Genomic DNA, 57671 nt, shown 5'->3' with positions numbered 1-57671 from the left:
GTCAATATCCACCATGTATGTGGTGTCATATCCGGAATATCGACGACCAGCCACATGCCCGTTTGCAATCTTATAGAGGCCGCAAGGCCTTGCCGCCCGGCGTTTCGGGTCACAAGAACTGTCCGGGCAAGTCCGTGTTCCCCAAGCTCCCGCATGAACATGCCGGATAGCCGTCTGTCGTCAAAGCCAGGGGCCTGCATTGGTTGCACAGCAAATTCCTGCGATGCGGCGCTCGCCGGATCTGCTTCAATCATGCTGATAACGGGGGTGATCCGCTGTATAACCGGGGACAGCACCGCTTCCGGTGGAGGCCCGCGAAGCACGGTAACGGCGGTAAGCGTGGCCAAGAGCACCACGGTTACGATTGCCAGAAACAGCAACAGGGCAATCCGGTTGCGCAGCGAATTCATGCTTCAGCGACAATCAGCTTGACGGGCACGGTCAGTTGATAACCACCGTTGCGCACGGTCTTGAAGAGGGGGCGCTCCTCGGAGTCGCCTAGCTTCTTGCGCAAGCGGCTCATCAGCACGTCAATAGAACGGTCGAGCGGGTCCCGGTCGCGTCCTTGCGTCAAGTCGAGTAGCTGGTCCCGGGACAAAAGTTTGCCAGCTCGCTCAAGGAAGACTTTCAGCAGGTCGAATTCCGCTCCGGTCAGATCAATCATCATGCCCGAGAGGCCAACGACCCGGCGCAATCGCGGCTCAACAATAAAGTCTGCGAACTCGAAAGTGCTGACTTCTTCGTCCGGTAATTTGTCCGCGTTCGAGCGTCGCAAAACGGCTTTGATCCGGGCGGTCAACTCGCGCGGGTTAAATGGCTTGCTCATGTAATCATCGGCACCGATTTCGAGGCCGATGATGCGATCGACATCTTCTTTAAGTGCGGTCAACAGGATGATGGGAACCTGTTGTCTTTGACTGCGCATAACCCGGCAGATGTCGAGACCCGACCCGTCAGGCAGCAGGACGTCAAGCACGAGCAGGTCCGGATTGCGCTCGGCAAAGAGAGCGTCAAACTCCCGCCGGTTGGCGGCCACACAAACGCGAAACCCTTGCTCTCGCAAATATCGTCCAAGAAGCGAACGGATTTCGGCATCGTCGTCGACAACCATTATGTTGGGTACAGTTTGCATGGCTCAACGCATTTCTAATCGCATGGCCGTTCCTAACGGTATTTCCAAAAGCCCGGCAGAGGAATTTTGTAACGAAACATTGCTGGCAATGAACCCGGCAATGTTTCGTTACAAAAATACTCCCATCAGCAAGTTTCTGAAATGATTGAGACGGATTTCAGACGCCGGCGCGTTTCATGTTCCCGAAGCAAATGTTTATTCCTGATGCGAGGTAAAAATGAAACGTGCACTCCTGTCTGCGGGGCTGATATCGACGGTCATCTTCGGTCTGACAATGACCCCAAGCCGGGCCGATCCCATCGAGCATCCTTTCGTTGCGACTTCAACGGAGAGGGTCTCGAACATATCATTCACTCAATTGGCTCAATCCTTTCTTGGTGAGGATGATGAGTACGATGAGGAGAATGCATGTCGTGAACAGCTGGAGAAAGCCGACGAAGCCAGGCACGTGCATGAAAGGCATTTTCCCCATCCCAAGGACGCGGCCTCTGCTCTGGCGGGCTGGCTGGCCGCTGAGGAGACGATGGTGGGGATTCGCAGCGAACAATTTGATACCTGGCGAACATACACGTCCGCATTGCTGGCATTTGCCGAGGGACCCCATCCTCATTTCAGGGATAACGCCGCGCCCGGCACTGTGAGCGATGATCCTGCCAAACCGCAGGAGAACGAGCCGCTGACGACCGAGCGTATGGCTGATATTGCGATAGAACGTGGGGCAAAAGCCCAGACGCTTAAGCAGGCCACCAAAGCCCTGTTTGAAGTATTGACGCCGGATCAGCAGGCGAAGTTTACCGAAGCTGATCGCAAAGGTCCGCCCGCGCCGCACAGGATGCCCGGCAGCAAGTGAGGCAGTGACGCCCCTCACATCTTCGATTTTTACGAGACAGTTTTGAAATGGATCGCACAAATGGACACTAATTTGATGTTCACATTTTGCAGCCTGACAGTTGCGTTCGTCAACGCTGTCTCACTCTCCTACATCCGGCAGGCGTTGCGTCTGCTGAATACACATTTCAGGTGCGGGAAACAAAAGGCGTTTGATCAGGACGTTCCTCCTAGCATTGGCCACCAGCCCCGATACGACCTTGCTAAGGATATTGCTCCCACCGAAGAGGACCGTATTTAAAGGTGGTCCTCAGGAAAAATTCCATCATTTTTTGAATCCGGTTGACAATAGCGATCAAGTGATATTGCTTTGTAAAGCGTTTTACTAAACCGCTTTACAAATGGGAAATGCGCCGTGATCAAGAAGACAACGCCAAGTCTGAAAGATGTTGCCGCTGCCGCCGGTGTGTCCGTGACCACCGTTTCCCGGCTTGTGAATGGCAGTCTCGATCTGCCGTATCACACCAAAAAGCGTATTGAAGACGCGATCAAGTCACTCAACTACATGCCTAATCCGCATGCCCGCCGTTTGAGCATGGGGCGTTCGGACACTATCGGTCTGGTTGTCCCGGAAATTGCCAATCCGTTTTTCTCGACACTGGTGGCAGCCGTCGAGCAGGCGGCTGACGAACGGAAGCTGGCGGTCTCTCTGCATGCCACGCTCAATCGTCCGGGTCGCGAGATTGAGTATCTGCAACTGATTGAGCGCAATCATGTGGATGGGCTGATCTTCATCACCAACCACCCCGATGATGGAGCACTCGCCAATCTTATCAATCGCTCCGGCAAGGTTATCATCGTCGACGAAGATGTTCCGGGTTCAAAGGCGCCAAAGCTTTTCTGCGATAACGAGAATGGCGGCTATCTTGCCGGTATTCATCTTGCCGAGCAGGGGCATAGCCATGTTCTCTTCATAGGCGGTGATGAGCGCATGATCAGCGCGCGCCGTCGTTTCGATGGTCTGATGCGCGCACTGCGCGAGCGGCATGGTAGTACGGCAAAGGTTGATCGCTATGCTGGCGAATACACCGTCAAATATGGGCGGGAAGCGGCCCTCAGGTTCCTTGAAGAGCGGCATGAAGCAACGGCCATCTTTGCCAGTTCTGATGAAATCGCCATTGGTCTGATCGAGGTTTTCAAGGATAGGAATATCTCGGTTCCTGATGATGTCTCGATCATTGGCTTCGACGATGTCGGGCCGCTTCACCTCTTTGCGCCGCCGCTGACGGTTGTTCGTCAGCCGGTCCGTCAACTCGGCCGCCGCGCACTGGAACTGCTTTTGGAAACAAACTGGCAAGAATGGAAACCTTCCGCCTCGGAAGAACTTCTGCCTGTTGAAATCGTCGTGCGGAACTCCGTTGCTCCGCCTGCGAAATAACAAATGTGACGGTAAAAAAACCAACAGAGGATGAGAACATGACTTTGAATTTGAGCAGGAGAACACTGATCGCATTGGCTGGCTTCACCGCATTGGGTTGTGCCAGTGCGTCAACGGCCATTGCACAGGAAAAAAAGACAATCGCGCTTGTGCAGATCAATCAGCAGGCGCTTTTCTTCAACCAGATGAATCAGGGTGCGCAGAAGGCTGCAGATGCTGCGGGCGTGAAGCTGGTTATCTTCAATTCCAACAACGAACCGACAGCACAGAACAGCGCTATCGAAACATATATTCAGGAGAAGGTTTCCGGCCTTGCTGTTGTTGCCATTGACGTCAATGGGCTGATGCCTGCCGTCAAGCAGGCTGCCGATGCAGGTATCCCGGTTGTTGCCATTGATGCGATCCTGCCTGATGGCCCGCAGAAGGCGCAGATCGGCGTGGACAATGCCAAAGCTGGCGCTGACATGGGCAAGTTCTTTCTTGATTATGTGAAAACCAATATGGGCGGCAAAGCCAAGATCGGCGTTGTCGGTGCGCTCAATTCCTACATTCAGAATGTCCGTCAGGATGGTTTTGAAAAGACGGTCAAGAGTGCCGAAGGGATTCAAATGACTGGCGTGGTCGATGGTCAGAACGTGCAGGACAATGCCTTGTCTGCCGCAGAAAACCTGATCACTGGCAATCCCGATCTGACCGCAATCTATGCAACGGGTGAACCTGCCTTGATGGGTGCGATTGCTGCCGTGCAAAGTCAGGGCAAGCAGGACACCATCAAGGTGTTTGGCTGGGATCTGACCGCGGAAGCCATTGCGGGTATTGATGCAGGATTTGTCGCCGCCGTTATCCAGCAGGACCCGTCGGCAATGGGCGGCGCCGCCGTCGATGCTTTGCTGAAAGCCTCGGCAGGCCAGACCGTTGAGAAGAACATTGCTGTTCCCGTAACGATCGTGACCAAGGCGAATGTCGATCCGTACCGGGCCGTTTTCAAATGATTCAGGACGGTCAGCAAAGATTGGCTGCCGCAAGCGCCGGAGGGGGAAACCTCTCCGGAAGCGCTAGCGGTACGCAACCCGCCCCGCGCATTTCACTGCGCGGTATACGCAAATCATTCGGCTCGCATCAGGCGCTGCGCGGCGTTGATCTCGATATCTTTCCCGGCGAATGTCTCGGCCTTGTTGGCGACAACGCGGCGGGCAAGTCGACGCTGACAAAGATCATCTCCGGTACTTACATTCCGGACGGCGGCACCATGACCATCGAGGGCGAAGAAGTTCGTTTGTCAGGACCAGCCGATGCGCGCAACAGGCATATTGAGATGGTTTTTCAGGATTTGAGCCTGTGTGATCAGATTGATGTTGTCGGCAATCTCTTTCTCGGGCGGGAGCTTAGCAAGGGCATATTCCTCGACAGCAAGACCATGCTGGCAGAAGCGCGCAAAATGCTGGATGCGCTGGAAATCCGTATCCCGAAACTAACCGGCAAGGTGGCCCAACTCTCCGGTGGACAGCGTCAGGCAATCGCCATTGCCCGTGCCGCATCCTTCAAGCCAAACGTGCTGATTATGGACGAACCCACATCCGCACTTGCCGTGGCCGAAGTCGAAGCGGTGCTTGCCCTGATCAATCGCGTCAAGGCCAACGGGGTTTCGGTGATCCTTATCACGCATCGTCTTCAGGATCTCTTCCGGGTCTGTGATCGTATTGCGGTCATGTATGAGGGCACGAAAGTTGCCGAACGCCAGATCGGCGGGACCAATCTGGAAGACCTCGTGAAACTGATTGTCGGCGAAGGAGCAAGGCAATGACCGTCTATACCGAACGCGGTCACGGATCGCGCGTTGCCGATTTCTTCGGCGAGCATGCACAGGTTCTGTCCATCGCGATTTTCTTTGCCGCTTGCATGATCTTTTTCTCTGTTGGCAGTGACACCTTTCTGACCGCGGGAAATATTCTGAATATTGTGCGGCAAGCCGCACCGATATTGATCGTTGCGATTGCAATGACTTTCGTAATCATCACCGGCGGTATTGACCTGTCGGTTGGCTCGCAGGTGGCCCTTATCAATGCCGTTGCCGCCGTCGTCATGGCGATGGGATATCCTTGGCCATTGGTGGTCATCGCAATGCTCATTCTGGGTGGTGGTCTCGGATTCGCTCAAGGCTGGTTTGTTGCCTATCAGGGGATTCCGGCATTCATCGTGACGCTTGCTGGTCTTTCTATCCTGCGCGGCTATGCGCTCTATCTGACACAAGGTTATTCGATACCCATTCAGGACGCGCCGGGGTTCTTTGCTCTTGGTCGCGGTGTTGTTGGCGGCATTCCCGTGCCCGCCATCATTGCCGCTGTCGTCGCTGTTCTCGGCTATGTGGCGATCACTGCGACGAAATATGGCCGTCAGGTCGTGGCTGTAGGTTCCAATATGGAGGCGGCTCGCCGTGTCGGTATGCCTGCCAAATGGATCATCGCATCTGTTTACATTATTTCAGGCGTTGCATGTGCAGTCGCCGGACTGCTGATCGCGGCGCGATTGGGATCAGGCTCTTCCAATGCGGCCGTGGGTTTCGAGCTTCAGGTTATCGCTGCGGTTGTTCTCGGCGGAACATCTCTTATGGGCGGCCGTGGCACCATTCTTGGAACAGTTCTCGGGACGCTGACTATTGCGGTCATCGGCAATGGTCTGATCCTCATGCACATCTCGCCATTCTTCACCCAGATCGTGACGGGCGCGATTATCCTGATCGCCATCTGGCTGAACACACGGATTTTCACTGCAAACTTCCGCTTCGGCGGTAAGAAGAGGTGACAGCCGTGAGCAATGAATTATCTGAAGGACATATTCGCTCCGGCAAGGTGATGACGGTCAATGGTCCCATCGCTGCGGATGCGCTCGGCATTACCTTGATGCACGAGCATATTCTCAACGATTGCCGGTGCTGGTGGCATGCGCCCAAAACACCCGAGCGGCAGTATCTTGCTGGTGGTTTCGTCTGCATCGAAATTCTCGGCGAATTGAAACAGGACCCCTTTGTCAACAAGCACAACATCACGCTTGATGATGAACCACTGGCGATTTCAGAATTGCGCGCCTTTGCTATTGAAGGCGGGCAGACGGTGGTGGAGCCGACATGCCGGGGCATTGGCCGTAATCCGCAGGCCCTGCGGCGGATCGCAAAGGCTGCAGGTCTCAACGTGGTGATGGGCGCGGGTTATTATCTTGGCTCATCCCACCCTCATGAAGTTGCTGCGATGACTGTTGAAGATATCGCAAATGAAATCGTGCGCGAAGCCGTCGAAGGTGTTGACGGGACCGATGTTAAAATCGGCCTCATAGGGGAGATTGGCGTTTCCTCGGACTTCACCACGGAGGAAGAAAAGTCACTGCGCGGCGCTGCGCAGGCACAGCTGCGTACGGGACTTCCACTCATGGTGCACTTGCCCGGTTGGTACCGGCTTGGCCACCGCGTTCTTGATATTGTGGAGCAGGAGGGGGCCGATATCAGGCACACGGTTCTCTGCCATATGAACCCCTCGCATGATGACTTTGCCTATCAGAGCGAACTTGCTTCGCGTGGGGCATTCATTGAATACGACATGATTGGCATGGATTACTTCTATGCGGACCAGCAGGTGCAATGTCCAAGCGATGAGGATGCAGCGCGAGCCATCGTGCGTCTGGCTGAGGCGGGTTATCTCGACCGGGTTCTTCTGTCTCACGATGTTTTCCTCAAGATGATGCTGACCCGCTATGGCGGCAATGGTTACGCCTATATCCTGCGCCATTTCCTGCCTCGTCTTGAAAGGCATGGCCTCAACAGGGCGGCTCTCGATCAGATGATGCGAGCAAACCCACGCGCCGTCTTTCACGCCGGAACCTGAAGCAAATCCCTATTTGAAATGAAAGAGTGATTACCCATGACAAAGAAAGTACTTCTCGTTGGCGAAAGCTGGGTCAGTTCGGCCACCCATTACAAAGGTTTTGACCAGTTTGGCAGTGTCACCTTTCATCTGGGTGCAGAGCCGCTGGTCAAGGCATTGGCAGGCAGCGAGTTTGACCTGACCTATATGCCCGCGCACGAAGCGGTCGAGAAATTCCCGTATGAAATGGCGGGTCTGGATGCCTATGACGTCATTATCCTGTCGGATATTGGCGCGAACTCGCTATTGCTGCCGCCTGAGGTCTGGCTGCATTCGCGCACTGTTCCGAACCGGCTCAAGCTCATCAAGGCCTGGGTTGAAAAGGGTGGGGCGCTCCTGATGGTCGGCGGCTATTTCTCGTTTCAGGGCATTGACGGCAAGGCGCGTTGGCGGCGGACAGCTGTCGAAGATGTGCTTCCGGTTACCTGTCTTCCCTATGATGACCGCGTTGAAATCCCCGAGGGTACGACGGCGAAAATTCTCATGGCCGATCATCCTGTCATGGCCGGTCTCAGCGGGGAATGGCCGGTGCTCCTCGGTGTGAATGAAGTCGAAGTGCGTGAGCACGCAGACGTCGAAGTCATCGCGACTTTGCCTGACGATCAGGGCGGCCACCCACTGCTGGTTCTTGGACGTTATGGCAAGGGTAACACAGCTGTCTGGACATCCGATATCGGACCACATTGGCTTTCCCCAGCCTTCTGCGAATGGGACGGCTACGGCAAGCTTTGGAAGAACATTCTGGCTTGGCTCACGCGCTGATTGCCCGCAAACGCCAACCACTTAAAAAGCATATGAAAGGGAACCACATGCAGGAAATATCGGATCGAAGCTCCAATGCCGTGCAGGAGATTTTCGGCACAAACAAGGTGCTGATAGGAATGATCCATTGCCCGGCTTTCCCCGGCGCGCCGCGGTATAACAGGGCAAGTATGGATTCAATCTACGATACCTGCATGCGGGATGCCGAAGCCTGTGTGGAAGGCGGTCTGCATGGGCTGGTTATCGAAAACCACGGTGATATCCCTTTCTCGAAGCCGGATGATATCGGCCCGGAAACAACGGGATTCATGTCCGTCGTCACAGATCGTATTGCCCGCGCTGTTGGTATTCCGCTGGGGATCAATGTGCTGGCCAATGCGCCAATCCCCGCCTTTGCCATCGCCATGGCTGGTGGTGCCAAGTTCATCCGTGTCAATCAGTGGGCCAATGCCTATGTGGCCAATGAAGGCTTTATGGAAGGCCGTGCGGCGGAAGCCATGCGCTATCGTTCGATGCTGCGGGCCGAACATATCAAGGTCTTCGCCGACAGCCACGTGAAGCATGGCAGTCACGCTATCGTCGCGGACCGTACGATTGAGGAACTGACGCGCGATCTCGCCTTCTTTGATGCTGATGGCGTCATCGCAACGGGCCAGCGCACGGGCAATGTCGCCACAATCGAGGAGATCGAAGAAATCGGTTCGGCAACGCATCTGCCGCTATTGGTTGGGTCAGGTGTCAACCGGGACAATATCGTGGAAATTCTCAGCCGCACCAATGGGGTGATCGTCGCCTCGTCATTGAAACATGGCGGTGTCTGGTGGAACCCGGTGGACGTTGAACGGGTCAAGGCATTCCGCACTGCCGCAGAGCCGGGGTTGGAGCATTGAGCGGATGACAAATGAAAGCCTCTCCGACCGCATCCTTCGGGAAAACGCCACTGTTCTCCAGGCGATGCTCGACCATCGTTTTGTCAGGGACATCAAAAACGATGCGTTGAGCAAGGACGTGTTTGATCGCTATCTTGTTTATGAGGGTGCCTTCGTCGATACGGCAATCTCCATCTTCGCCTATGCAGCGGCGACGGCGCAAACCATGGAGCAGAAGCGCTGGCTGATTGCTGTTCTCGATGCGCTTGCCAATGAGCAGATTGTTTATTTCGAACGAACTTTCGCACTGCGGTCTATCGATCCATCAGCATTCGACGTGAATATTCCCGCAGTCGATGCATTTTGCTCCGGTATGCTCTGTATTGCAGCCGAGGGCGGGTTTCTCGATATTGTTGCTGCGATGTTTGCGGCGGAATGGATGTACTGGTCGTGGTCCAAGGAGGCATCAGCCTGTCGCATCAGCGATCCCTTGCTTAAGGAGTGGGTTGATCTGCATGTAAGCCAAGGTTTTGCCGAGCAGGCATTATGGCTCAAGCGGCAGCTTGATCTGGCTGGCGTAGGCCTTTCCGAAGAGGCATGTTCCCGGTTGAGCAGTATTTTCAGCCATGCGATGCAGCTCGAAATTGATTTTCATGACGCGCCTTATCTTTAGCTTTCCGAGGGTTCCCCAATGCGCGCCTATGTAATCGGCAATGTTACCATTGATGAAACAATCGCTGTCGAGGCACTTCCAACGTCCGGTGCCTCTATCCTCGGTGAAATTGGAGCGCACGACCTCGGAGGCAAAGGCACCAATCAGGCCGTCGTCATGGCGCGCTGCGGTGTTCTGACAACATTGGTCGCTCCTGTCGGCAATGATGTTCGGGCAGCAGCAATCCGCGAGCGCCTGCTGGATGAGCCCCTCATTGCCGAGCTGGTGGAGCTAGAGGGAAAATCCAGCGACGTTTCCATTATCTTTCGCCTCCCTGATGGTGAGAATGCCATTGTCACAACAACCGGGTCTGCCCAAAGCCTGACTTCATCTGACGTGGCTTCAAAACTGCTAGCCGCTGAACCTGATGATCTTGCGATCCTGCAGGGAAACCTCTCGCACAGGGCGACGCGCGAAATCCTTGAACGGGCCAAAGCTCTTGAGATGGTCACAGCTTTCAATCCATCCCCGCTGCGCCCGTATTTCGCCGATCTCTGGCGCTTGATTGATGTGGTGTTTCTCAATCAGGGAGAGGCGTTGGCCCTGACGGGAGCGACTGGCGAGGCCGCAGCTAAATATCTGCTGCAACACGGTCTGCGCGAAGTTGTTCTGACCCTCGGCAATAAGGGCGCGATCCTCGCGAATGAGCAGGCCATGATTACGGTTCCGGCTCATCCCTCCGTCGTCGTCGATACAACCGGCGCGGGAGATACATTCATGTCCGTGGCCCTGGCGTCATCTGTAAAGCGCAATTGCCGTCTTGACCGGCTGGCGATTGAACATGCGGTAAAGGCCGCAGCCATCACGGTGTCAAGAAAGGGGACACAATCCGCTTTCCCAACATCCCAGGAACTGGAGATTCTGCTGGCATCGCACTGAGCAGTTTCTTGTAAATGCCACGACCCGTATTGGGTAAATCTGCTGCAGCACTGTAGCGGAAAAAAGAAATTATTGGGACGGGCACAGGAATAATCTGGCGTTCGGTTGCCAAAAAACCATAATTGTTCCAACAACATTAAATAACGAAACCTGAACGTCAAAAATCGGATCGAAGCTTTAATGCGTATGAAATATGGTTTGCTCTGTGTGTTCCTGGCAATTGCGCCCTCTGCCTATGCGCTGGAAGCCGGTACACCCCCGACCCTGACGCCGCTGCAGCAACAGGCGCAGGCCGCTCGTTTGAGCGCCCAGTTTCTGACGCGTTATCATTACAAGCCTGTTCCGTTGGACGATGCGCTCTCCGCCAAGATCATGGACCGGTTCCTCAAAGCACTCGATCCGGACAGGTTCCTCTTCGTGCAGGCCGACATTGACAAGTTCATGGCCGACAGCACGAAGATTGATGACGGCATCAATCAGGAAGATCTGCGGATTCCTTTTTCGATTTTTAATGTCTACGAGCAGCGCGTTGTCGAACGCCTGTCCTATGCGCGTTCACTGCTGAAGCAGGGTTTTGATTTCAGCGCCAAGGAAGATTACCCCTTTGTGCGCGACAAGGAGCCCTGGCCGCAGACAGAGGCTGATAGCAATGAACTCTGGCGCAAACGCGTCAAGAATGACTGGTTGCGCCTGAAGTTGGCCGGTAAGACTGATGCTGGCATTCGCGATACGCTCGACAAGCGTTACGAAAATTCGCAGGAGCGCGCTTACAAATATAAGAGCGACGACGTGTTCCAGATTTTCATGGACGCCTACACAACGTCGGTTGAACCACATACGGACTATTTCGGCGCAACGGCTTCGGCCGAGTTCGATATTTCGATGAAGCTGTCGCTGGTTGGTATCGGCGCCGTCTTGCAGGAGCGGGACGATTACACGACGATCCGTGAACTGATGGCCGGTGGTCCGGCGCAATTGTCAGGCAAGCTTACCGTTGGCGACCGTATCATTGGTGTTGGCCAGGGCGAGCGCGGTGCTATCAAGGAAGTTGTCGGCACGCGTCTTGATGAAGTTGTCAAGATGATCCGCGGCGCCAAGGATTCGGTTGTTCGGCTGGACATATTGCCTGCCGATGCCGGACCGGATGGCAAGCATCGCACGATCAGTCTTGTGCGTGACAAGATCACCCTGGACAAACAGGCGGCCAAGAAGACCATTCTGTCGGTCAAGGATGGCGATGCCACCCGCAAGATCGGTGTCATCACGCTGCCTGCCTTCTATGAAGATTTCGAGGCGCGCCGCAAGGGCGACAAGAACTACAGAAGTGCCAGCCGCGACGTGGCCAATCTTCTGGCTGAACTGAAGCAGGACAAGATTGATAGCGTCCTGATTGACCTGCGCAACAATGGCGGCGGTTCTCTCGCTGAGGCGATTGATCTGACGGGCCTGTTTGTGGGCAAAGGCCCTGTTGTACAGGAACGCAATGCCGGTGGTGAGGTTAATGTCGAGAGCGATAATCTGCCCGCACCCGCATGGACCGGTTCTGTTGGTGTATTAATCAATCGCGGGTCAGCGTCAGCGTCGGAGATTTTTGCCGCTGCGATACAGGATTATGGGCGCGGTGTGATTGTGGGTGAACCCAGCTTCGGCAAGGGCACAGTGCAGACCGTGGTCAATCTCGATCAGTTGGCGCACAACACCAAGCCAAAATTTGGCGAGCTGAAAATGACCGTTGCGCAGTTCTTCCGCGTCAATGGTGGTACGACACAGTTGCGTGGTGTGACGCCTGACATCAGCCTGCCGGGGTTCTCGGACACCAAGACTTTTGGCGAGTCGAGCTATGATAATGCTCTGCCTTGGACACAGGTTCCGCCAGCAAATTACACACCTTCGGCTGATCTGAAGGCAGTGTTTCCCGAGCTGCAAACCCGTCACGACGCGCGGGTACAGAAGGACCCGGATTTCCAGCGTTTCGTCGATGATATGGCCAATCTGAAAGCTCAGCGCGAAAAGCGGGTCATTTCGCTCAACGAAACCGACCGTCGCAATGAGATGAATGAACAGGCAAAGCGTCTCAAATCACGCGAGAAAGTTAACGATGGTGCGGGAACGGGCGACGATGAGGATTCAGCTGATCTGACAACACAGGATGACGGCTTGCAGGCCAATGAGCGTAGCCTCAGCGCTGACATCGCCATCGAAAAAGCCCGTAAGAGTGCGAAAGATGTGTTGTTGAATGAAGCTGCCAATATTGTTGCCGACGAAGCAACCCTTTTGACGGGTGTTCCGAAGGTGGCAGCACAGCAGCCGGGAGCCACTCCGGCAAAATAGTCAGAGCAGCGGGCTTGAACTAAACGCCTTCGGGCAGATGGTTCCAGTGGAGCATCCGTTGCCCTCGTTTCGGGCGGTTGGGTTGCCATATGGTAACGGCCGCCCGTTACCTTGGCATTCAATCGGTTTAGATTGATCGCCGCAAATCAGGCCATTTCACTTGGTTTTTTACGCGCACAAGTGTTCATCAACTTAGGTTTCAATAGGTCAATATTATTGACCTACAGCAGGCTCTCGCGTTCCCCGATCCATGTAATATCCCGCCGACTTTAGAGTCGCATCGACGATTGCACCATGACATCGGCCAGGAGGAGGGACCGCTATGACTATGTCGAGCCAATCAGAAAATCTGCCTGGAGACGGCGAACTGGCGCGCAAACTCAAGAGCCGTCATATTCATATGATTGCTATTGGCGGCGCTATTGGCGTCGGCCTGTTCCTTGGATCTGGTAAAGCCATTTCAATGGCTGGACCGGGACTGTTGCTGAGCTACGCCGTTGGCGGCATTGCTGTTTTCTTTATCATGCGTGCGCTGGGTGAACTGCTTCTGCACAAGCCGGTGGCGGGTTCTTTTGCAACCTATGCGGAAGAGTATGTTGGACCCTTTGCCGGTTTTGCCACGGGCTGGTCGTACTGGTTCATGTGGGTTGTGATCGGCATGGCCGAAATCACAGCCGTTGGCGTCTATATCCACTACTGGCTGCCGGATGTGCCGCAATGGGTGCCCGCTTTGGTGACTTTGGCGGTGCTTTATATCGTCAATGTCGTTGCCGTCAGGTTGTTCGGCGAGCTGGAATTCTGGTTCGCGCTCATAAAGGTCGTCACGATTGTGGCGCTGATCCTTGGCGGCCTTGCCGTCATTATCTTCCGCATCGGTGATCTCGGGCAGCAGGCGAGTTTCTCCAACCTTTGGACGCATGGCGGATTCCTGCCTTTCGGCGCTCTCGGCGCTGTTCTCGCGCTTCAAATGGTGATGTTTGCCTATCAGGGTGTGGAGCTGATCGGCGTCACGGCTGGCGAGGCTGAAAATCCAGAAGAAGTCCTGCCCCGCGCCACGAATGGCATTATCTGGCGTATTCTGATTTTCTATCTGGGCGCTCTGGCCGTTATCATGGCACTTTTGCCGTGGAACCAGCTTGATCCGAATACGAGTCCGTTTGTTTTCGTATTCGACAAGCTTGGCCTTAGCATCGCCGCTGATGTGATCAATTTTGTTGTTATCACAGCCGCCGCGTCATCCTGCAACAGTGGCATTTTCAGCAATGGCCGCATGTTGTTCACGTTGGCGCGCGCTGGACAGGCACCACGCATATTCGGCCGGGTCAACCGTAACCACATACCATTTGCTGGTATCACAGCATCAACGGCGGTGATGTCGTTGGGCGTGGTGCTGAACTATGTGGTGCCGGAGCAGGCCTTTATCTGGATCACCAGTATTTCGCTGGTTGGCAGCTTGTGGACCTGGTCGATTATCATGATTGCGCATCTTGGCTATCGCCGGGCGGTTGCGAGGGGCGAGGCCAAGGCCGTGCATTTCCGTATGCCCGGGGCCCCGGTTGCCAATTGGCTGGTCGTCGCTTTCCTTTTGATGGTCGCCGTATTCCTCAGTCTTGATCCGTCTACCCGGGTTGCACTGTACGTAGCCCCTATCTGGTTTGGACTTCTGGCAATTGCCTATCAGTTCATAAAGCGTCAGCGGGTTGCCGCATTCAATCCATCCTGATGGGTTTTGGAACTGCTACACAATGAAAAACGGCGAGCTTTGCGGCTCGCCGTTTCTGCAAAGGATTTGACTGGAGATCGTATCAACTTTGCCATCTGGCGATGCCGTTTCAATTGCGGCATCGCCAAATTTTTTGTCAGGTATTAGAAGTTGCGCTGGAAACGAATAACGCCGCCAAATGCGTCGTCATTGCCGCCATGAGCAATCGAGTAGTCCTTACGGGCGCCATCGAACTTCGTGTAGTTCACTTCAGGTGTAATCATGAAACCGGGGACGATTTCGTAGGCTACGTTCAAAGCAGCAGCAACAGTGCCTTCGGATTCGTATGCAACCTGTGCATTGACAGTTGCCTTGTCCGAAACCTTGGCAGCAACACCACCCCAAACGGCGTAGTCACCTTCCCAGGTGCCGAACCAGTTACGCTGCCCGAGAGCTGCATCGTTATAATTTGACTGATAGCCACCCATGACCCATGCAGAAACAGTGTCCGTGAACTTCACGTCCAGACGCAGCTTGCCGGCCCATTCTTCGATCTTGGAGTCGTAGCCGACGATGCCGGAAACCTTACCCCAGGATTGTTCGTACTTTGCACCGGCGAGTACATGCGGCATGTAATCGTCGATACGATAATCATAGTTGAAATAGCTGGCGGTCTGTACCTGGCCCTGTTCAGCACCGATGATGGCAGAGAAGCCATTGCCTGCATTGAATGTATAGCTGACCTGATTGCTGTAACCTGACTGGTAGTTGATCACGTCGTCATTGACGATGTTGCCAGCGTCGCCAGTCCATGTACCGAAGATTTCATCGACAACACCGATGCGGAAACCGCCTAGCTCAATGAAAGCCTGCGGGATCGTGCCGCCGCTGTTGGAACCGTTCGTGTAATCGAAACGTGTTTCGATGAAGGAACGCAGGGTGCCAAGTTCGGTTTCCGAACGGGCATCGACGCGGACCGTGGCGCGAGTCTTTTTCTGCCAGGTTCCGAATTCGCCGCCCTTGTAGACATCATCGCCGCCCTTGGCGTCGTAACGCAGATATCCACCGATTTTCAGGCATGTTTCCGTGCCTGGGATATAGAAAAAGCCTTTGCCGTAAGTGTCGCAAACGCGAACATATTCAACGGCTTCTGGTTCAGCAACGACAACTGCATCAGCAGCGCGTGCGCCAGTTACTGCAACGAGAGCTGCAGCAGAGCCGAGAAGTAAGCTCTTGATGGTCATGGGTGATCTCCACACAATCTATTGGAAAGTTGCTTGGCTGAATTGCTTCACAACGGACAGTAGGAATCGCTGTCTGCGTCGTCGGTAATGGAGTTATGTAACGGTTTTATCACGCAACTGATCCAGTTCGCGGATAGCGTGTGTTTTTGTTTGAAGCCCGGCGGTTGGTTGTGTCACTGTGGCATTTCGGCAATAGTTTGAGCCTGCAAATTCTGGGGGAAGGGGTGACGATCATGAAAGTATATCTGGCTGGCCCCGAGGTCTTTTTGAGCAATGCCAGAGAAGTTTTGGCACATAAAGCCGAATTGGCACGCGCCGCCGGATTTACGCCGCTCGCACCCGGCGATTTGGAAATTCCGCCTACAAACAGCAAGTATGAGCGCGGAATTGCGATCAGCGCTATCGACGAACGACTCATGCTGGCCTCGGACATAATCATCGCGAATCTGACGCCATTTCGCGGTATCAGCGCCGATGTCGGAACGGCTTTCGAGCTTGGCTTCATGTGCGCGCTGGGCCGCCATGTCTATGGTTACACAAACGTCGCTGAAAGCTATCTCGAGCGCACCAGCAGGGATTATTATGGCGGAGCGGTCATTTCGGGCGCCGATAGCAGGCTCACTGGACCCGATGGCCTGAGCATTGAAGATTTTGACATGGCCGATAACCTCATGCTCGAGGGCGGCATTATTTCGCGTGGTGGCGTGTTCATCAGAAAAGCCGTGCCAGATGCTGATATTCTTATTGACCTGACTGCATTTAAAGAATGCTTGGCGCTCGCCGCAGAAAAACATCTGCGATAATCAATGCCCCAAAAGCCCTCTCAAACCATTATTGGATGAATTGGCAACGTCATCTTTGAGGCCATAAAACGGGGATGCGAAAACCGTCTTGCAAGGTGATTCTCAGCGGTTTCTGATGAGCCATTTGGGTTGTCCTACCTCCATTTTTCCCGAAATCCGGCGTTGGATTGTGTGGCAAAATTGTGGCTGTTGACAAGCGCATATCTCCATGCCTAGCATTAAATCAAATTGATTGACCTAAAGGGAACAAAACGACGCCAATCATTTGAAAATGGGGATGAGACATGACCTTGAACAGGAATGCCGTAACACGCCGACTCTCGATGACTTCCCGACTAACGCACTTTCTTCCCGCTGCGGGCATCATTAGCCTCGCGCTTCTTGCCGCCAGCCCTTTGACAGGCACAACGCGTGCCTCCGCTGAAGCGCTTCTCACCATGCATATTGAAGAACAGACAAGCTGGGTGCGTAACTTCAACCCGTTTGACGTGGGCGGACGCCGCCAGAGTACGCTTGATTTCGTTTATGAACCGCTTGTTGTGTTCAACGAACTCGACAATGGCAAGCCTACTTATCGTTTAGCGACGGGCTTCAAATTTGCCGACGATCTGAAATCGATCACCTATACCATTCGCGAAGGGGTGAAGTGGTCAGACGGTAAGCCGCTGACCGCCGCCGACGTCAAGTTCACCATTGAACTTATGCGCAAAAACCCGGTTCTTGATTTTGTCGGGGTTGCGGACAGCGTCGCCTCTGTGGAAGCGCCATCGCCAACTGAGGTCAAGATCACCCTCAAGGATGTTGATACGCATTTCCCGGAATCACTGTCTGATCTGCCTGTCGTTCCAGAGCATATCTGGAAGGATATTGCCGATCCGCTTGCCTTTAAGAATGAGAATCCCGTCGGTTCCGGACCGATGACCGAGATCCGCCGCTTCACGCCGCAGGTCTATGAGCAATGCCGCAACCCGAATTATTGGGACACGGTTTCCCTCAAAATCGATTGCCTGAAACTGCCGCAAATCTCTGGTAACGACCAGATATTGGCCACATTGCCCGACGGGCAGATGGACTGGTTCGGATCGTTCATTCCCGAGATCGAGAAGACGTACGTTTCGCTGGACCCGAAGCACAATCATTACTGGCAGCCATCGGCAGAAACCGTTGCCTTCCAGATGAACCTCAAGACGACGAAGCCCGGCAATGCCGCCGCGTTCAATGATATCGCGTTCCGCCATGCGGTCAGCCTTGTGATGGACAGGACTGCAATGGTCGACATTGCGGGTTTCGGTTATCCGGTGGTCAATCTGCACGCCAGTGGTCTTCCCCCGCGCTTTGACAGTTGGCGCAATCCTGACGCTGAGAAAGCTCAGGATGAGTGGATGACCTACGACATCGAGAAGGCCAACAAAGCACTTGATGCTGCCGGATATGCGAAAGGTGCCGATGGTTTCCGCGCGACGCCAAAAGGCGAACCGATTGCCTTTTCAATCATGGTCCCCAATGGCTGGACGGACTGGATCGACGCGGTGCAAATCGCAGCCGAAGGTCTGCGCAAAGTCGGGATCAATGTCTCCGTTACTACACCGGAATATGAGCAATGGGGCAAACAGATCGTCGAGGGTAATTTCGATACTCTGATCAATTCACGCGCTGATGGTCCAACGCCTTTCCGCGGTTACTATCAATCGCTGGCAACAGCGTTTGGCGGCCGCATCACTGGCGCACCATCCCGCTATTCCAATCCTGACCTCGATAAGCTTTTCAGCGATTACAAGCGAGCAACGACGATCGAAGAACGCAAGTCGATCTTCAACCAGATTCAATTGGTCGTTGCCAATAACTTCCCGGTCGTTCCTCTCTTCAATGGCCCGACCTGGTATCAATTTTCCACAAAACGCTTCACCGGTTGGGTTTCAAAAGATGATCCAGCGTTGAACCCGGAAAATCACGAGAATAACAGGATGCGGCTCATCCATCTTTTGCGCCTGCATCCGATAGACGAAAAGGCTGGCGGAGATAACGGCTGATGCGGCTCCCTCTGCACCGGCTTGCTATTTATGGCGTAGCATTTCTCTTTGCCATTGTTGTCAATTTTCTCGTTCCCCGGCTGATGCCGGGGAGCCCCGTTGATGGAATGATCGCACAGCTTGGTCCGCGTGCCACGCCCGCCGCCATTGAGGCGATCAAGGCCCGGTTTGGTGCGGTTCAGCAGCCTCTGTGGGAGCAATTTCTCGACTATCTGAAAGGACTGGCCTCGCTCGATCTCGGGGTGTCGGTAAAATACTACCCGCAGACGGTGGTGGAAGTTCTTGGCCGTTCTGCTGGATGGACAGCCTTTTTCGTTGTTACAGCCATTATCTTTTCCCTTTGCATCGGGACAACATTGGGTGCGCTTGCCGCATGGCGGCGTGGGGGACGGTTTGATTCCATCGTCTCCCCGCTTTCCATCATGATGATTGCCGTGCCACCCGTCGTCATCGCCCTGGCCACACTTTTCACTTTCGGTGTTGCTCTGCGCTGGCTCCCGGTCGGCTATGCCTACAATCCCAATCTCGATCCCGGCTTGAACTTTACGTTCTTCGGCAGCGTCTTTCTTCATGCAATCATGCCGGTGCTGACACTCTCGCCTTATCTCATCGGCGAATTCCAGACGACCATGCGCACCAGCATGATTTCCGTGCTGGGCGAGGATTATGTCACCATGGGGCGTGCCAAAGGCCTGAGCGAAACCGCTGTTATGTTTGGTTATGCCGCCCGCAACGCCATGCTGCCCGTGCTGACCAATCTTGCCCTCATGCTTGGCGCGGTATTCGGTGGCTCCATCGTTACCGAAATTGTCTTCAACTATCCCGGTCTTGGCCTCACACTTTATACGGCAAGCGTGGCCCGTGATTATCCGGTTATTCAGGGACAGCTCCTGTTGATGACGCTGGCGACCCTTGGGGCAAACCTGCTGGTTGATCTCATCTACGGCGTTGTTGATCCGCGCATTGGGGAGGCGCGCACATGAACGCCGGAATGAAACTCTTATTGCGCCAGAAGAAGGCTGTCGTTGGTCTCACCATCGTCGTCGCGCTGTGTCTGATGGCTCTTTTCGCGCCGATCCTCGCCCCGAATGATCCAGCCGCGCGTGTCGGTCGCTCGCATCAGCCACCAAGCATTGAACATGTCATGGGCACCACAAAAATGGGCCGCGACGTTTTCAGTCAGTTTGTCTGGGGTGCACGGTCATCCCTGACCATTGGCTTTGCTACGGGAATATTCATCACCGTACTCGGTACATTGATTGGGCTCGCCGGTGGTTATTTTGGCGGACGCACCGACAATATTCTCGACCTCTTGACCAATGCGGTGCTCGTCATTCCCAATATTCCACTGTTGATCCTGCTGGCATCATTCGCTGGTACAGTGGGACCTGTTGCCATCATGGCTATCATAGCGCTGACATCGTGGCCGTGGGGGGCACGCATGACACGCTCGCAAACACTTGCCTTGCGCAACCGCGAATTTGTTGTCGCTGCGCGTATGGTGGGTGAGCCGAACTGGCGGATCGTATTTGTCGAGATCGTGCCTAATCTCCTGCCACTCATCGCGCTCAATCTCGTCGGCAGTATTATTTACGCCATCGTTGCCCAGACGACCTTGGAATATCTTGGCTTTGGCGATCCATTGAATGTGACGTGGGGAACCATGCTCTACAACGCGCAGAACTCGTCGGCGATTATCGTTGGTGCATGGTGGGATATCGCAGTACCCTGTGCTGGCATCGTTCTGGTCGGGCTTGGGCTTTCATTGCTAAACTTCACTTTTGACGAAATCGCCAATCCGCAATTGCGTTCTGGCCCGGCTCTCCGCCGCTGGTTGCGTCTCAATCGTCTGCGCACACGCGAGTTGGAGGCTGCACGATGAACAATGCACTTCTGCAAATTCGCGATCTCAGCGTTGATTATCTGCTCGACAAAGGCGTTTTCAATGCCGTGAAAAATGTGTCTTTCGACATTGGCCGCGGCGAACTCTTCGGTCTTGCCGGGGAATCGGGCTGCGGCAAGAGCACAATTGCCTATGCGATCACGCGTCTTGCCAAACCGCCGGCATGGGTGGCGGGCGGAGAGATACTGCTTGATGGACAGGATCTGCTCGGTATGACCGAGCGGGCACTGCAAGTTGTGCGGTGGAAACGCATTGGCATGGTGTTTCAAAGCGCCATGAACTCGCTCAATCCGTTGATGCGGGTGGAAGCGCAGTTTCATGACGTTCTCTATCGCCACACGGGCAGCAACCGCGAGAAGTCACGCGCACGGGCGGAAGAAATGTTTCGCCTCGTGGGTATCCCGGCAGACCGGCTTTCCAACTATCCACACCAGTTCAGCGGCGGCATGCGCCAGCGCATTGTGATAGCTATCTGCCTTGCTCTCAGCCCGGAGCTGATCATCATGGACGAGCCGACAACGGCGCTTGACGTTGTGGTGCAGCGGGAAATCCTTGAACAAGTGGTGGACCTGCAGAAGAGCCATGGTTTCTCGGTATTGTTCATCACGCATGATCTGCATTTGATGGCCCAGATTTGTCATCGGATCGGTGTGATGCTGAAGGGGGAACTGGTTGAGGTTGGCGATGTCAAGCAGGTCAGCCGTGCGCCTGTGCATGACTATACCAAACGATTATGGGGCGCGATTCCCAGCCTGCCAAGCATGAATGCCATGGAAAGGAGCCCCGCATGAACGCCCTTCCTGACATTAAGGGCGCGCAAATAACCGAGGCATCATCGGTGATTGCGCTTGAAGATATCACGCGATCCTTTGGTCTCGTTCATGCTTTGCGCGGTATATCCTTTTCATTGGTGCCGGGCAGGGCGCTGGCGCTTGTGGGTGAGTCCGGCTGCGGAAAGACAAGCTGCGCGCGCATCATTGCAAGGATGGACAACCCCACGTCGGGCACGATGCTTTTCCGCGGCAAAGATGTCACTGCTGTCGGCTCAGGAACTGAGGAAAAGTCTTACCGCCGTGCCGTGCAGATGGTCTTTCAGGACCCATTTGCCTCACTCAACCCTGTGTTCTCCGTCGGGCATCATCTGGTTCGACCGCTGAAACTGCATGGGCATGTGCAAGGCAGGAAGGGCGCAGCGGATGGTGTCGACGCCTTGCTCGAAAGCGTGGGGCTTGATCCCATTTTGACCGCACATAAGTTTCCGCACGAACTCTCCGGCGGGCAGCGCCAGCGCGTGAACATCGCACGCGCTCTGGCTGTGCAGCCGGAAGTTCTTGTGGCGGATGAGCCGACGTCGATGCTCGATGTCTCGATCCGGCTTGGTATCCTTGAACTGCTTTCAAGCATAAAGCGCCAGCGCAATCTTGCCTTGCTTTACATTACCCATGACATTGCAACGGCGGCGCATGTTGCCGAGGAAATCGTGGTGATGTTTGCCGGACAGATGGTCGAGTGGGGAGATACAATGTCTGTTATCACTGATCCTCGTCATCCCTATACCAAGCTGCTGCTTTCGGCCGTGCCCGATCCGTATCAGCCGTTCGTGCCGGGCGACAGTGCACAGTTTCTCCAGCATGCAGAAAAAATCCGTCAGATATCCCGGCCATCATCCGATGGGATAGACAAGGTTGGTCCGAACCATTTTGTCCGAACACTTGGCAAAATCGCCTGATTGAAGGGATATGTGATGGACCTTCTTGTCAGACTATATGCGCTTGAACCTATGCCGGAACTTGATCAGCGTCTGGCTGATGCAGGTATTGCGGTTCGCCGGGTGCTCGCTCCTGAACTCGGTCTTGTTTCAGACTGGATCAAACAGGAATTTGGTCCCGGCTGGGCAAGCGAAGCCACCATTGCCAGCAGCCGGCAACCATCGGCCTGTTTCATTGCGACCAAGGACGGCAAACTCATTGGCTTTGCCTGTTACGATGCCATTGCGCGCGGTTTTTTCGGACCAACCGGCGTCAGCGAAACGGCGAGAGGCGTAGGCATTGGCCACGGCCTTTTGCTTGCCTGCCTGCTCGATATGCGCGTGCAGGGCTATGGCTACGCGGCGATCGGCGATGTCGGTCCCGTCGACTTCTACGTCCGTGCAGTCGGAGCAACGCCGATTGCGGATTCCGAACCCGGCGTTTTTGCCGGACTGCTCAGATATCCAGATTAAATCCTGAAAGCTTACCCATGACATCACGATATGCATTCCGACTGGCAACCACGTGGCATCCTGCCAAGGACGATGAACCTCTTGCCTATTTGCTGACCCTTACCAATCTCTCAGATGAACCAATCAGGGACTTTCGCCTTTGTGTGAGTGGACCGGGCCGTATTGACCCGGCTGCTTCTGTGGAAGGTGCAACATTGACAGCCCGGCTTTCCAATCATTCGGAATTCGCACCGCCACTTGATTTTGTGCTTCAGCCCAAAACATCATGGACAATCACAGCGCGAGGATTGAGCTATCCTTTACGCCACTGGACCGATGGGGGCACCACCGCCTATCTCGTTCTTGCCGACGGAACGACCTCGCCCGTTGCAATCACACCCACCCGTGCCATCGGTGACAATGCACCATTGAAGCGTGGCGCCGAAATCTATCCTGTTCCTGTTCGTGTCGATGTTCCGCTTTCCATGGTGCCATGGCCGCAAGCGGTCTCGATTTCCGGCCGCCGTTCCGTGCCTTTGGGACTTGCTTTGCTGCCGCGAGATGATGAAGCCAAGCGTGCCGCTGATATTTTTGAAACCTTGGTACAGTCACTCTTTCCTGTTGAGGGTATTGTTCGTCCGCAGGCTGAGGGCGGTCTGCCCGTGACGCTTCGAATTGCAGAAGGATTCAAAGCGGAAGCCTATGCGATCCGTTTCGGCGATCAGACAGAAGTAACAGCCAGTACCCGTTCAGGTTTGCTCTATGGCCTCATCACTCTTGGCCAGATTGTGCGTGGTGCACGTCTCCATCCGGAAACCTTTGTGTTTCCGCTTGAAGGTGATATTCGCGACGAACCGGCCATGCGCTGGCGCGGCACGCATCTGGATGTTTCCAGACAATTCTATGGATCAGCCGAGATCAGCCAGTTCCTGAATATCCTTGCGTGGAACAAGCTCAATCGCTTTCACTGGCATCTTTCGGATGATGAAGCGTGGCGCGTCGAGATCGATGCCTATCCGGAACTTGTTTCCGTTGGCGCGTGGCGAGGCCATGGTCTGCCGATCCCGCCATTGTTAGGCTCTGGCCCGGAAGCAATGGGTGGCTATTACACCAAGGCTGCTATTCGCGAGATCATCCGTTTGGCCGATGATCTCGGTATTGATGTCGTACCCGAAATCGATATGCCGGGGCATTGCTATTCCGTTCTGCAATCGCTGCCATGGCTGCGCGATCCGCAGGAGACAGGAGAGTATTTTTCCATTCAGGGCTTCCCGAACAATTGCCTCAACCCCGCACGCGAGGAAACCTATCAGTTTGTCGAAACCATTCTGGACGAGTTGCTCGAACTTTTTCCCTCGAAGACAATTCATGTCGGAGCGGATGAGGTACCCGCCGACGCATGGACTGGCTCACCGCAGGCTAAGGTACGGCTTGCCGCGCTAAGCAGCGACAATGCTGCGGTGCTTCAGGCGGACTTCCTGAAGCGGGTGCAGGCATCGCTCACCAAACGGGGACGTATCACCGGCGCGTGGGAAGAGGCCGCCCATGGCGGCGGCATTGATAAGAACCACTGTTATCTCAATGGCTGGCACACGGTAGAAATCAGCGCAGAGCTTGCGGCGGAAGGTTATGAGATCGTGGTCTGTCCCGGCCCGGTCTACTATCTCGATATGGCCAATAGTCCTGACTGGTCGGAGCCCGGTGCCGGTTGGGCGGGTTGGTCAGAGCCGGAGAAGCTTTATAATTTTGATCCCGTTGAAGGTTGGAGCACATCGCAAAAGGAACGTTTCCTCGGTGTCCAGACCTGTATCTGGTCTGAACCGATGACGGATCGTGCGGTCTTTGACCGGCTGGTCTTCCCGCGTATTTCGGCGCTGGCTGAGACCGGGTGGACAAGGCCGGAGGCCAAATCCTGGACCCGCTTCAAAGCTTTGGCCGGGTTGATGCCGATTCTCTATGGCTTTCGATCGGAGGCATGATTTGCGCGACACGCCGGTATTACCGGAAAAAGTTCTAGTTGCGGACGTTGCGCATGATCATTTCGTAATGGGCGTTCACATAGTCGCCAAGCTCGGGAAGGTCGGTCTGACAGTCCAGTAGCTTGTCGATTGTCAATGTCAGCGCCGGGCTGAGAAGAATATAGCTCATTTGGCTGGCGGCCGCTTCCGGCCGGAAAATACCCTCCCGAACGCCTTTCTTAAGGATGTGTTGAAGCATTGTCAAAATTGGCCGGACAAACTCCTCGTAATGCGATGCCGTCAACTCCGGAAAGCTCCGGCCATCGGAAATCAGGAACCGGAGGATTTCGCGGGAGTAGGGGTTTACGGTCATATGTTCATAAACCGTATCCAGATACAGCCGCACGAGTTCATCGCTCGGGCGTTTCTGGTGCTCTTGCCAGAACTGTTCCTCGTTGAAAATTGGCTGTGACAGCTTGCGCACGACGTCCTGAAACAGCTCTTCCTTGTTCTGGAAATAGAGATAAATCGTGCCCTTGGTGACACCAGCCCGGTTGGCGACATCTTCGATGCGGGTTGCTGTATAACCGCGCTCCACGAACTCATCGAAAGCGGCATGCAGAATTTCCTGCGGACGTTGAGCCTTGCGGCGCGCCCTCACTCCCGGTGCAGTGGCAGCTACCTCGGCGCTTGACGCCTCTTTTATTTCAGCCATGATTTCTTCCAATGGAGCTTTGAAGTCGTTTGTATGAGATTATACATTGACTGAACAATCAGTCAATAATATACCCGTCACACCTTTTCATGGATTGGTAGAATGATGCGGCCTGACTTTTACTCCCCGAAATTGACGGTTGAGCGCCAATCATGGCGGCGCGATATCCCCCTCATGCGCAAAGCGATTATCATGGTTTTTGGGCTTGCCCTATTGGCGGGTTGTCAGCCTGAAAAGGCTGCAGAACAGAAACCACCGGCACAGGTCAATGCGGTCAAGGTAGAGTTCACCGACTATGCGCAAAGTGTTTCGGTGACCGGCGAAATACGTGCCAAGATCGACAGCAATCTATCGTTCCGGGTGAGTGGCAAGGTAACAGAACGGCTTGTTGATGTCGGTGATCATGTGGCAGCGGGTGACGTGCTTGCACGTATCGATCCAACGCAGCAAAAGGCTGATCTTGACGCCTCGGACGCTGCTGTGCGTTCCGCAGAGGCACAGGTCAGGCAGACCACATCGGCTTTTGACCGGCAGAAGGCGCTTCTTGCACAAGGGTTCACCACAAGGAGCGCCTATGACAGCGCCGAAGAAGCCCAGCGCACGGCGCAAGGATCGCTCGACGCAGCCAAGGCTCAACTCGATACATCGCGCGAAACACTTTCCTATACGGAGCTGAAAGCGGATGCCTCGGGTGTCGTGACCGCCCGCAATATCGAAGTAGGGCAGGTGACCCAGATCGCGTCAACTGCTTTTACAGTGGCGGTCGATGGGCCGCGCGACGCAATCTTCAATGTGTATGAAGGGCTGGTAACGCGAAACATCGGCAACCATCAGATTCAGATTACTCTGCTCGACGATCCCACTATCACAGCCACAGGCACGATCCGCGAGGTTTCGCCAACCGTTGATGATGCTTCTGGCACGGTACGTGTAAAAGTGGCTGTGCAAAACCCGCGGCCTGAAATGGCGCTCGGCTCTGTGGTGATCGGAACGGTGAAACTGGCCGCCGTCAAAGCGGCTGTTTTACCATCATCGGTAATGACATCGGATAATGGTAAGCCAGCCGTATGGGTGATTGATCCGCAGACAAAAGCGGTCAGCCTGCGCAGCGTGACGGTGACGGCCTATGAGTCCTTGAACGTCGCAATTGGCGGCGGCCTGCAGGCGGGCGATCAGGTCGTAACCTCAGGTGGAACCCGGTTGCGTCCGACCGAAATTGTAGCAGTCAAGAATGGTGATCCATCATGAGGCGTATTCTTGTTGCCGGTACAAGCCTTGTCTGTCTGAGCCTTGGTCTTGCTGCTTGCCAAAAAGAAGATGAGGCCGGAAAGCCCGAAGTTATCCGGCCAGTTCTTTCCACCATCCTTAAATCACAGTCCGTGCAGGTGCGCGGCTTTGCCGGGAAGGTCGAGCCGCGTTTTGAAACCAAACTTGGTTTCCGCACGCTCGGGCGTATTGTTCGCCGTGACGTTTCAGTGGGTGATCAGGTCTCGAACGGGCAGGAGATAGCGGCAATCGATCCGCTGGCGCTTGAGCTGGCGGTGCAGGCTGCGGAAGCAAGCCTGTCTTCAGCCAAAGCCCAGCTTGCCAATGCGGCGTCGACGGAAGATCGACAAAAAGCACTGCTTAGCCAGAGTTCGGCGACGGAAGCGACTTTTGATCAGGCACAGCAGGCACATGAAGCGGCACGGGCATCCGTCGTACGGGCCGAGGCTGACCTGACCAAGGCACGTGAAGAGCTTGGTTATGCGGTGCTGCGCTCTGATTTTGACGGTGTTGTGACGTCGCTGCAGGCGGATGTGGGACAGACAGTGACTGCGGGCCAACAGATTGCCGTGGTTGCGCGCCCCGATGTGCGGGAAGCTGTTGTTGATATACCGGAAGCCGTCGCCAACCCCATTAAAATCGGCAGCAAGTTCGGCGTTTCGCTCCAAACCGATCCGACAATCCAGACGTCGGGTGTTGTCCGGGAAATAGCCCCGCAGGCCGATGAAGCCACGCGCACGCGCCGTACACGCATTACCCTGGAACAGCCACCGGAAGGGTTTCGTCTGGGAACAACCGTGACAGCCTATCTGACGACGGCGGCTGACCCGAGAATACGCATTCCGGCCACCGCCATTCTCGACAAGGACGGCAAGACGTTTGTCTGGCTCATTGACAGCAAGCAGGCAACAGTTTCCGCCAAAGAGGTCAAACTGGAAAACCGCACCAACTTCGAGGCAATTGTCGCGGATGGGCTCACGGACGGCGACCGGATAGCAACGGCGGGCGCACACAGCCTTACCGATGGCCAAAAGATCAAGCTGACTGACGGGAATCCACTATGAAAAAGTTCAACCTTTCAGAATGGGCGCTCGATCACCGGTCTCTCGTCTGGTATTTCATGATCGTTTTTACGATTGCGGGGATTTTCTCCTACCTCAATCTTGGCCGTGAGGAAGATCCGAACTTCACCATCAAGACCATGGTGATCTCGGCGCAATGGCCGGGAGCCTCCGTTGAGGACACGACGACGCAGGTCACCGAGCGAATTGAAAAGAAGCTCGAAGAACTGGACACGCTGGACTATACCCGCAGTGTCAGTTCGCCGGGTTCGACAACGATTTTCCTTAATCTCAAGGATACGGTGCGCGGCGATGCGGTGACGCAAACCTGGATTCGCGTCCGCAACATGATCCGCGATATTTCACCGCAATTTCCGCAAGGTGTGGTCGGACCGTTCTTCAATGACCAGTTTGGCGATGTCTATGGCAATGTTTACGGCTTCACATCAGATGGACTCAGCCAGCGGCAATTGCGTGATTACGTTGAAGACGTCAGGCGGAAAATCCTGACTGTTCCCGATGTTGGCAAGGTCGAGCTGGTCGGGGCGCAGGACGAAGCGATCTATCTGGAGTTTTCGCCCAAACAGGTTGCCGCACTGGGGCTGGATCAACAGGCCATTATCAGCACCTTGCAGGCCCAGAATGCGATTACCCCATCGGGCGTTATCGAGACTGGACCCGAGCGGGTGATGATCCGGGTAAACGGCCAGTTCGTATCGGAAAAAAGCCTTCAGGCCATCAATCTGCGCGTCAATGACCGGTTTTTCCGTTTGAGCGATGTGGCGCGGGTTACCCGTGGTTATGCGGACCCGCCGACCAGCCTGTTCCGTGTGAACGGCAAGGAAGCGATCGGACTTGCCATTGGTATGAAGCCGAACGGCAATCTGCTTAAATTTGGCGAACATCTTAAGGCGCAGATGCAGCAGATCACGGCGGATTTGCCTGTTGGCGTTGGTGTTAATCTGGTTTCGGACCAGCCGCAGATCGTCGAAGAAGCGGTTTCGGGTTTCACCCGGGCTCTGTTCGAGGCGGTTGCTATCGTGTTGGCGGTCAGCTTTGTCAGTCTGGGAATGCGCGCTGGTTTTGTCGTTGCGCTGGCTATACCGCTTGTTCTGGCGATCACCTTCATGGTGATGGAGTATATGGGCATTTCGCTCCAGCGTATCTCGCTCGGTGCATTGATTATCGCGCTTGGGCTGCTTGTGGATGACGCCATGATCGCTGTCGAGATGATGGTGGCACGGCTAGAGTCGGGAGATGACTTACGAAAAGCCGCAACCTATGTTTATACCCACACGGCTTTTCCGATGCTCACAGGCACGTTGGTGACAGTATCAGGCTTCATTCCCGTTGGTCTCAATAGCAGTGCGGCGGGCGAATTCACCTATACGCTGTTCGTGGTGATTGCCGTATCGCTTGTTGTCTCGTGGATCGTGGCCGTGGTTTTCACGCCTCTGCTCGGTGTGACTTTGCTACCGAAAACAATGAAGAACAAGCACGAGAATCCCAGCCGGTTTGCCACCCTGTTTCAGCGCATTCTCTTGGCTTGCATGCGGTTTCGATGGGTGACAATCGCCGTTACAGTGGGCATTTTTGCCCTGTCAGTCTACGGTATGGGCCATGTGCAACAACAGTTCTTTCCCAATTCCGACCGTCACGAACTGATTGTCGACTGGAACCTGCCGCAGAATGCCTCGATCCTTGAAACCAAGGCGCAGATGGACAAGTTTGAGGCAGAGCAACTGGCCGGGAATGCCGATATTGATCATTGGAGTTCCTATGTCGGGCAGGGCGCAATCCGCTTCCTTCTGTCATTCGACGTGCAGCCATCAAATCCGTTCTTCGGCCAGACCGTTATCGTAACAAAGAGTCTCGAAGCGCGTGACCGGCTACGAACAAAACTACAGGCATGGCTGAAGAACGAGTTTCCAAGCACCGATGCCTTTGTGCATCTGCTTGATATCGGTCCGCCTGTAGGACGTCCGGTTCAGTACCGCGTCAGTGGGCCCGATGTTCAGAAGGTCCGCGATTATTCCCATGAGATGGCCAATCTGATTGCAGGCAATCCATCCATCGGGGACATTACATTCGACTGGAACGAGCCATCACGCGTCATCAAGGTCGACGTGCTGCAGGATAAGGCGCGGCAACTGGGGATCACCTCGGAATCAATTGCCTCGTCGCTCAACGCCGTTGTCGGTGGCTCGACGATCACGCAGGTCAGGGATTCCATCTATCTTATCGATGTGATCGTGCGCGCCCGTGCTGATGAGCGTGGATCAATCGATCAGCTGCGCAATATCCAGCTGACAACCGCCAACGGCCAGTCCGTACCGGCAGCCGCTGTGGCAAATTTCCGCTACGAACTTGAGCAGTCCGTCGTCTGGCGTCGTGCGCGCCAACCCACCATCACGCTGAAAGCCGGTGTTTTGGGTGATTTACAGCCAGCGACGGTTGTCTCACAGCTTGCCCCGAAAGTAGCGGAGTTTACGGAAAAGCTGCCACCCGGTTATGGGATTGTCGTTGGCGGCGCCGTTGAAGAAAGCGGCAAGGCCCAGGCTCCAATCGCTGCCGTCGCACCCTTGATGCTGTTTGCCATGGTGACGCTGCTGATGATCCAGTTGCAAAGCTTCCAGCGGCTGTTCCTGGTGTTTGCGGTCGCGCCTCTGGCAATCATCGGCGTTGTTGCCGCTCTGCTTTCCAGCAACTCACCACTTGGCTTTGTGGCATTGCTGGGCGTGCTGGCATTGATCGGCATTCTGATCCGAAACTCGGTCATCCTCGTCGTCCAGATCGAGGATTTGCGAAGTGAGGGTAAGGACCCATGGAGCGCTGTCGTCGAAGCGACGGAGCATCGAATGCGTCCCATTATGTTAACGGCTGCGGCTGCCAGTCTTGCGCTGATCCCGATTGCCCGCGAGATTTTCTGGGGGCCAATGGCCTATGCCATGATGGGTGGTATTATCGTTGGAACCGTGCTGACACTGCTGTTTTTGCCAGCGCTCTATATTGCGTGGTTCCGTATCAAGGCTCCCGATCATAATGCGCCGCCCGAGGAGCATCAGGAACCTCAAGGTGTCAACGCATGATGGATGATAAGGTGGGAGCCGGGTGCTCCCATCAGACAACAGGAATGTCATGAGCGAACAGGCACCGGAAAATCCCCTTCACACACTTCGGGTTATCGAGTTTGAGGGAATTGGCCCCGGACCACTTGCCGGGCTCATGCTTGCCAATCTTGGGGCGCAGGTGACAGTGATCACGCGTCCGACACCGCTAAAAATCATGCAGGAATTCGGTGGCGATGCGGGGAACAATCCCCTTCGCCAAAACAAACGGATTGTCGCTCTCGACCTTAAAACAGCTGCCGGTGTCGAGCAGGCGCTCGAGCTGGTGGCCGGTGCCGATGCATTGGTCGAAGCCAACAGGCCCGGCGTCATGGAACGCCTTGGCCTTGGACCGGCCGAATGTGCTGCCCGCAATCCGCGGCTGGTTTACGGCCGCATGACCGGTTGGGGTCAGACAGGCCCCCTGGCGCAGAGTGCTGGCCATGATCTGAATTATCTCGCTTTGACGGGGCTGCTTTCTCTCTCTGCGCGTTCAGGAGAAGCGCCCATAGCGGCGCCAACCGTGATGGGTGATGCGACCGGTTCTCTTGGTTTGTGTTTCGGTATCGTCAGCGCTGTGCTGGATGCGAGAATATCAGGTCAGGGAAGAGTGGTGGATGCGGCAATTGTCGATGTGGTGGCGATGCTTGGAACAATCGTGCAACTCGCGCGTGCGAGCGGGCAGATTGATGGGGCTGAGCCAAGCCCATTCCATGACTCGCCATTTTACGACAGCTATATCTGTGCCGACGGGCGTTTCATTACTGTTGGGGCACTTGAAACGCAGTTTTATGCGATATTGCTCGCCAAACTCGGACTTACAGATGTCGATCCAGCTTCGCAATATGATCGCAAACAATGGCCTGCTCTGAAGGCGCGTTTCGCTGAACTATTTGCCAGTCATCCACGCGATCACTGGTGTGAAATTCTGGAAGGAAGCGATGCCTGCTTTACACCGGTTCTGAGCATTGCTGAAGCGGTAAACCATGTACACAATAAGGCGCGCGGCATCTACAAAGAGACGCCCTCGGGCTTGATCAAGACCGCGCCTGCACCCCGGTTCTCGGCTCTCAATCCTACCAGATGATAAAAATCCGGGGCCTTTCGACCCCGGATTTCATGCCGTGATGGTTAGAAATTGCGCTGGAAGCGGATAATGCCGCCAAAGGCATCGTCGTTGCCGCCATGGGCTTCTGAGTAGTCCTTACGCGCACCGTCAAACTTGGTGTAGTTGATTTCCGGTGTGATCGTGAAGCCGGGAACAAGTTCGTAGGCCACGTTCAAAGCAGCAGCAATCGTGCCCTGTTCTTCGTAGGCAACCTGAGCGTTGACAGTTGCCTTGTCGGAAACCTTGGCTGCCAAACCGCCCCAGACAGCGTAGTCACCTTCCCACGTACCGAACCAGTTGCGGTTGACGTTGGTATTGAAGGAGTCTTCGTTGTAATTGGTCTGATAGGCACCCATGACCCAGGCGGACACTGTGTCAGTAAACTTCACGTCCAGACGAGCCTTGAAGCCCCATTCTTCGACGGCCGAGTCATAACCAGCGATACCGGAGATTGATCCCCAACCCTGTTCATACTTGGCACCGATAAGGGCATGGGGCATGTAGTCATCAATACGGTAATCGTAACTCTGACCATTCAAATTCTCAGCTTCACCCTGTTCAGCGGCGATGATAGCAGAGAAGCCGTTTCCGGCAGTGTACGTATAGCTCACCTGGTTGCTGGCAAAGCTGTTGTACTGGATCACGTCGTCGTTGATGATGTTACCAGCATAACCAACCCATGAGCCGAAGATTTCATCAGCAACACCGATGCGGAAACCGCCCAGCTCAATGAATGCCTGTGGAATGGACGCGCCGTCCTGATTGCCATCCGTGTACTGGAAACGTGTCTGGATATAGGAGCGGAGTGTGCCGAGTTCGGTTTCCGTACGTGCATCGAAACGGACTTCAGCACGGGCACGCTTGTACCAGGTATCATTTTTGCCGCCCATGTGACCGCCCAAATAGGGGTCGTCACCACCGCCGGCATCATAACGCATATAGCCGCCGATTTTCAGGCATGTTTCTGTACCGGGAATGTAGAAGAAGCCAGCGCCGTACGCGTCGCAGACGCGCACATATTCGACGGCCTCCGGTTCGGCCACGACGACTGCATCTGCAGCGCGCGCGCCCGACACCACAACAAGTGCAGCGGCGGTGCCGAGAAGAAGACTTTTGATATTCATGTCGATCTCCAGTTAAGGATAAATTGTTAGAGGCAAGCCAAAGACGCAGTGCCTCACTTATGTCTTACTTTGGCACCCTTTTCGTCAAAGGACATAACTGGTGGTATCATGCTACCAATGCTCCTGTTGCCGTTTTGCTACAATCTGTAGGTCTTAAAGCGCGGGGACTTACAACCAAGGGATGAAGCAGTGAGGAGGGTAAAGTGCCCAGCCGACTTACTGTTTTCGCGCAAAAATCAAGCTTGGCAAGACGCAAACCAAGGGGAGGCTCGCCGATGAGGATTTGTCGAATGGATCGGTTTTTCGGGTAAATATCTTTGCGAAACAGTTTGCCAGCGGAAAAATGGCTATCAAAATGGTAGCAAAATGCGACCAGTTATGTCCTTTGACTGCCTTGAAAATCGGATGCAACGTGACAATGCATATTCTCGTTGACGTAGAAGGACTGCGCTTCAACAAGAAGGCAATTGAGTTCAGTTGATCTCCAGTCAATGCTCAAAAGGCCCTGCTTTTAAAGGCAGGGCCATTTTATTTGGGCTTGTTAACGTGGAATTCTTGCTTTTCAGACGGCGTAATAGTCAGGCGTACGATCTATGGGCAATAGATCGTAATCTTTGTTGGCAAGATGAATATCGAACTGAGCGCGAGCGATATGCGCGGCAACCATATTCTCAAAAACATCATCGAGTGGAGGCAATATATCTATCCGTCGGCCTCCATCTTCCAGCAAGCGCACGAGGCCTTCTGCTTCCGCTCGCTTCATTAAACGGCGAATGTGTGTGCGGGAAACGCCGTAGAGATGACCGATATCATCATAGGGAAAGCAGACAGTATTTTCAGTAACTGTTGATGGCTGTCCCTTCATTGACATAAGTTTGCAAAGCAGGATGCCGCCCCCGTCGCTGATCGCGAACAGTTTCGAACTGTGCAGCTTGGAGATCATTGTGCTGATATTCAGCAGCGAGTGCAGGCTGGACGCGAAATAGCGTTCCACAAAATCATCCGACCCTTCAATCAGCTGTTTGTAATGCCGTGAGGGGAATAGTTTGTCCGCTGCGCTGAGGGCTATGCCGGTAATTCTTCTGATGCCGAATATCATCTTGTTGGTTGGTTGGATCAGGTGATTTCTGTGATCACTTTCGTCCAGCACACGGGTAACAAGTCCAATGTTTTCCAAAAGGTCGATCGTAGCGGCAGTGGTGTTTTTGCTGCATAGCTTCAAACCCGACGTTATGTTCTGGATGCCGGATATTGTTGCGCCGTGATTTCCATTGCTGCGTGTAAAATGCAACGCCAGAATAGACATACAGATCACTTGGCGAGCAACATTGGCCATGACTTTGTTGGCCATATATCGACCTTCGAAAATCCTGACGGCACCGTTTGCGTAGTCAGTGGCAGCGGCCCCGAAGTTGGGATTTCGTCTCAGGATAGCCACTCTTTGCAGCAGCCACTTTGAACGCGTTTCATGACTGATGCAGGGAAGAGTTTCCGGCACGCCGTCGTTCATAAATGCGATTCCCATGCGATTGACTCTCCGTCTGGGTTTTACCAGGACAAATACACCCTTTGCGGGCAGCTCATTTGGCGGGGTGTCGGGGAGCCCTCTCCTGATTGCGCAATCTACATGTTTTGGCTGAAGACACCGATAACAAGTGCGTGAATCCGGGAAGGGCTTTTCGTGATAGTAAGTAGGTAGCCGTTGATTGTTGATCACCACGATGAATGTCGTGCTGCTGGTTATTGGGTTTAATCCAGTAGGCTTTATTCTCTTTCGAGATAAGCAATTGGATCGGGAACCAATGATATGGGTGTAAATTAATCCGAGGCGTAGGCGGCTATCATTGCGTCGCAGGCGCGTTTCAATTGTTGTTGAGGGCCTTCTGCGCCAGCGCTTTGGCTGCATACCCGCGCACCCTCGACGAGCAGCATCAGTGCATCGGCCAATTGCTCGGCCTGTTTCACTCCAGCCTGCCGGCAAAGATCGGTCAGGCGGTCCATATGCGCTTTTTTGGCATCTACGATCACCTTGAAAGCCGGGTGATTGGCTTCTTTCAATTCGACAGCGGCATTTGCGAGATCGCAACCGCGCCGGTCATTGAATATGCATTCCGCAGCTTCTTCAATCCAGCCGCGTATCTGGGCAAGTGGATTGTCAGGGAAGGTTGTTTCCAGGTCGCGCCAAATTTGTTCCCGGCGTTCGGACACCTGTTTGAGGCATTCGCAGATCAGATCGTCCTTTGATCCGAAATGGCGATAAAGCGTCATCTTGTTGGAATCAGCAGCCTCTGCAATCGCGTCAACACCAACACCCTTGATGCCCTGTTGGCGAAACAAATCAATGGCGCTCGCCATAATACGCGCCCGTGGCGGCATTCGGCTGCCTTCGGATTCCACCGATATAACAGTCTCGTGAGGCTTTGATATTTCTTGCGTTGGTGCGCTTGACATGGATGTTACCGTCCAGTAACTATTGGCTTGTTACTTACCGGTAACACGCATTTGGTTCGTGTGTCAATTTTATTTGAAATTGGTATCCGGGCCGCCGCCACAGAAAAGTACGGATTGACGTTTCTATTTGAAAACGCGGCAACGACGCCGCTGAGAAGGAGTGCATCATGCCACAGACATATGCCGATCTTACCCTTGCTGAAGCCCTGTCAGATCCCCTGATCAACGCTGTCATGAGCGCTGATCATGTGACCCGCAGCGAGCTCGAACTCCTTATGAAGTCTGTGGCACGCAAAAATTTTGAAGCCACCGCTTCAACCAATTGGCAACGACCTTTTACAGTCGATGGACCTGCAGTGACCAAAAGTCTGGCTGCCATAGGCAACCGCATGGCATCGGCTTGTTGCGGAAGTGCAGTCTAGGGTTCGATCAACTATTCGATTGCTGTTTTGAAAAGACCGGCGGCCTCCATGAGGGCCGCCGGTTTTCTTTTGGCCAGCCTCGCCGTCAGACAATTTTCAGATAATCTTTCCAACGGGGATCGCGCATATAGCTGCGCGCGCGCATATGTTTCCACGCGCCATATTTATGGAAATCAAAGTCAAGCGCGGACACTTCCCTTTGGACCATGGCCCATGTGGACCATTTGATATCGGCAAGCGCTTTGTGGACGTAGAGCCGGGCATACATTTGCGGATCAAAATGACCGAAATACTCCTCGATCACTTCATTCTCTATGGTATTGGAGAAAAACATCTCGCCGCACCAGATACCAAGATCGTAGCATCGGTCATTATTCGACGCGTATTCGTAATCGATGAGCATGATCGTCTTGGCCTCGTCGACCATGAAATTGCCCGGCATGGGATCATTGAAGCAGGCGACAAGATCAATGCCCGATGCTTCAAGCGCCGATCGCGCCATGCGATATTGCGCGTACAGCCAGTCGAAATCTTGCGGAAAAAACCCATTCAGGGTGCGGGCCTGATCGATATGTTCCTCGATCATATCAAAAACGGTTTTGGTCAGCCCCAACTGACCGGCATTATGAAACTGCCTGTAAGCGCCAATGGCGGCATTGCGAATTTCAACATCGCGAAAATCCTTGTTGGTGCAGGAACGACGGTCCTCGATGAAATCCGTAATTTCGATGCCTTTATGGGCAAGGTAAGGATAGCCTTTGGGTCCGATTCCGATTTCCTCGGCTCGCCTGCTGGCCTCAAGTGCGGCTTGCCGGTCAATAAACATCTCCGTGCCTTGACCCGGCATTTTCAGGAAATAGGGAATCTTATGGCCGTTGATCCTGATCTGCCAATTGGTATTGCTGATGCCGCCGAGCACAGGCGCATAGGAGATATGTTCGCTTGGCCACTCGGAGATTTCCAATAGGACTGCTTCGAGCGCCCGTTCGGAGTCTGTTACCGCCTGACCCAGTAATTTACCCTGCATGCCAGTTCTCCAAGTCGGATTATCGGTCAAAGTTTGCGCAGCATGATCTCGAAGTGCGGGTCGAGAATGGCCATCCGACACCGCAATAATCGCCATTGTGCATATTTGAGATATTCAAGTCCGGTCCGTGGCGAAGTTGCGTCGAGTAAGATTCCCCACAGTCCCCACATCAGATCGTCAGCAATGCCATAGAGTTTGCAGCGGTGCATGGACGTCTCGTGACAGTGACCATCAAATATTTCCAGAGCCAGTTGCTTGCCGTCGTCGAACTGGAATGCCTCATTGAGAAAAACACCGAGGTCATAATAGGGGTCCGTGTCACAAGCCTGATCGAAATCGACGAGCTGCACTTCATTTGATCCATTGATCATGATGTTGGAAGAAAGCCCATCCGCGTGGGCGGGCTTTACATCAATCCCTGCTGCATCAAGCGCGGCTTTAATCGTCGCGACATTCTCCAGCATCCACCAGATATCGCCTTCCGGCACGGTGGATGCCGCTGCCAGATCAGCCCCAAACCTTTTGATCCCGTCGAAGACAGACCAAGGTTTTCCGAGGCGTGGCGTGGCGTGAAACATCTTCTTGGCCCTGACTACATTGGCAGTGATCAGAGCATTTCCGAAATCGTCCATCCGGCCTGTACGCCAGGACGAATCCAGCAGATCGGAGATATAGGCATTATGTTCAGGCAGAAAATGTCTTGGCTCTGGCGTTAGGCCAAGTCTGGCGGCATTTTCAGCCGCCTTGTGGGCGACGGTACCGGAACTATAGGGCAGGAAATCCGTATGCAGGATTTTGACGAAGACTTTTCGCTGATCTGCTCCGGCAGAAACGATCCAACAATCGCCGTCAACAGCCCGATGCACCGGCGAAACGACTGGCGGGACCAGTCGTTCGTAGGTGACCGGTTGGCCCTGCCATTCGGGGATGGCGAGGATCGCCCGTTCAAGTGCCTGTTCTTCGGGGCTGGATGCTTCGCCGGGCTTTTTCATGTTGTGCCTTCAGCTTTTCAGAACATTGCCATGCATGCAGAAATCCCAGAGCATAGCCGTGAGGATATGAGTGCCAATCGCCCGGTCTTCCGGCGTGGTGAATTCGGTCGGATGATGAATCACACCATCCACGCTGGGAACTGCAATGACGATGGCTGGACATTTATCGGCCAGAGCCACGCCATCATGACCGCCGATTGTATCGAGATAGAGGGTCGAATGGCCGAGGCTTTTGGCTGTCTTGGTTGCCAGATTGACAAGACCTTCATCCATCCGGCCCGCTTTGCGATAATCGACGAACCTTACCTCGTAGCCGACTCCTGCACGTTGTGCGCACGCTTCGATCTTGCTTTTGAACTCGTCTTCGGCGCTTTGGAGAATATCGGGAGAGCCGGAGCGCAGTTCGACGAACAAAACGGCTTCCGCAGGCACGACATTGGGAGAGTTCGGGAACACTTCGAGCCGCCCGACCGACGTGTGGAGATCAAGTCCACCCTTGTCGGCCATGGTCTTAAGTTCGGCGATAAGATAAGCGGCAGCAAGCAAGGCATCCTTGCGTTCTGCCATGGGTGTCGGACCGGTGTGAGCCTGCTTGCCGAGAAAGGCCAGCCGATACTTGGTTGCGCCCCAATACCGTGTGAACGCCGCGAATTTCAAATCCGCCTTTTCGAGCTTATCCGAGCCTTCAATGTGCAATTCTATATAGGCATCAGGCAGGGCAGGCGCAGCCTCACCGGCATAGCCGATATCAGTCAGGGCCTCGCGCACCGAAATATTGTCACCATCCCGGCGATCAAGGGCAAAATCCAGTGTCAAAGCACCGGTGTAAACAGAGCTTCCGAGGAGACTGGGCTGAAAGCGCGCGCCTTCCTCGTTGGTCCAGTTGACCACTGTCAGATTGACCTTGGGCGTAAGACCGTCTTTCTCGACGGCCTGTTTGATTGTATCGACCGCAGTGCAGGCAGCGATGACACCAAGCGCACCATCGAACCGACCGCCATTTGGCTGGCTGTCGAGGTGAGAACCGGTCATAACCATAGGTGCATCAGGTCCAGCCCAATCGAGAATTCCGAACATATTGCCGATACCATCGACCTCAAGCCGCAGGCCCCGGTCTCGTACCCAGGCTGCAAACCAATCGCGCGCCTGCCCGTCTTCTTTCGACAAGGTCAGACGATTCATTGATCCACCTTCGCCGCCACCAATGAGTGACACTTCATCCATCAAGCGATGGAGTTCGACCTCATCAATTGCCGGTACGGGAACGGCGACCCTGCCGATTTCATGCATAAATAACCTCAACCTGCGCTTCTTTCAGTTTTTCGGCAAAATCCGCCCGCGGTTGCGCATCTGTCACGAGCGTATCTATATCCTTGAGTTCGAGTGTCCGTATGTTTCCCGTTCGACCAAACTTGTTGCTGTCAGCCAGCATCACGTAATGGCGTGAGCGGGTGCGCAGTTCGCGGCGCACCGCGGCTTCGTCTTCGCCGTAATCCATAAAGCCGTAGGCATAGTCGACCGCTGCAATACTAACGAAGGCGGTATCGAACAGGTGTCCCTTGATGGCTTCGAGGGTGGAGGGCCCAAACAGCGCGCGATAGCTCGGATTGAGTGTGCCGCCCACCACGGTGACGCTGCCCGAATAACCCGCGTCGAAGAGCTGGGCGATATCAAGCGAGTTGGTGAAAATGTTTAGCCCTTCGATGTTGATCAGGTGCCGCGCAAACGCCAGCGTGGTTGTGCCGGAATCAACGAATATCTTGCTGCCACTCTTCACCAGTTTTGCTGCATGAACGGCAAGCCGCCCCTTTTCCCGTGCATTGATGCGCATGCGTTCTGCGGCGGGTTGATCCAGTCCGATAGCCTGCTTCACGCCGCCGCCATAGACGCAGCGCATATGTCCCTCCCGTTCAAGCACCTTCAGATCGCGGCGGATGGTCTCGCGACTGACATCAAGTCTTCGGGAAATATCCTTGACCGAAACACGTCCATGCTTGGCCAGTTCTGCAAGAATAACCTGCACTCTCATTTCAGGAAGAGCCATGTTGCCATCTCCAATGCCGTGCCAAAGTAAATCGTGGCTGAACTTACTGGCTAATGTTGCCGCCGAATGTCGGGCGGGATGATAAATCCGTACAGAACTGCGGCTATCCGGATAGGGGCCGCGTCGCCATTTTGACCGCACGCCCCACCGGTTTATCTGCTCAAGATCAAGAATGCCGATCTTCTGGGTCCTCATGCAACGACCCTCATATCCCGGTTTATGGGCTCATCAAGAAGGAAGCAGGCTGCCATGTCCTTCGATCCCCGGTCTGTCAGAACAGGGCTTTGCGTCAGGCACCGATCCATGACGTTCGGGCATCGCCCGGCAAAGCTGCATCCAACTGGCAGATCGATGGGGCTCGGCGGCTCGCCTTCCAGAAGATAATCCGCCTGATGATACCGCCGTTCTTCTAGCGTTGGAACCGCACTCATCAAGGTGCGGGTATAGGGATGGCCGGGATCAAAGAACAATCGCTGATTATGGGCAATTTCGACAATTTCACCGAGATACATGACTGCCACCCGGTTGCAAACGCGGCGTACCATGGCAAGGTCATGCGAGATGAAAACATAGGTCAGGCCGTATTGTGCCTGCAGCTTTTCGAACAGCTTCAGGAGTTTGAATTGCTCGGTCTGGTCGAGGGATGACAGCGTTTCATCCATGATCAGCACTTTGGGCTGAAGCACCATGGCCCGTGCCACATTGATGCGCTGGCGCTGTCCGGCGCTAAGGCCGATGGGCAGTTCCTCGTAGAGCGACGAGGGAAGACCGACTTCATCCATAACTGTCAGAGCCCGTTGTCGCAGCTCTTTCCTGTCAGGCACCCCATGCGTGCGCAGGGGCTCCTCCAGAATGGCGCCGATAGCAGTTCGCGGAGGAAGGGAACTGAACGGGTCCTGCAGGACAAGCTGAAAATTCCGTCTGAATTTCAGAAGGTCTTTTCCGGAAAGGCGGGAAATATCGTCACCATTGCAGAGAACCTGACCGCTATCGGGAAGTTCCAGTCTGCTTAGAAGCCGCATCATCGAAGATTTGCCACAGCCGGACTCGCCGACGACCCCGAAATTCTCACCGGCAAACACATCAAAGGTGACGTTGCGCACGGCACGTACCGTATTATGCGACGCGAAAGTGCCGCGCTTGCGCACGCTATAGGACCGGCTGACATCCCGCACGCTGATCACGACCTCCTTGCCTGTCGAAGCGGGGACATTGGCTGCCCCCTCCGCCCAGAGCTTGGGAATTTGCGCCATCAGTTCCGATGTATAGGGATGCTTGGGATGTTGCACCAAAGCAGTTGTTTCCTGCTGTTCGACAATCCTGCCTTCTTCCAGAACAAGAATGCGGGAAGCGACGTCGCTGACAACGGGAAGCGATGAGGAAACGAAAAAGACCGCCGTATCGAAGCGCTCTGTCAGTTCGCGCAGAAGCCGCAGCACCTGCGCTGCAACTGTCACATCCAGCGGTTGGGTAATATTGTCAGCCACCAGAAAGGCCGGATTGCTGACAAGAGCGTCAACAATCAGCGCCCGCTGCATCATACCGCCGCTGAACTGCGAGGGGTATTCGTGGAAGCGGTTCTTGGCTGAGGGTATCCGTACCGCATCGAGCAGGTCGACCACACGTTTCCTTGCTTCCGCAGTACCAATCTCAGGTGCAACAGCTTGGAGCTTTTCGACGATTTGATACCCGACAGGCAGGGTAGGGTCGAGCGCGCCCATGGGATCGCCGCCGACATAGGCGATTTCCCGTCGTAGCTTGCGCATGGGCCCGGATGCAACGGTGAGAATATTGTTGGACTTATATTCCACCCGTCCTGCTGCAATCTCCAGCGGTGGTTCGATCCAGTTGACCAAAGCCTTGGACAGAATGGTCTTGCCGGAACCACTGGCGCCGATCAGGCCGACAATCTCGCGCGGGGCAAGATCAAAACTGATATCACTCAACACCCGGCGTTTGCCTGATCCGGTGCGCAGGTCAATTGAAAGATCGCGAACGGAGAGAACCGGCGAGGTCTGTGTCATGACGCACCTCCATGGATGCGGTTTCTCGCCCGCTCAAGCACGGCACCCATCAGATTGATGCTTGTTAATGTCACGCACAGGAACACACCCGGCATGGTGGCAATCCACCACGCGTTGAGAAGATATTTGCGCCCGTCCGCGATGATATTGCCGAAGGTCGGGGTTGGCGGCTGCACGCCGAGCCCGATGAAGCCGAGGATGGATTCGAAAATCATCATGCGGGCTACATCAAGGACTGACACGAATATAATGGGTGGCAGAATGAGCGGTGCCAGCAGACGCACCATGATGCGGAAGTTCGAAGCGCCCATGACCTGTGCCGCCCTGACATATTCGCGCTTACGCTCGGTCATGACCACACTGCGGGTCACACGCGCATAGGTCGGCCAGCTTGAAAGCCCGAGGACAAGGATGATTGCCGGTATGGTCGGGCGTGAGACGCCAAGCACCGCAATGGCAAGGATGATCATCGGAATCGACAGCTGGGCATCGGTGATGCGCATGATCACCGTATCGATCTTGCCGCCGAAATAACCGGCAATCATGCCGAGGGAACAGCCGACGCAGAGCATAAGCGCGACGGTACTCACGCCAATGAGAAATGAATAGCGCAGTCCGACGAGCGAGCGCACCAGCATATCCCGGCCGATCTGGTCCGTGCCCAATGGATGCGCCCATGTCCAGCCCTGTTGCAGGAACAGCGGCGGAATCAGGCGATCTTTCACATTCATCTTGGTGGGGTCGATGCCGCTCCACTCAGGGTAGAATATTGCGGCAATAAGCAGGATGAGGCAGATGGCGAGGCCAAAGCGAAACTCGTTCGAGGACATGGCGAGACGCCAGATACGCCGCGAAATTGACGCCCCCCTGATTGATTCAGGCTCGACACTCTTGGCAGGGATGGCTTCAAGCACACTCATCAGTATTCGAGCCTCGGATCGATCATCGTCGCCACCAGGTCGACGGCAATATTGATGAAGACAAAGATGGCACTGGTGACAATCGCAATGCCCTGAATGAGCGGGAAATCACGCTGAAGAACGGCATTGATAGTCAGCAGCCCAAGCCCCGGATAATCGAAGATGAATTCGACAATCAGCACTCCGCCGAGCAGTCCGCTGAACTGGATACCCAGAAGATTAAGTAGAGGGACGGAGGCATTGCGCAGCGCATGACCGAAGACAATGCGTCGCCGACTGAGGCCGCGCACTTTGCCAACAGCCACGAAAGGTTCCATCATGATCCCCGCCATGGATGCGGTCAGCGTGCGGATCAAAACGGGTGATAGTTCAACGGCAAGAACAATCGCGGGGAGGATCGTATAGGCAAATCCCTGATAGCCGATCGCCGGAAGCCAGCCAAGTTTGACCGAAAGCAGCAGTGCGAGAATGATCCCGAGCCAAAAATTCGGCAGGGAAACGAATATGGACGATATGTAAAAGGCCAGCCTATCCGGCCATCGCCCTGGTGCAAGGCCACCGGGTATGCCCACGAGAAAAGAGAAAGCCAGCGCAATCACGATTGCAAGACCTGCCAATTGCAGCGTCATCGGCAAGGTTTCGAGAATGAGGTCGAGAACTTTGGCCCGCTCGCCGCGCGTTGAGTCATTAAAGTTTGCGCCACCTGTCGAAGCGCCATTGGCAGGCCGTACAAATGACTGCCCGAGATCACCCTGAACCACCCCGCTCATATAGCGGCCGAACTGCACGATAATCGGGTCGCGAAGGCCCATATCCTTGGCAATCTGTTCGATCAGAGCTTCCGGTGCCATGCCACCAGCCATCAACCGGACAGGATCGCCAGGAACGACACGCAGCAGGGTAAAAATCAACAGCGAAACAATGAACACAATCAGTGCTCCCTGCAACAACCGTCTGACCAGAAAACTCAGAACAAACATGAAGGCGGTCTCCGCATCATCGACCTGCAATCCGCTGTGCGGGATTGCGGGTCAGCGACATTCGCGTCACGCAAACGTGGTTTTCGAAGCGTCCATTGTCCCATCAGGATAGATGAAGAGCCCGGCCAGGTCCTTTTGCATGGCGTGGATCATCACCGAGGTGAACAGTGAGAGCGCTGGCACTTTTTCGGCCAGAAGCGGCATGGTTTCACCCTGCAGGATTTTCTTGCGCTCTTCCAGATTGGGGGCGTTGCGCTCCTTGTCGAGCGACGCGTCAATCTGCGGATCTTCGATGCCGGTGATGCGCTTGGAACTGGAGTGGAAGTGGGTGCGCAGCACCAGATCTGGTTCCGGCGAGCCAGTCGACCAGCCACAATCGATCATGTGGCCGGGGCCACCGCCCGGACGATCATAGAGCCGTTCATTCCACGCCACCGGTTCGAGCACTGTAAGGGTTACAGGAAAACCCTGTTCCTGCAGCATGGCGGTGATGACCTCGCCATATTCCTTGGTCTTTGGATAGAACCCGACTGACGTGATGTATTCGAGATCAGGCAGGCCCTTGCCCTTCGGGAAACCTGCCTCTGCCAGAAGTTTCTGGCAAGCTTCAGGATCATATTTCGGATAATTGGGCAGGTCCGTATAGCCGAATTTCACAGGTGATACGTAGTTGTAGGATTCATGCCCGGCGGAGCCCAGCACCTCGCGGATCATGGCAAGATCAATGGCGTGACAGGCGGCCATGCGCACCTTCGGGTCATTGAAGGGGGGCTTGGAACAACGGAACCAGAGATATTTGTTTTCAACAGAGACAACGCTGTTGATAGCAATGGCCTTGTTGCCTTCCAGTGTCGTTACCTGTTCGGGTTCAAGCCGCTCGACAATGGAAGCCTGACCATTCAGCAGTGACAGCATTCGGGTGGTGGCATCACCGACGAAGGTAAAATTGATGCCTGGAATTTTCGGTTCGCCACGAAAATAATCCTTGTTGGCTTCCAGCACGGTGTCATTGCCCTTCTGGGCGACGAAACGAAAAGGACCCGTACCATTCAATCTTTGGGTCAAAGGTCCAGATGGTCCGCCTGCAATGTCCGTTGCCGACATCATCGGCAAATAAGACGCGAGAAATACGAAGAGATGCGCAGGGTAGCCGCCCTTTGCCGTGTTGACGATGACGGTGTGATCATCTGGGGTGGTGATATCGAGGGTCTCAGTCGGACCGGGATACCATTGTGCCGGACGATCCTTGCGGGAGCCATATTCGAAAGTCGCCTTGACATCTTCAGCCTTGAACGGCTTGCCGTCGTGAAATTTCACATCATCGCGCAGCTTGATCTCAAGCGTATTGGCATCAAGCAGCTTGATGCTGGTTGCCAGTTCATAGACCGTTTCCTCCGGGTTATCGAGGCGCATTGGCGTGCGCGTCAGAAAGCCCATGACGAAAGCCTGGACGTTAATTTGCGAAAGTGTCGTATGGGATGTCGGGTCCCAGTTGCCCGTGATGTTCTCGGCCGAGAGAAAAACCATCGGCTTGCCGCTTTGGGCAAAGGCAGAAGAAAAGAAGAAGTCCGGATTCACATTCAAAAGAGCAGCACCGGCGCCCAGCGACGCCGCATGTGTCAAGAAATTACGCCTGCTGATAGTTGGCATTGAATTCCCCTTTTGTGGTTTTGTGGTTTTCATGAGGCTAACAAAGGATTTCGAATGTGACAATAGGGGTAGTTTCGGCTCTTCGGCAGTCAATGCTCTGAGAAACTATACAACGGTCAAAACATAGGCAGTATAGATAGATATCTGCCCAAATTTCGGTGTTATGCGCTCAAGGACAAGCCATCTTGCACTTGGATTCAGCAAAAATGGATAGAACGGCCGATTGTAAATATTTTAGAAGAAATCACAAAACCACATTTTCGGTGATTTATCCGGCAGTTGCGATGTGCGAAGAGAAGTATGACTGCGGAGTTTGAGAGATTCCGGCAGCAGTGCAAGTATGATGAGTTCGTTTGCCAAGCTGTATTTGCGTCATATGACACGCTTGCCACCAGCCTCGCATCTGCACAGGATTTTCGCAACTGCCCAAAATATCATCATGAAATGTTCAATTGTTGGGCTGGCAATCGTTTAGTACGCGTCGAGCAGATTGTTTTTTGACGCAATACGAGCCGGAAATTCGACGGAATAAAGCGTGCGCATTTGAACGCCTGTCAAAATCCTCTGCGGGTTAGTTCGTTGGCAAGCTAAAATTTCGTTTTTTGAACTTTTCCAACGCTGGCAATCCTCTTGATTGCAAAAGTGGCACGCAACTTGCTTTGCAGAAAATATCCGCAGGTGGCGGCGCACGATTGGGCGCTGGACCTGCAAGATTAGCGCGCACAACTAGGTAGTGAGAGAAGCCACAATGACAAAATACAAACTCGAATATATCTGGCTCGACGGTTACACACCGGTCCCAAATCTTCGCGGCAAGACGCAGGTCAAGGAATTTGACGCTTTTCCAAAGTTGGAACAGCTGCCGCTCTGGAACTTCGACGGAAGTTCGACTTTGCAGGCCGAAGGCCGCAGCTCCGATTGTGTTCTGAAGCCTGTTGCGATCTATCCAGATAGCGAGCGCAAGAACGGCGTTCTGGTCATGTGCGAAGTTATGATGCCCGATGGCAAGACACCGCACCCATCCAACAATCGCGCAACCATTCTTGACGATGAAGGCGCATGGTTCGGTTTTGAGCAGGAATATTTCTTCTACCAGAACGGTCGCCCGCTCGGCTTTCCTGATGCAGGCTATCCGGCGCCACAGGGTCCTTATTACACGGGTGTGGGTTACAGCAATGTTGGTAGCGTTGCCCGCCAGATTGTCGAAGAGCACCTTGATATCTGTCTCGCTGCCGGTTTGAACCATGAAGGCATTAATGCTGAGGTTGCCAAGGGTCAGTGGGAATTCCAGATTTTCGGCAAGGGCTCCAAGCGGGCTGCCGACGAAATCTGGATGGCACGTTATCTTCTGCAGCGTCTGTGCGAAAAGTACGGCATTGATGTTGAATACCATTGCAAGCCGCTCGGCGATACGGACTGGAACGGTTCCGGCATGCATGCCAATTTCTCGACTGCCTTTATGCGCGAAGTCGGCGGCAAGGACTATTTTGAACAGGTCATGGCTGCATTTGCCGATGCCTGCGATGATCATATTGCCGTGTATGGACCAGACAACCATCTGCGTTTGACTGGCAAGCACGAGACCCAGTCCATTCATCAGTTCAGCTATGGTGTTGCTGATCGCGGTGCGTCGATCCGCGTGCCACATAGCTTTGTGAACAGTGGCTACCGTGGTTATCTTGAAGATCGCCGTCCGAACTCGCAGGGCGATCCCTACCAGATCGCTTCGCAGATTCTGCGCACAATTGCTTCGGTTCCGGAGCCTGTTGCCGACACACTGGCTGCCTGACTTTAATGCTTCCGGCATGGCGCGGGTTTTCTGCGCCATGCCGTTTCTCTTTGGTAGGCCTTCCGGCCTTTGCACAATATGTGCGTACTTATCTGGTCCAGTTGTCGACGTAACTGAGCGCCGATACCAATCTCAAAACCAAATCGCCAATCACTCAACCTGCATACCCTCTCGGGTTTTGATGGTTGTTTCAGTCTACCTATGCGTACTCAGGGTGGAATGTGATCTCACTTGCAATCATTGGGCGAGAAGATCATGCTGTCTTTGCAATGCCATCGACTGCGACTCTGGGGTAAATTTGATGCGCAATTCACCTGCAAATATTCCTGAATTCGAGACATTTTCAGCCACAATCGAAGTGCAGATTCCGCGCGATGACTTCGAGTGATGCGTTGAACGCGTTTCATTCAATAGGGACGGGAGCCATCGAGGCATTGTTAAACCGGAACGCATGGTGCGTACCGGGGGAAACGCGAACCATACTCGCAAGGAACACATGAAAATGAACCAGTTTCTTACAAAGACGCTCGCCGCATCGGTGATTGTTGGCGCCGGAATGACCTTATTTGCCCTCCCGGCATCTGCAGCCAGCACCGCGGCCCAGTCCGTCACCAAAGAATGCAGCACTCAATATCAGGCAGCCAAGGATGGGAATAAGCTGAACGGCCAGACATGGCCACAGTTCCTCTCAACCTGTAGTGCCAATCTGAAGACAGATGCAGCAGCACCTGCTCCCGCTCCGGCGGTGAAGGCGAAGGACGCCATGAAACCGGCAAAGGCACAGACAACGGCGGCAGCACCCGCAGCTGCCGGCGCGATGTCCGGGAAGGCTGTAACCAAGGAATGCAGCACGCAGTATCAGGCAGCCAAAACAGCTGGTACGCTGAATGGCCAGAAGTGGCCGCAGTTCCTTTCGGCTTGCAGTGACAGCCTGAAGTCAGATCAATCCGATGCGACACCGCCGCCGGAACCAACTGTTGCGCCAACCAAAGCTGCGGCCAGTAAAGCTGCCACAGCACCGGAAACATCCGCCAATGGCAAACCCTTGTCCGCAGGCGAGATTGCGTTCCGTTCACGCATTCGCGAATGCGGCGACGATTGGCAGAAGGCGAAGGCTGCCAACAAGGTTGCCGGTCAAACATGGCCGCAATATTGGAGCGCTTGCAACACGCGCCTGAAGGCCGAATAACAGCGAACAGCCATCAGGCGTTTGCTCTTTGAAACTCTATAAACGCCCGGATAGGACGATCTCCTGTTCGGGCGTTTCTGCTTGCAACCTCTGGCCTTTTCTGGCGTCATCCAATTCCCATAGAGACTGGATAATGTTCAGTTCTGCACTCGCAAAAGGAGAACCCCATGCCGATACAGGATCTGGTCAACACGATAGCAACTGAAGCCAATCTTGATCCGCAGGTGGCGGAAAAGGCGGCGGGCACTGTTCTTTCCGTGCTTCAGCATGAAGCACCTGAGCAGACCGCAACTCTCTTTGCCAAGCTACCCGGCGCCGCGCAGCTGGCGCAGAGCTTCGATGTTATGGCTGCGGGCAATCAGGCGGGTGGTTTACTGTCCAGCATAACCGGGTTTCTCGGTGGCGCTGCGGGTGAAAAAGTCGGGGCAATCGTCAATGGTGTCGCGACGCTCAAGGCGAGCGGTTTGACAGTGGAACAAATTCAGCAGGCTGGTTCTGCGGTCGTTGCCCATGCCAAGGCTTCCGCTGACCCGGAACTGATCGATAAGATCGTAGCCTCTGTTCCCGGGTTAAAAGGCCATTTTGGCTTCTGAAATATATGGGCGGCAAGTGTACAGGCTGACATTTACAGCCTTTCCGGTTAAACCGCTGCTATGCCGTCGATGCGAGGCGGAGGAGCGGATGAAATGAACGGGACACGACGCGCGGTTTATTTTGCGCTTGGCTGGGTGATGGTCGCGCTCGGGTTTATCGGGGCGCTGCTTCCCGTCATGCCTACGACCATTTTCCTGATCATCGCCGCGTGGTGCTTTGGTCGCTCTTCCCCTCGCTTTGAGAAATGGCTGCTGGAACATCCTGTCTTTGGGCCGACATTGGTCCAGTGGCAGCGCCATGGTGCCATTCCGGTTCGGGTGAAATGCATTGCCTGTGGCGGCATGGCATTCGGCTATGGCTCGTTCTGGTATTTTGCCCGGCCGAGCCCGCTTCTCGGCGCGGTGGTCGCTTTATTCTTCATCGCCTGCGCCTGGTATGTCATGTCACGTCCAACTGTCTAGCAAAACGTCGGCGATAACCATATTGCCCCGAATCGAAGCAGCGGCCTCCATTTGGGGCAGTACTATTCCATACCGCTGATGATCAGGATCATTCAAAGCCCAGTAATTGCCGGAAACGGCGGGACGCCAAATGCTACTGGCAAAAACCAGTTGACAAGCCTATTCAAAAATCCAATTCTATTACATAAAAAGGGGATATATTCCATTATAATGGAGTTATTGAATGAGGAGCAGCGGTGGCTGATTTACTTGTAAGCTTGTACACGGACAAGCTGTCTGAGCTGAAAAGCAAAGCTGACAATGTCGCTGTCACCATCCGCCCTGTGCTTGCGCCAGAAGCGCAGCTGGTCACAGATTGGGTTCGTGAGCACTTCAGCGCCAACTGGGGCAGTGAAGTTGCCGTTGCCATCACGCGCCAACCCTCCGCCTGTCTCATCGCGATTGAAAACGGCGAGCTTGTCGGATTTGCCTGCTATGATGCAACCGCGCGCGGCTTTTTCGGCCCCACTGGCGTTCACCCTGACAAACAGGGAAAAGGCATTGGCCTTGCTCTGTTTTCGGCCACCCTGCAGACAATGAAAACGCTCGGTCATGCCTATGCCTTTATCGGCGATGCGGGGCCTGTGGATTTCTACGCCAAGGCAGCCGGTGCCATCGAAATCCCTGCCAAAGACAAAGGCGTTTATGAGGGCATGTTGCGCGCCAAGCGCACCTGACCTCGTTTCCAATCAGACCTTATGGAGTAAATACAGTGTCCAGCCAATTGCCTCTCGCCCTGTTTGTCGGCATTCCGAACACAACCTTGTCTTCAGACGAAATTGCGCTGTTTCGCGAGACTAACCCGCTTGGCCTCTTCGTTGGTCGCCGCAATCAACGCGAGCCGCAGCAGGTCAAGGCGCTGATCGAAAGCTTCCGCGAAGCGGTAGGCCGCGAGGACGCACCTGTCTTTACTGATCAGGAGGGCGGACGTGTGCAGCATCTCGACGCCGGCCCATGGCCGCTGTTCCGCAGCTTTGGTGAATTTGCAAAGCTGGCCCAGCATGACCTTGAACTGGCGCGCAAAGCCCTGCGCCTTTCCTCCCGCGCGATGGGCACCATGATGAGCGAGCTTGGTCTTTCCAGTGGTTGCTCACCGGTGCTTGATCTGGTGTTCGAGACGACAAGCGATGTCATCGGTGCGCGTTCGTTTGGTTCTGATCCCGCGCTTGTCACCATTCTTGGCCGTGAAGTTGTCGATGGTCTCCTCGAAACCGGCAACATGCCCGTGATCAAACACATTCCCGGCCATGGCCGTGCGACGCTCGATTCCCATAAGGAACGCCCGGTTGTTGACGCCAGCAAGGAAACTCTTCTGGCTACCGATTTCAAACCGTTTGTTGATCTGAAGGATACGCCATGGGCGATGGTGGCCCATGTGGTTTATTCCGCCTATGACAAGGAACAGCCCGCTTCCGTTTCGCCTGTCATGCTTGATGTGATCCGCAAGGATCTGGGTTATGAGGGCGTGCTTATCTCCGATTGCATTTTCATGAACTCGCTGACTGGCACGATGCCCGAACGCGTCGCGCAGGTTCTTGATGCGGGTTTTGACATTGCACTGCACAGCCATGGCGATCTTGCCGATAGTGAAGCGGCTGCAAAGGCTTCCCGCCCGCTGACTGAAGCGGCCGCCCGCCGTATCGCAGCAGCCAATGCGCGCCTTGGTTCGTTGAAAGTCGATGTCAAAGCAGTTCATGCGGAAGTTGAAGACATGTTTGCCAGTGCACTCGTCAGTTAAACGCGTTTAATCAATAATAAGAGGGGAATACGCATGTCGAGAAACCGTCTGTTTGCAGCAGCTTCTGCAATGATGTTTTTGTCAGCGCCTGCCATGGCGCAGAGTGTGCTGACCGTCAATATCGAGCCCGCCACCACCTGGGTGCGCAACTTTAATCCGTTCAACCAGACATCGGCTCGCCAGAGTACGCTCGATTTCATCTATGAGCCGCTCGTTATCTTCAACCGCTTTGACAATAACAAGCCGAACTTCCGTCTGGCTGAAAGTTTTAAGCTGGCGGATGACCTGAAGAGCATCGATTTCAAGCTGCGGCCTGATCTCAAATGGTCCGATGGCAAGCCGTTCACATCTGCTGATGTGAAGTTCACCTATGACTATCTGAAGAAATTCCCGGCGCTGGATTTTGTCAGTATCTGGAAATTCATTGATGGCGTCGAAGTTGTCGATGCACAGACCGTGCGCTTCACCTTGGTCAATCCAAGCTCGCTTGCGGCTGACCAGCTGGTGCAGGTGCCAATCATTCCGGAGCATGTCTGGAAGGATATTGCCGATCCTGTGACCTTTGCCAATGAAAGCCCCGTTGGTAGCGGCCCCATGACCGAGATTGTCAGGTTCACCGGCCAGACTTATGACCAGTGCCGCAATCCGAATTACTGGGATGCTGCTGACCTCAAGATTGACTGCATGCGGTTTCCGCAATTGGCTGACAACAATCAGATATTGACGGCGACCGCCAATGGCACGCTTGATTGGGGTGTCTCGTTCCTGCCCGACGTGGAAAATACCTACGTCGCCAAGGACCCCGCGCATTTCCATTACTGGTATACGCCCGGTAGTATGGTCGCGTTCCTGTTCAATCTGGAAACGGCCAATGAGAATAACCGCAAAGCGTTCAATGACGTGAAATTCCGCCGTGCCGTCAGCATGGCGCTTGACCGTCAGGGGATGATTGATGTGGCTGGTTATGGCTACCCGACCCTGAACGATGATCCATCAGGCATGGGTGAACTCTACAAGAACTGGTCCGATCCATCAGTCCTCGCGGACTTCGGCAAATACGGCAAATATGACACTGATGCTGCCAAGGCTCTGCTTGATGAAGCTGGTTATGCCGATAAGGATGGCGATGGTTTCCGCGACAATCCTGATGGGTCGAAGCTGTCATTCTCGCTGATCGTGCCCAACGCCTGGACCGACTGGATCGACACGGTTCAGATTGCCATTGAAGGCATGCAGGCGGCGGGCCTCGATGTGAAGATTGCCACACCGGAGGAGGCTGTCTGGTCCGGTAATCTCATCAATGGCTCATTCGACATGGCCATCAACAGTCTGCCGGCCGCCGCATCGCCCTATTACCCCTATCAGCGCGCCTTTAACGAGACCGACAAGGGCAAGACCCGCTTTACCGCGCAGCGCTGGTTCAATCCCGATCTCGCCAAACTGCTGGTTGATTTCACCCGCACCGCCGATCCGGCGGCCCAGAAGGATGTGATGAACAAGGCCCAGCGCATCGTGGCGGAAAATCTGCCTATGATGCCGGTGTTTAACAATCCGAACTGGTATCAGTATAACACCAAACGTTTCACCGGCTGGTCGACGAAGGAGCATCCATTCGTCAATCCTTCGATCACGCGCAACAATCCGGCGCGTCTCATTCACCTTCTGGCGCTTGAGCCGGTCAAATAGGCATCGCAACAGGCGAGGGCGGGTTATAACCGCCTTTGCCGCGATGGGGGATGCATATGGCTTTTTTGCTTCGACGCCTCGGATTCTATCTGGCTGCCTTCATCGCGGCGGCCACGATTAATTTCTTCCTGCCACGCCTCATGCCGGGAGATCCGATCCAGATCATGTTTTCCAGCACCGGCACCGAACTGTCGGCGGAGAATCTTGAGTCGTTGAAGCTGACATTCGGCTTTGTCGATGGGCCGCTTTGGCAGCAATATCTGACCTATCTGCAGAGTATTTTCACTGGCGATCTCGGTCGCTCGATCAAATATTTCCCGCTACCTGTAACCGAGGTTCTCGGCCATGCGCTGATCTGGACCGTTGCGCTCATGGGAACGGCAACGCTGATTAGTTTCACGCTTGGGACATTCCTTGGTATTCTCGCTGCATGGCGGCGCGGCAGTGCTTTCGATGTGGTTGTATCCGTTGGCGCGATCTTCGCTACGTCGGTTCCAGCAGTTGTTACATCGCTGATCGTACTGTTCTTCTTCGGTTTCACGCTTAACTGGTTTCCGACAGGCTATTCCGCCGATCCTGCGCTCGATCCGTCTTTTTCGTTCACCTATATCGCAAGTGTGCTCTATCACGGCATTCTGCCAATGGTGACGCTGTGCTCGGTGCTCACAGGCGGCTTTGCCGTGACCATGCGCAACAACATGATCAATCTCCTCGGTGAGGATTATATCGTCATGGGGCGGGCAAAAGGCCTTTCCGACAGCCGGGTGATGATCTGGTATGCGGCGCGCAATGCGCTTTTGCCAACCGTCAGCAGTCTTGCCATCGCCATTGGCACGGTGCTTGGGGGCTCACTGGTAACCGAGGTTGTGTTCAACTATCCCGGTCTTGGGAATATTCTCTATCAGGCGATCCTCGCCCGTGATTATCCCGTCATTCAGGGCCAGCTTCTGATCATGACCATCGCTATGCTTATCGCCAATTTCATCGTGGATATCAGTTATGTGCTGCTCGATCCACGCCTGCGGAGGACATGAGCCATGAAAACACTCATTGCCGGACTTGTCCGCAACCGCAAAGCACTTGTCGGCATGATCATCCTCCTGATCATCGTGCTGATTGCCCTCGCGGCACCACTTTTGACAGAATATAATCCGGCCGCGCGTGTTGGCAGGCCGCATCAGCCGCCATCAGCTGACCATTGGCTTGGCACGACGCGCATCGGGCAAGATGTGTTCGCCCGCCTGATTTACGGAGCAAGAACATCGCTCGCGGTCGGTTTCGGTGCCGGACTAATAATCACGGTGCTAGGCACTGCGCTTGGTATTATTGCCGGTTATCGCGGCGGTAAGACCGATGAAGTCATCAGCTTCTTCACCAATATGGTGCTGGTTGTTCCCAACCTGCCGCTCCTCCTCGTGCTTGCTTCATTCATCGGTCAGGCTAGTCCGCTGGTTATAGCCGTTATTCTTGGGCTTACGTCGTGGGCGTGGGGCGCACGCGTGACCCGTGCGGAGACGCTTTCCGTCAAGCAAAAGGATTTCGTCAAGTCCGCCGAGATGATGGGCGAGCCGCGCTGGCGCATCATGGCCTTCGAAATCTTCCCGAACCTGATTTCCATCGTTGGAATCAATTTCATTGGCAGCGTGATCTTCGCCATTATCACCGAGGCGACGCTGGAGTTCCTTGGTCTTGGCGATCCCAAGACCGTGTCATGGGGCATGATGCTTTATAATGCGCAGAAGGCATCCGCCCTGTCGGTTGGTGCGTGGTGGGATATTCTCACGCCCTGTTTCGCGCTCGCGCTTCTCGGCATCGGGCTTTCCCTGTTGAATTTTGCCGTGGATGAGATCGCCAATCCGCGTCTTCGGACAGGAAACAGCATGAGCCGCTGGTCGGCGCTCATCCGTTCCGGGGAGGGCCGCCTGTGACTACGCCTCTGCTTCAGGTGAAGAACCTCACTATCGATTATATTGGCGACAAGACAGATTTTCGCGCTGTGGATGATGTCAGTTTTGACGTGGCCCATGGTGAGACGTTTGGACTTGCCGGTGAATCCGGTTGCGGCAAAAGCACGATTGCCTTTGCCATCAGTCGCTTGCACAAACCTCCGGCGCTGATCCGCTCCGGCCAGATATTGCTGGAGGGCAGGGATGTCCTTGACCTCAATCCGGCGCAGCTGCGTGATTTTCGCTGGCGGGAAGTTGCCATGGTATTCCAGAGCGCAATGAATTCTCTCAATCCGGTGCTGCGTGTTGAAGCGCAGTTCTATGATGTGCTGCGTACGCACCAAGGGATGAGCAAGGCGCAAGCACGCGAGCGCACTGCGGAAATGCTCCGTCTTGTCGATATCCCGCCGGATCGTATGAAGGATTATCCGCACCAGTTTTCCGGTGGCATGCGTCAGCGTATCGTCATTGCCATCTGCCTTTCGCTGAACCCGAAGATCGTCGTCATGGACGAGCCGACAACGGCGCTCGACGTGGTGGTGCAACGGGAAATCCTGCAACGCATCAATGAGCTACGCCGCACCTTCGGCTTTTCGGTATTGTTCATCACCCATGATCTTGGTCTGATGGTCCAGTTCTGCGACCGTATCGGCATCATGCTGGCGGGCAAACTGGTTGAGCAGAATACCGCCGAGAAGATCTACGGTGATCCGCAGCACGACTATACAAAGAAACTCTGGGCTTCCTTCCCGTCGCTGCATGGTGAACCGGTTATGGAAAGGGTGCCGACATGAGCGAGCCGCATTCTGCTATCCTCGCGCTTGACCGGATATCAAAATCCTTTGGCCGCCCGCCGTTTCAGGTGAATGCCGCGCAGTCAGTCTCCTTTGAACTCCATGCAGGCAGAACCCTTGCGCTCGTAGGCGAATCCGGCAGCGGCAAGACCACCTGTGCACGGCTGGTGATGCGGGAATATACACCGAGCGACGGCCAGTTGCTGTTCAAGGGCAAGCCCGTTTCAACGGATAATGCCAAAGCGCTCGCCGCCTATCGCCGTTCGGTTCAGATGATCTTTCAGGACCCGTTTTCCTCGCTCAATCCGGCTCATACGATTGACTATCATTTGCGCCGTCCGTTGCAATTGCACCAGCGTGATCTCAGGGGCAAACAGGTCGATGCGGCGATTGAAGAACTGCTGACCCGGGTCAAGCTCGATCCAAGAATTGTTGCGCAGAAACATCCGCACGAACTTTCCGGCGGCCAGCGCCAGCGTGTCAACATTGCCCGTACTCTTGCGGTCGGTGCTGAAGTGATTGTTGCTGATGAGCCCACCTCCATGCTCGATGTTTCGGTGCGGCTAGGTGTGCTCAATCTGCTCAATGAGATGAAGCGTGATATGAAGCTGGCGCTGCTTTACATCACCCATGATATCGCCACGGCCCGCTATGTCGCGGAAGATATTGTCGTCATGTATGCAGGGCAGATCGTCGAGTGGGGTAATGTCAACAAGGTCATCGATAATCCGCAGCATCCCTATACCAAGCTTCTCCTGTCAGCCGTGCCAGACCCAGAAATGCGGTTCGATGATCCAAAGGCCCAATTGAAGGCTGCGGATGTCGAGGAGGTCAGGCGTTTGTCTGCGGTTCCGCAGGATCGTGTCATTGCCATTGATCAGGACCATTTCATCCGTCAGGTGGCGAGCACGCGTGCGGCGTAAAACGCCTCCTCGCGATTGACTGAAACTGCCGGATGATTGCACAATCCTCCAAATTGGACCAAAGCCGATGTTCCGGCTCTGGTTCGCGTGCGTGATAGTACCTAGATTGGGCGGGTGTTATCCGAGGAGACCTGCCGTGGACAAAATCACCGAACTCGCACAATTGATCGAAAAGCATACGGGCGCCGATGGCCTGTTTTCGACGGATATTCCGCGTTTGAATCTCGCGCGCGCCACGGCCCCGACTGAACCGAACCATGTTGTCCACGAACCTGCCGTCTGCGTCATCGCGCAAGGTCGCAAGCGGACAATGCTTGGCGATGAAGTCTATTACTACGACAAGGCAACCTACCTGACCGTATCCGTTGACCTTCCCATTGTTGGTCATGTCATCGAGGCATCGGAGGACGAGCCCTATCTCTCCATGAAACTTGATCTTGACCCCACCATGCTCAGCGCATTGCTGCTTGAAGCGCCGAAGGAAAGTTTCAGCAACCAGCTTCCAGACCGCGGGATGTCGCTCAATCCCATGGGACCGGAACTGCTTGACAATGTCGTGCGCCTCATTCGCCTTCTCGACTCGCCAAAAGACATTCCGATGCTGGCACCGCTCACCGAGCGGGAGTTGCTCTATCGGCTCCTGACCGGTGAACAGTCAGGGCGTTTGCGCCAGATTGCCCAGTCGGAAAGCCGTCTGCATCAGGTGAACAAGGCGATAGGGCTGATCAAACGCAATTTCCGCAAAACGCTGCGTATCGAACATGTGGCTTCCGAAGCCAATATGAGCCCGTCTTCGTTCCACCAGCATTTCAAGGCGGTAACGTCCATGAGCCCGCTGCAATATCAAAAGCAGCTTCGCTTGCAGGAAGCGCGCCGACTGATCCTCAGCCAGTCATTGGATGCGGCAACAGCCGGT

General features: G+C 54.6%; 53 protein-coding genes (2 of these 53 cut by a window edge). 38 read left to right on the top strand and 15 right to left on the bottom strand.

The features are described from left to right. Both BLU05_RS18475 and BLU05_RS18470 read right to left on the bottom strand, forming a co-directional pair. Positions 1 to 410: the 5' portion of an ATP-binding protein gene (locus tag BLU05_RS18475; protein WP_091883119.1), read on the bottom strand. 850 nt of this gene lie to the left of the window's left edge; 410 of the gene's 1260 nt are visible here — the first part of the coding sequence; it begins with the start codon at positions 408 to 410; its stop codon lies off the left edge, out of view. Then, a complete protein-coding gene (locus BLU05_RS18470; protein WP_091883118.1) occupies positions 407 to 1132 on the bottom strand; it encodes a response regulator in 726 nt (241 codons plus the stop codon). Before BLU05_RS18470 ends, BLU05_RS18475 begins: the two co-directional genes overlap by 4 nt. Here BLU05_RS18470 and BLU05_RS26275 point away from each other — a divergent pair. From BLU05_RS26275 to BLU05_RS18405, 13 genes are all read left to right on the top strand, one after another. After that, complete coding sequence (locus BLU05_RS26275; protein ID WP_175540658.1) at positions 1131 to 1277, top strand: hypothetical protein; 147 nt, start codon at positions 1131 to 1133, stop codon at positions 1275 to 1277. The genes BLU05_RS18470 and BLU05_RS26275 overlap by 2 nt on opposite strands. Positions 1278 to 1349: 72 nt before the next feature. Further along, positions 1350 to 1982 (top strand): hypothetical protein, encoded by a 633-nt coding sequence (locus tag BLU05_RS18465; protein ID WP_091883115.1) that lies wholly within the window; start codon positions 1350 to 1352, stop codon positions 1980 to 1982. 393 nt (positions 1983 to 2375) lie between these two features. Then, a complete protein-coding gene (locus BLU05_RS18455; RefSeq protein ID WP_091883109.1) occupies positions 2376 to 3398 on the top strand; it encodes a LacI family DNA-binding transcriptional regulator in 1023 nt (340 codons plus the stop codon). Between the two features lie 38 nt (positions 3399 to 3436). Beyond that, complete coding sequence (locus BLU05_RS18450; protein ID WP_091883106.1) at positions 3437 to 4390, top strand: ABC transporter substrate-binding protein; 954 nt, start codon at positions 3437 to 3439, stop codon at positions 4388 to 4390. Next, on the top strand, positions 4387 to 5202 hold the full coding sequence (locus BLU05_RS18445) for an ATP-binding cassette domain-containing protein (protein ID WP_091883103.1): 816 nt from the start codon (positions 4387 to 4389) through the stop codon (positions 5200 to 5202). The genes BLU05_RS18450 and BLU05_RS18445 overlap by 4 nt, the downstream gene beginning before the upstream one ends. Then, positions 5199 to 6200, top strand: a complete 1002-nt coding sequence (locus BLU05_RS18440) for an ABC transporter permease (protein WP_091883100.1) — start codon at positions 5199 to 5201, stop codon at positions 6198 to 6200. The genes BLU05_RS18445 and BLU05_RS18440 overlap by 4 nt, the downstream gene beginning before the upstream one ends. Positions 6201 to 6250: 50 nt before the next feature. Continuing rightward, positions 6251 to 7273 carry a phosphotriesterase family protein gene (locus tag BLU05_RS18435; RefSeq protein ID WP_175540663.1) on the top strand — a complete coding sequence of 341 codons (1023 nt, stop codon included), beginning with the start codon at positions 6251 to 6253 and terminating at the stop codon, positions 7271 to 7273. Positions 7274 to 7309: 36 nt separating this feature from the next. Further along, complete coding sequence (locus BLU05_RS18430; protein ID WP_091883098.1) at positions 7310 to 8074, top strand: glutamine amidotransferase; 765 nt, start codon at positions 7310 to 7312, stop codon at positions 8072 to 8074. Positions 8075 to 8121: 47 nt separating this feature from the next. Further along, positions 8122 to 8964 (top strand): BtpA/SgcQ family protein, encoded by an 843-nt coding sequence (locus BLU05_RS18425; RefSeq protein ID WP_091883095.1) that lies wholly within the window; start codon positions 8122 to 8124, stop codon positions 8962 to 8964. Positions 8965 to 8968: 4 nt separating this feature from the next. Further along, positions 8969 to 9616 (top strand): TenA family protein, encoded by a 648-nt coding sequence (locus tag BLU05_RS18420; RefSeq protein WP_091883092.1) that lies wholly within the window; start codon positions 8969 to 8971, stop codon positions 9614 to 9616. An 18-nt stretch (positions 9617 to 9634) separates the two neighbouring features. Further along, positions 9635 to 10534 carry a ribokinase gene (locus tag BLU05_RS18415; RefSeq protein ID WP_091883089.1) on the top strand — a complete coding sequence of 300 codons (900 nt, stop codon included), beginning with the start codon at positions 9635 to 9637 and terminating at the stop codon, positions 10532 to 10534. A 180-nt stretch (positions 10535 to 10714) separates the two neighbouring features. Further along, positions 10715 to 12865: a carboxy terminal-processing peptidase gene (locus tag BLU05_RS18410; protein WP_091883087.1), complete on the top strand. Its 2151-nt coding sequence runs from the start codon at positions 10715 to 10717 to the stop codon at positions 12863 to 12865. A gap of 322 nt (positions 12866 to 13187) precedes the next feature. Next, a complete protein-coding gene (locus BLU05_RS18405; protein ID WP_091883084.1) occupies positions 13188 to 14588 on the top strand; it encodes an amino acid permease in 1401 nt (466 codons plus the stop codon). Positions 14589 to 14731: 143 nt separating this feature from the next. On the opposite strand, the gene BLU05_RS18400 is transcribed toward BLU05_RS18405, so the two are convergent. After that, positions 14732 to 15811 carry a porin gene (locus BLU05_RS18400; RefSeq protein ID WP_091883082.1) on the bottom strand — a complete coding sequence of 360 codons (1080 nt, stop codon included), beginning with the start codon at positions 15809 to 15811 and terminating at the stop codon, positions 14732 to 14734. Positions 15812 to 16044: 233 nt separating this feature from the next. Between BLU05_RS18400 and BLU05_RS18395 the strand changes: the two genes are divergently transcribed. The 8 genes from BLU05_RS18395 to BLU05_RS18360 all read left to right on the top strand — a co-directional run bounded on the left by BLU05_RS18395 (position 16045) and on the right by BLU05_RS18360 (position 24726). After that, positions 16045 to 16614: a nucleoside 2-deoxyribosyltransferase gene (locus BLU05_RS18395; protein ID WP_091883216.1), complete on the top strand. Its 570-nt coding sequence runs from the start codon at positions 16045 to 16047 to the stop codon at positions 16612 to 16614. Between the two features lie 284 nt (positions 16615 to 16898). Then, positions 16899 to 18644, top strand: coding sequence for an ABC transporter substrate-binding protein (locus BLU05_RS18390; protein WP_091883080.1), 1746 nt, complete (start codon positions 16899 to 16901; stop codon positions 18642 to 18644). Then, a complete protein-coding gene (locus BLU05_RS18385; RefSeq protein ID WP_091883078.1) occupies positions 18644 to 19627 on the top strand; it encodes an ABC transporter permease in 984 nt (327 codons plus the stop codon). The genes BLU05_RS18390 and BLU05_RS18385 overlap by 1 nt, the downstream gene beginning before the upstream one ends. Then, positions 19624 to 20526: an ABC transporter permease gene (locus BLU05_RS18380; RefSeq protein ID WP_091883075.1), complete on the top strand. Its 903-nt coding sequence runs from the start codon at positions 19624 to 19626 to the stop codon at positions 20524 to 20526. The genes BLU05_RS18385 and BLU05_RS18380 overlap by 4 nt, the downstream gene beginning before the upstream one ends. Beyond that, complete coding sequence (locus BLU05_RS18375; RefSeq protein WP_091883072.1) at positions 20523 to 21338, top strand: ABC transporter ATP-binding protein; 816 nt, start codon at positions 20523 to 20525, stop codon at positions 21336 to 21338. The genes BLU05_RS18380 and BLU05_RS18375 overlap by 4 nt, the downstream gene beginning before the upstream one ends. Next, positions 21335 to 22276: an ABC transporter ATP-binding protein gene (locus BLU05_RS18370; RefSeq protein ID WP_091883069.1), complete on the top strand. Its 942-nt coding sequence runs from the start codon at positions 21335 to 21337 to the stop codon at positions 22274 to 22276. Before BLU05_RS18375 ends, BLU05_RS18370 begins: the two co-directional genes overlap by 4 nt. A gap of 15 nt (positions 22277 to 22291) precedes the next feature. After that, a complete protein-coding gene (locus BLU05_RS18365; protein WP_091883213.1) occupies positions 22292 to 22768 on the top strand; it encodes a GNAT family N-acetyltransferase in 477 nt (158 codons plus the stop codon). Positions 22769 to 22785: 17 nt separating this feature from the next. Beyond that, entirely contained in the window at positions 22786 to 24726 is a 1941-nt protein-coding gene (locus tag BLU05_RS18360) for a beta-N-acetylhexosaminidase (RefSeq protein WP_091883066.1), read from the top strand. 34 nt (positions 24727 to 24760) lie between these two features. On the opposite strand, the gene BLU05_RS18355 is transcribed toward BLU05_RS18360, so the two are convergent. Beyond that, complete coding sequence (locus BLU05_RS18355) at positions 24761 to 25420, bottom strand: TetR/AcrR family transcriptional regulator (RefSeq protein ID WP_091883064.1); 660 nt, start codon at positions 25418 to 25420, stop codon at positions 24761 to 24763. A 102-nt stretch (positions 25421 to 25522) separates the two neighbouring features. Here BLU05_RS18355 and BLU05_RS18350 point away from each other — a divergent pair, with 102 nt between their 5' ends. Genes BLU05_RS18350 through BLU05_RS18335 form a run of 4 tightly spaced genes read left to right on the top strand, consistent with a single transcriptional unit; the run spans position 25523 to position 31941 of the window. Further along, on the top strand, positions 25523 to 26668 hold the full coding sequence (locus tag BLU05_RS18350; RefSeq protein ID WP_244518420.1) for an efflux RND transporter periplasmic adaptor subunit: 1146 nt from the start codon (positions 25523 to 25525) through the stop codon (positions 26666 to 26668). Next, positions 26665 to 27750 carry an efflux RND transporter periplasmic adaptor subunit gene (locus BLU05_RS18345; protein ID WP_091883061.1) on the top strand — a complete coding sequence of 362 codons (1086 nt, stop codon included), beginning with the start codon at positions 26665 to 26667 and terminating at the stop codon, positions 27748 to 27750. The genes BLU05_RS18350 and BLU05_RS18345 overlap by 4 nt, the downstream gene beginning before the upstream one ends. Next, a complete protein-coding gene (locus BLU05_RS18340; RefSeq protein WP_091883058.1) occupies positions 27747 to 30836 on the top strand; it encodes an efflux RND transporter permease subunit in 3090 nt (1029 codons plus the stop codon). The genes BLU05_RS18345 and BLU05_RS18340 overlap by 4 nt, the downstream gene beginning before the upstream one ends. A gap of 49 nt (positions 30837 to 30885) precedes the next feature. Then, entirely contained in the window at positions 30886 to 31941 is a 1056-nt protein-coding gene (locus tag BLU05_RS18335; protein ID WP_091883056.1) for a CaiB/BaiF CoA transferase family protein, read from the top strand. A 44-nt stretch (positions 31942 to 31985) separates the two neighbouring features. On the opposite strand, the gene BLU05_RS18330 is transcribed toward BLU05_RS18335, so the two are convergent. The 3 genes from BLU05_RS18330 to BLU05_RS18320 all read right to left on the bottom strand — a co-directional run bounded on the left by BLU05_RS18330 (position 31986) and on the right by BLU05_RS18320 (position 35537). Beyond that, positions 31986 to 33086: a porin gene (locus BLU05_RS18330; protein WP_091883053.1), complete on the bottom strand. Its 1101-nt coding sequence runs from the start codon at positions 33084 to 33086 to the stop codon at positions 31986 to 31988. A gap of 562 nt (positions 33087 to 33648) precedes the next feature. Continuing rightward, positions 33649 to 34611, bottom strand: coding sequence for a helix-turn-helix domain-containing protein (locus tag BLU05_RS18325; protein WP_091883049.1), 963 nt, complete (start codon positions 34609 to 34611; stop codon positions 33649 to 33651). A 293-nt stretch (positions 34612 to 34904) separates the two neighbouring features. Further along, on the bottom strand, positions 34905 to 35537 hold the full coding sequence (locus BLU05_RS18320; RefSeq protein ID WP_091883046.1) for a TetR/AcrR family transcriptional regulator: 633 nt from the start codon (positions 35535 to 35537) through the stop codon (positions 34905 to 34907). Between the two features lie 167 nt (positions 35538 to 35704). Here BLU05_RS18320 and BLU05_RS18315 point away from each other — a divergent pair, with 167 nt between their 5' ends. Continuing rightward, the gene (locus BLU05_RS18315) at positions 35705 to 35959 is read left to right on the top strand and encodes a hypothetical protein (RefSeq protein WP_091883043.1); all 255 of its coding nucleotides are present in this window, start codon (positions 35705 to 35707) and stop codon (positions 35957 to 35959) included. Between the two features lie 85 nt (positions 35960 to 36044). Here BLU05_RS18315 and BLU05_RS18310 read toward each other — a convergent pair whose 3' ends face one another. The 8 genes from BLU05_RS18310 to BLU05_RS18275 all read right to left on the bottom strand — a co-directional run bounded on the left by BLU05_RS18310 (position 36045) and on the right by BLU05_RS18275 (position 45596). Further along, positions 36045 to 36986, bottom strand: a complete 942-nt coding sequence (locus BLU05_RS18310; protein ID WP_091883040.1) for a choline/ethanolamine kinase family protein — start codon at positions 36984 to 36986, stop codon at positions 36045 to 36047. A 26-nt stretch (positions 36987 to 37012) separates the two neighbouring features. Continuing rightward, positions 37013 to 37978, bottom strand: coding sequence for a phosphotransferase family protein (locus tag BLU05_RS18305; RefSeq protein ID WP_091883037.1), 966 nt, complete (start codon positions 37976 to 37978; stop codon positions 37013 to 37015). A gap of 9 nt (positions 37979 to 37987) precedes the next feature. After that, entirely contained in the window at positions 37988 to 39268 is a 1281-nt protein-coding gene (locus BLU05_RS18300) for a Zn-dependent hydrolase (RefSeq protein WP_091883034.1), read from the bottom strand. Beyond that, the gene (locus BLU05_RS18295) at positions 39261 to 40022 is read right to left on the bottom strand and encodes a DeoR/GlpR family DNA-binding transcription regulator (RefSeq protein ID WP_091883208.1); all 762 of its coding nucleotides are present in this window, start codon (positions 40020 to 40022) and stop codon (positions 39261 to 39263) included. Before BLU05_RS18295 ends, BLU05_RS18300 begins: the two co-directional genes overlap by 8 nt. Positions 40023 to 40213: 191 nt before the next feature. Next, positions 40214 to 42046: an ABC transporter ATP-binding protein gene (locus tag BLU05_RS18290; protein WP_091883031.1), complete on the bottom strand. Its 1833-nt coding sequence runs from the start codon at positions 42044 to 42046 to the stop codon at positions 40214 to 40216. Continuing rightward, a complete protein-coding gene (locus BLU05_RS18285; protein ID WP_091883028.1) occupies positions 42043 to 42966 on the bottom strand; it encodes an ABC transporter permease in 924 nt (307 codons plus the stop codon). The genes BLU05_RS18290 and BLU05_RS18285 overlap by 4 nt, the downstream gene beginning before the upstream one ends. Next, complete coding sequence (locus tag BLU05_RS18280; protein WP_091883206.1) at positions 42966 to 43946, bottom strand: ABC transporter permease; 981 nt, start codon at positions 43944 to 43946, stop codon at positions 42966 to 42968. Before BLU05_RS18280 ends, BLU05_RS18285 begins: the two co-directional genes overlap by 1 nt. 66 nt (positions 43947 to 44012) lie before the next feature. Continuing rightward, the gene (locus tag BLU05_RS18275; protein WP_091883025.1) at positions 44013 to 45596 is read right to left on the bottom strand and encodes an ABC transporter substrate-binding protein; all 1584 of its coding nucleotides are present in this window, start codon (positions 45594 to 45596) and stop codon (positions 44013 to 44015) included. Between the two features lie 748 nt (positions 45597 to 46344). On the opposite strand from BLU05_RS18275, the gene BLU05_RS18270 reads away from it, so the two are divergent. The 12 genes from BLU05_RS18270 to BLU05_RS18215 all read left to right on the top strand — a co-directional run. After that, entirely contained in the window at positions 46345 to 47385 is a 1041-nt protein-coding gene (locus BLU05_RS18270; RefSeq protein WP_091883022.1) for a glutamine synthetase beta-grasp domain-containing protein, read from the top strand. Positions 47386 to 47887: 502 nt separating this feature from the next. Beyond that, a complete protein-coding gene (locus BLU05_RS18265; RefSeq protein ID WP_091883020.1) occupies positions 47888 to 48574 on the top strand; it encodes a hypothetical protein in 687 nt (228 codons plus the stop codon). 167 nt (positions 48575 to 48741) lie between these two features. Then, positions 48742 to 49167, top strand: coding sequence for a DUF2267 domain-containing protein (locus tag BLU05_RS18260; RefSeq protein ID WP_091883017.1), 426 nt, complete (start codon positions 48742 to 48744; stop codon positions 49165 to 49167). Positions 49168 to 49260: 93 nt separating this feature from the next. After that, positions 49261 to 49629, top strand: coding sequence for a YbaN family protein (locus BLU05_RS18255; protein ID WP_091883015.1), 369 nt, complete (start codon positions 49261 to 49263; stop codon positions 49627 to 49629). A 236-nt stretch (positions 49630 to 49865) separates the two neighbouring features. After that, positions 49866 to 50345, top strand: a complete 480-nt coding sequence (locus BLU05_RS18250; protein ID WP_091883012.1) for a GNAT family N-acetyltransferase — start codon at positions 49866 to 49868, stop codon at positions 50343 to 50345. 35 nt (positions 50346 to 50380) lie between these two features. Beyond that, positions 50381 to 51406, top strand: coding sequence for a glycoside hydrolase family 3 N-terminal domain-containing protein (locus tag BLU05_RS18245; RefSeq protein WP_091883009.1), 1026 nt, complete (start codon positions 50381 to 50383; stop codon positions 51404 to 51406). Positions 51407 to 51439: 33 nt separating this feature from the next. Next, on the top strand, positions 51440 to 53092 hold the full coding sequence (locus tag BLU05_RS18240; protein WP_091883007.1) for an ABC transporter substrate-binding protein: 1653 nt from the start codon (positions 51440 to 51442) through the stop codon (positions 53090 to 53092). Positions 53093 to 53148: 56 nt separating this feature from the next. Further along, positions 53149 to 54126 (top strand): ABC transporter permease, encoded by a 978-nt coding sequence (locus tag BLU05_RS18235; protein WP_091883203.1) that lies wholly within the window; start codon positions 53149 to 53151, stop codon positions 54124 to 54126. Between the two features lie 3 nt (positions 54127 to 54129). Then, positions 54130 to 55020, top strand: coding sequence for an ABC transporter permease (locus tag BLU05_RS18230; protein WP_091883004.1), 891 nt, complete (start codon positions 54130 to 54132; stop codon positions 55018 to 55020). Beyond that, entirely contained in the window at positions 55017 to 55832 is an 816-nt protein-coding gene (locus tag BLU05_RS18225; protein WP_091883001.1) for an ABC transporter ATP-binding protein, read from the top strand. Before BLU05_RS18230 ends, BLU05_RS18225 begins: the two co-directional genes overlap by 4 nt. Continuing rightward, on the top strand, positions 55829 to 56755 hold the full coding sequence (locus tag BLU05_RS18220; protein WP_091882998.1) for an ABC transporter ATP-binding protein: 927 nt from the start codon (positions 55829 to 55831) through the stop codon (positions 56753 to 56755). Before BLU05_RS18225 ends, BLU05_RS18220 begins: the two co-directional genes overlap by 4 nt. Positions 56756 to 56891: 136 nt before the next feature. After that, positions 56892 to 57671 carry the 5' portion of an AraC family transcriptional regulator gene (locus BLU05_RS18215; protein ID WP_227989148.1) on the top strand. 123 nt of this gene lie beyond the right edge of the window, so the window shows 780 of its 903 coding nt (coding positions 1–780); it begins with the start codon at positions 56892 to 56894; its stop codon lies beyond the right edge, outside the window.

The sequence above is a fragment of the Phyllobacterium sp. OV277 genome (genome assembly GCF_900104355.1).
Taxonomy (GTDB): Bacteria; Pseudomonadota; Alphaproteobacteria; order Rhizobiales; family Rhizobiaceae; genus Phyllobacterium.
This window is presented reverse-complemented; position numbering and strand designations above follow the sequence as displayed.

Bases quoted from the DNA above. Each gene is read 5' to 3' on its own strand.
- BLU05_RS18290 (WP_091883031.1), bottom strand. From the start codon at position 42,046: ATGACACAGACCTCGCCGGTTCTCTCCGTTCGCGATCTTTCAATTGAC.
- BLU05_RS18390 (WP_091883080.1), top strand. From the start codon at position 16,899: ATGACCTTGAACAGGAATGCCGTAACACGCCGACTCTCGATGACTTCC.
- BLU05_RS18310 (WP_091883040.1), bottom strand. From the start codon at position 36,986: ATGCAGGGTAAATTACTGGGTCAGGCGGTAACAGACTCCGAACGGGCG.
- BLU05_RS18465 (WP_091883115.1), top strand. From the start codon at position 1,350: ATGAAACGTGCACTCCTGTCTGCGGGGCTGATATCGACGGTCATCTTC.
- BLU05_RS18375 (WP_091883072.1), top strand. From the start codon at position 20,523: ATGAACAATGCACTTCTGCAAATTCGCGATCTCAGCGTTGATTATCTG.
- BLU05_RS18255 (WP_091883015.1), top strand. From the start codon at position 49,261: ATGAACGGGACACGACGCGCGGTTTATTTTGCGCTTGGCTGGGTGATG.
- BLU05_RS18395 (WP_091883216.1), top strand. From the start codon at position 16,045: ATGAAAGTATATCTGGCTGGCCCCGAGGTCTTTTTGAGCAATGCCAGA.
- BLU05_RS18315 (WP_091883043.1), top strand. From the start codon at position 35,705: ATGCCACAGACATATGCCGATCTTACCCTTGCTGAAGCCCTGTCAGAT.
- BLU05_RS18430 (WP_091883098.1), top strand. From the start codon at position 7,310: ATGACAAAGAAAGTACTTCTCGTTGGCGAAAGCTGGGTCAGTTCGGCC.
- BLU05_RS18235 (WP_091883203.1), top strand. From the start codon at position 53,149: ATGGCTTTTTTGCTTCGACGCCTCGGATTCTATCTGGCTGCCTTCATC.
- BLU05_RS18285 (WP_091883028.1), bottom strand. From the start codon at position 42,966: ATGAGTGTGCTTGAAGCCATCCCTGCCAAGAGTGTCGAGCCTGAATCA.
- BLU05_RS18360 (WP_091883066.1), top strand. From the start codon at position 22,786: ATGACATCACGATATGCATTCCGACTGGCAACCACGTGGCATCCTGCC.
- BLU05_RS18435 (WP_175540663.1), top strand. From the start codon at position 6,251: ATGACGGTCAATGGTCCCATCGCTGCGGATGCGCTCGGCATTACCTTG.
- BLU05_RS18280 (WP_091883206.1), bottom strand. From the start codon at position 43,946: ATGTTTGTTCTGAGTTTTCTGGTCAGACGGTTGTTGCAGGGAGCACTG.
- BLU05_RS18340 (WP_091883058.1), top strand. From the start codon at position 27,747: ATGAAAAAGTTCAACCTTTCAGAATGGGCGCTCGATCACCGGTCTCTC.
- BLU05_RS18345 (WP_091883061.1), top strand. From the start codon at position 26,665: ATGAGGCGTATTCTTGTTGCCGGTACAAGCCTTGTCTGTCTGAGCCTT.
- BLU05_RS18300 (WP_091883034.1), bottom strand. From the start codon at position 39,268: ATGCATGAAATCGGCAGGGTCGCCGTTCCCGTACCGGCAATTGATGAG.
- BLU05_RS26275 (WP_175540658.1), top strand. From the start codon at position 1,131: ATGGCTCAACGCATTTCTAATCGCATGGCCGTTCCTAACGGTATTTCC.
- BLU05_RS18335 (WP_091883056.1), top strand. From the start codon at position 30,886: ATGAGCGAACAGGCACCGGAAAATCCCCTTCACACACTTCGGGTTATC.
- BLU05_RS18365 (WP_091883213.1), top strand. From the start codon at position 22,292: ATGGACCTTCTTGTCAGACTATATGCGCTTGAACCTATGCCGGAACTT.
- BLU05_RS18380 (WP_091883075.1), top strand. From the start codon at position 19,624: ATGAACGCCGGAATGAAACTCTTATTGCGCCAGAAGAAGGCTGTCGTT.
- BLU05_RS18425 (WP_091883095.1), top strand. From the start codon at position 8,122: ATGCAGGAAATATCGGATCGAAGCTCCAATGCCGTGCAGGAGATTTTC.
- BLU05_RS18240 (WP_091883007.1), top strand. From the start codon at position 51,440: ATGTCGAGAAACCGTCTGTTTGCAGCAGCTTCTGCAATGATGTTTTTG.
- BLU05_RS18330 (WP_091883053.1), bottom strand. From the start codon at position 33,086: ATGAATATCAAAAGTCTTCTTCTCGGCACCGCCGCTGCACTTGTTGTG.
- BLU05_RS18275 (WP_091883025.1), bottom strand. From the start codon at position 45,596: ATGCCAACTATCAGCAGGCGTAATTTCTTGACACATGCGGCGTCGCTG.
- BLU05_RS18230 (WP_091883004.1), top strand. From the start codon at position 54,130: ATGAAAACACTCATTGCCGGACTTGTCCGCAACCGCAAAGCACTTGTC.
- BLU05_RS18295 (WP_091883208.1), bottom strand. From the start codon at position 40,022: ATGGCTCTTCCTGAAATGAGAGTGCAGGTTATTCTTGCAGAACTGGCC.
- BLU05_RS18265 (WP_091883020.1), top strand. From the start codon at position 47,888: ATGAACCAGTTTCTTACAAAGACGCTCGCCGCATCGGTGATTGTTGGC.
- BLU05_RS18320 (WP_091883046.1), bottom strand. From the start codon at position 35,537: ATGTCAAGCGCACCAACGCAAGAAATATCAAAGCCTCACGAGACTGTT.
- BLU05_RS18405 (WP_091883084.1), top strand. From the start codon at position 13,188: ATGACTATGTCGAGCCAATCAGAAAATCTGCCTGGAGACGGCGAACTG.
- BLU05_RS18400 (WP_091883082.1), bottom strand. From the start codon at position 15,811: ATGACCATCAAGAGCTTACTTCTCGGCTCTGCTGCAGCTCTCGTTGCA.
- BLU05_RS18450 (WP_091883106.1), top strand. From the start codon at position 3,437: ATGACTTTGAATTTGAGCAGGAGAACACTGATCGCATTGGCTGGCTTC.
- BLU05_RS18445 (WP_091883103.1), top strand. From the start codon at position 4,387: ATGATTCAGGACGGTCAGCAAAGATTGGCTGCCGCAAGCGCCGGAGGG.
- BLU05_RS18355 (WP_091883064.1), bottom strand. From the start codon at position 25,420: ATGGCTGAAATAAAAGAGGCGTCAAGCGCCGAGGTAGCTGCCACTGCA.
- BLU05_RS18270 (WP_091883022.1), top strand. From the start codon at position 46,345: ATGACAAAATACAAACTCGAATATATCTGGCTCGACGGTTACACACCG.
- BLU05_RS18420 (WP_091883092.1), top strand. From the start codon at position 8,969: ATGACAAATGAAAGCCTCTCCGACCGCATCCTTCGGGAAAACGCCACT.
- BLU05_RS18220 (WP_091882998.1), top strand. From the start codon at position 55,829: ATGAGCGAGCCGCATTCTGCTATCCTCGCGCTTGACCGGATATCAAAA.
- BLU05_RS18440 (WP_091883100.1), top strand. From the start codon at position 5,199: ATGACCGTCTATACCGAACGCGGTCACGGATCGCGCGTTGCCGATTTC.
- BLU05_RS18325 (WP_091883049.1), bottom strand. From the start codon at position 34,611: ATGGGAATCGCATTTATGAACGACGGCGTGCCGGAAACTCTTCCCTGC.
- BLU05_RS18260 (WP_091883017.1), top strand. From the start codon at position 48,742: ATGCCGATACAGGATCTGGTCAACACGATAGCAACTGAAGCCAATCTT.
- BLU05_RS18370 (WP_091883069.1), top strand. From the start codon at position 21,335: ATGAACGCCCTTCCTGACATTAAGGGCGCGCAAATAACCGAGGCATCA.
- BLU05_RS18385 (WP_091883078.1), top strand. From the start codon at position 18,644: ATGCGGCTCCCTCTGCACCGGCTTGCTATTTATGGCGTAGCATTTCTC.
- BLU05_RS18415 (WP_091883089.1), top strand. From the start codon at position 9,635: ATGCGCGCCTATGTAATCGGCAATGTTACCATTGATGAAACAATCGCT.
- BLU05_RS18305 (WP_091883037.1), bottom strand. From the start codon at position 37,978: ATGAAAAAGCCCGGCGAAGCATCCAGCCCCGAAGAACAGGCACTTGAA.
- BLU05_RS18350 (WP_244518420.1), top strand. From the start codon at position 25,523: ATGATGCGGCCTGACTTTTACTCCCCGAAATTGACGGTTGAGCGCCAA.
- BLU05_RS18410 (WP_091883087.1), top strand. From the start codon at position 10,715: ATGCGTATGAAATATGGTTTGCTCTGTGTGTTCCTGGCAATTGCGCCC.
- BLU05_RS18470 (WP_091883118.1), bottom strand. From the start codon at position 1,132: ATGCAAACTGTACCCAACATAATGGTTGTCGACGACGATGCCGAAATC.